52 protein-coding genes (2 of these 52 running past the window's edge) are annotated in these 57,671 nt (G+C 61.0%); 28 read left to right on the forward strand and 24 right to left on the reverse strand.

All coding sequences use genetic code 11. From position 1 onward, the window contains the following. From exaC to BK670_RS01015, 10 genes are all read left to right on the forward strand, one after another. Positions 1-1,424, forward strand: partial view of an acetaldehyde dehydrogenase ExaC gene (gene exaC / locus BK670_RS00970; RefSeq protein WP_123448265.1) — the 3' portion only. The gene continues 97 nt to the left of window position 1, outside the view; only the last 1,424 of its 1,521 coding nucleotides appear in the window; its start codon lies off the left edge, out of view; the stop codon is at positions 1,422-1,424. Positions 1,425-1,713: 289 nt separating this feature from the next. Beyond that, on the forward strand, positions 1,714-3,084 hold the full coding sequence (gene eat, locus BK670_RS00975; RefSeq protein ID WP_123448266.1) for an ethanolamine permease: 1,371 nt from the start codon (positions 1,714-1,716) through the stop codon (positions 3,082-3,084). Between the two features lie 177 nt (positions 3,085-3,261). Then, positions 3,262-4,656, forward strand: coding sequence for an ethanolamine ammonia-lyase subunit EutB (locus BK670_RS00980; protein WP_053124208.1), 1,395 nt, complete (start codon positions 3,262-3,264; stop codon positions 4,654-4,656). Further along, on the forward strand, positions 4,653-5,486 hold the full coding sequence (eutC, locus tag BK670_RS00985; RefSeq protein WP_404942461.1) for an ethanolamine ammonia-lyase subunit EutC: 834 nt from the start codon (positions 4,653-4,655) through the stop codon (positions 5,484-5,486). The genes BK670_RS00980 and eutC overlap by 4 nt, the downstream gene beginning before the upstream one ends. Positions 5,487-5,601: 115 nt before the next feature. Further along, positions 5,602-6,063, forward strand: a complete 462-nt coding sequence (locus BK670_RS00990; RefSeq protein WP_007910890.1) for a GNAT family N-acetyltransferase — start codon at positions 5,602-5,604, stop codon at positions 6,061-6,063. Between the two features lie 344 nt (positions 6,064-6,407). Next, positions 6,408-7,058 carry a DedA family protein gene (locus tag BK670_RS00995; protein ID WP_007910892.1) on the forward strand — a complete coding sequence of 217 codons (651 nt, stop codon included), beginning with the start codon at positions 6,408-6,410 and terminating at the stop codon, positions 7,056-7,058. A 4-nt stretch (positions 7,059-7,062) separates the two neighbouring features. Next, positions 7,063-7,875: a M90 family metallopeptidase gene (locus BK670_RS01000; protein WP_123448268.1), complete on the forward strand. Its 813-nt coding sequence runs from the start codon at positions 7,063-7,065 to the stop codon at positions 7,873-7,875. Between the two features lie 112 nt (positions 7,876-7,987). Next, positions 7,988-8,515: an inorganic diphosphatase gene (ppa, locus tag BK670_RS01005; protein ID WP_123448269.1), complete on the forward strand. Its 528-nt coding sequence runs from the start codon at positions 7,988-7,990 to the stop codon at positions 8,513-8,515. A gap of 223 nt (positions 8,516-8,738) precedes the next feature. Next, the gene (locus BK670_RS01010) at positions 8,739-9,485 is read left to right on the forward strand and encodes a S24 family peptidase (RefSeq protein ID WP_123448270.1); all 747 of its coding nucleotides are present in this window, start codon (positions 8,739-8,741) and stop codon (positions 9,483-9,485) included. Positions 9,486-9,876: 391 nt separating this feature from the next. Then, positions 9,877-10,311 (forward strand): hypothetical protein, encoded by a 435-nt coding sequence (locus BK670_RS01015; RefSeq protein WP_259697510.1) that lies wholly within the window; start codon positions 9,877-9,879, stop codon positions 10,309-10,311. An 8-nt stretch (positions 10,312-10,319) separates the two neighbouring features. Here BK670_RS01015 and BK670_RS01020 read toward each other — a convergent pair whose 3' ends face one another. The 6 genes from BK670_RS01020 to BK670_RS01045 are packed head-to-tail and all read right to left on the reverse strand — an operon-like array spanning position 10,320 to position 20,515. After that, positions 10,320-11,132 (reverse strand): YfaP family protein, encoded by an 813-nt coding sequence (locus BK670_RS01020; protein WP_123448271.1) that lies wholly within the window; start codon positions 11,130-11,132, stop codon positions 10,320-10,322. 3 nt (positions 11,133-11,135) lie between these two features. Continuing rightward, positions 11,136-12,755, reverse strand: a complete 1,620-nt coding sequence (locus BK670_RS01025; protein ID WP_123448272.1) for a DUF2300 domain-containing protein — start codon at positions 12,753-12,755, stop codon at positions 11,136-11,138. Position 12,756: 1 nt separating this feature from the next. Continuing rightward, positions 12,757-17,331: an alpha-2-macroglobulin family protein gene (locus BK670_RS01030; RefSeq protein ID WP_123448273.1), complete on the reverse strand. Its 4,575-nt coding sequence runs from the start codon at positions 17,329-17,331 to the stop codon at positions 12,757-12,759. Continuing rightward, complete coding sequence (locus BK670_RS01035; protein WP_123448274.1) at positions 17,328-17,978, reverse strand: DUF1175 domain-containing protein; 651 nt, start codon at positions 17,976-17,978, stop codon at positions 17,328-17,330. The genes BK670_RS01030 and BK670_RS01035 overlap by 4 nt, the downstream gene beginning before the upstream one ends. After that, the gene (locus BK670_RS01040; RefSeq protein WP_123448275.1) at positions 17,963-19,675 is read right to left on the reverse strand and encodes a DUF2138 domain-containing protein; all 1,713 of its coding nucleotides are present in this window, start codon (positions 19,673-19,675) and stop codon (positions 17,963-17,965) included. The genes BK670_RS01035 and BK670_RS01040 overlap by 16 nt, the downstream gene beginning before the upstream one ends. A gap of 48 nt (positions 19,676-19,723) precedes the next feature. Then, complete coding sequence (locus BK670_RS01045) at positions 19,724-20,515, reverse strand: YfaP family protein (RefSeq protein WP_123448276.1); 792 nt, start codon at positions 20,513-20,515, stop codon at positions 19,724-19,726. Between the two features lie 278 nt (positions 20,516-20,793). On the opposite strand from BK670_RS01045, the gene BK670_RS01050 reads away from it, so the two are divergent. The 5 genes from BK670_RS01050 to BK670_RS01070 all read left to right on the forward strand — a co-directional run bounded on the left by BK670_RS01050 (position 20,794) and on the right by BK670_RS01070 (position 27,192). Continuing rightward, the gene (locus BK670_RS01050; RefSeq protein ID WP_123448277.1) at positions 20,794-21,939 is read left to right on the forward strand and encodes a Fic family protein; all 1,146 of its coding nucleotides are present in this window, start codon (positions 20,794-20,796) and stop codon (positions 21,937-21,939) included. Positions 21,940-22,051: 112 nt separating this feature from the next. Then, entirely contained in the window at positions 22,052-22,294 is a 243-nt protein-coding gene (locus tag BK670_RS01055) for an exodeoxyribonuclease VII small subunit (protein WP_003228627.1), read from the forward strand. Continuing rightward, positions 22,291-23,178, forward strand: a complete 888-nt coding sequence (gene ispA / locus BK670_RS01060; RefSeq protein WP_123448278.1) for a (2E,6E)-farnesyl diphosphate synthase — start codon at positions 22,291-22,293, stop codon at positions 23,176-23,178. Before BK670_RS01055 ends, ispA begins: the two co-directional genes overlap by 4 nt. A 91-nt stretch (positions 23,179-23,269) precedes the next feature. Next, entirely contained in the window at positions 23,270-25,168 is a 1,899-nt protein-coding gene (gene dxs / locus BK670_RS01065; protein ID WP_123448279.1) for a 1-deoxy-D-xylulose-5-phosphate synthase, read from the forward strand. A 140-nt stretch (positions 25,169-25,308) separates the two neighbouring features. Further along, positions 25,309-27,192: a TonB-dependent receptor domain-containing protein gene (locus BK670_RS01070; RefSeq protein ID WP_123448280.1), complete on the forward strand. Its 1,884-nt coding sequence runs from the start codon at positions 25,309-25,311 to the stop codon at positions 27,190-27,192. Positions 27,193-27,344: 152 nt separating this feature from the next. Here BK670_RS01070 and BK670_RS01080 read toward each other — a convergent pair whose 3' ends face one another. The 12 genes from BK670_RS01080 to nrdR all read right to left on the reverse strand — a co-directional run bounded on the left by BK670_RS01080 (position 27,345) and on the right by nrdR (position 36,294). Next, positions 27,345-28,145 carry a cobalamin-binding protein gene (locus BK670_RS01080; RefSeq protein WP_123448282.1) on the reverse strand — a complete coding sequence of 267 codons (801 nt, stop codon included), beginning with the start codon at positions 28,143-28,145 and terminating at the stop codon, positions 27,345-27,347. After that, entirely contained in the window at positions 28,145-28,564 is a 420-nt protein-coding gene (locus tag BK670_RS01085; RefSeq protein WP_123448283.1) for an MFS transporter, read from the reverse strand. The genes BK670_RS01080 and BK670_RS01085 overlap by 1 nt, the downstream gene beginning before the upstream one ends. Further along, positions 28,561-29,178 carry a GTP cyclohydrolase II gene (gene ribA, locus BK670_RS01090; RefSeq protein ID WP_016984117.1) on the reverse strand — a complete coding sequence of 206 codons (618 nt, stop codon included), beginning with the start codon at positions 29,176-29,178 and terminating at the stop codon, positions 28,561-28,563. The genes BK670_RS01085 and ribA overlap by 4 nt, the downstream gene beginning before the upstream one ends. Before the next feature lie 222 nt (positions 29,179-29,400). Continuing rightward, the gene (locus BK670_RS01095) at positions 29,401-30,153 is read right to left on the reverse strand and encodes a substrate-binding periplasmic protein (protein ID WP_123448284.1); all 753 of its coding nucleotides are present in this window, start codon (positions 30,151-30,153) and stop codon (positions 29,401-29,403) included. A gap of 37 nt (positions 30,154-30,190) precedes the next feature. Continuing rightward, entirely contained in the window at positions 30,191-30,694 is a 504-nt protein-coding gene (locus tag BK670_RS01100; RefSeq protein ID WP_007910933.1) for a phosphatidylglycerophosphatase A family protein, read from the reverse strand. Then, the gene (thiL, locus tag BK670_RS01105) at positions 30,691-31,656 is read right to left on the reverse strand and encodes a thiamine-phosphate kinase (protein WP_123448285.1); all 966 of its coding nucleotides are present in this window, start codon (positions 31,654-31,656) and stop codon (positions 30,691-30,693) included. Before thiL ends, BK670_RS01100 begins: the two co-directional genes overlap by 4 nt. 18 nt (positions 31,657-31,674) lie before the next feature. Beyond that, positions 31,675-32,175: a transcription antitermination factor NusB gene (nusB, locus tag BK670_RS01110; protein WP_123448286.1), complete on the reverse strand. Its 501-nt coding sequence runs from the start codon at positions 32,173-32,175 to the stop codon at positions 31,675-31,677. Next, a complete protein-coding gene (ribH, locus tag BK670_RS01115; RefSeq protein WP_123390292.1) occupies positions 32,172-32,648 on the reverse strand; it encodes a 6,7-dimethyl-8-ribityllumazine synthase in 477 nt (158 codons plus the stop codon). The genes nusB and ribH overlap by 4 nt, the downstream gene beginning before the upstream one ends. A gap of 233 nt (positions 32,649-32,881) precedes the next feature. Further along, positions 32,882-33,973, reverse strand: a complete 1,092-nt coding sequence (gene ribBA / locus BK670_RS01125; protein WP_039761895.1) for a bifunctional 3,4-dihydroxy-2-butanone-4-phosphate synthase/GTP cyclohydrolase II — start codon at positions 33,971-33,973, stop codon at positions 32,882-32,884. A 16-nt stretch (positions 33,974-33,989) separates the two neighbouring features. After that, positions 33,990-34,652: a riboflavin synthase gene (locus tag BK670_RS01130; RefSeq protein ID WP_093434480.1), complete on the reverse strand. Its 663-nt coding sequence runs from the start codon at positions 34,650-34,652 to the stop codon at positions 33,990-33,992. A gap of 47 nt (positions 34,653-34,699) precedes the next feature. Then, positions 34,700-35,833, reverse strand: a complete 1,134-nt coding sequence (gene ribD / locus BK670_RS01135) for a bifunctional diaminohydroxyphosphoribosylaminopyrimidine deaminase/5-amino-6-(5-phosphoribosylamino)uracil reductase RibD (protein ID WP_123448287.1) — start codon at positions 35,831-35,833, stop codon at positions 34,700-34,702. Next, entirely contained in the window at positions 35,830-36,294 is a 465-nt protein-coding gene (gene nrdR, locus BK670_RS01140; protein WP_007910946.1) for a transcriptional regulator NrdR, read from the reverse strand. The genes ribD and nrdR overlap by 4 nt, the downstream gene beginning before the upstream one ends. 128 nt (positions 36,295-36,422) lie before the next feature. Here nrdR and BK670_RS01145 point away from each other — a divergent pair, with 128 nt between their 5' ends. From BK670_RS01145 to trxA, 3 genes are all read left to right on the forward strand, one after another. Next, positions 36,423-36,887 carry a YbaY family lipoprotein gene (locus BK670_RS01145; RefSeq protein ID WP_123448324.1) on the forward strand — a complete coding sequence of 155 codons (465 nt, stop codon included), beginning with the start codon at positions 36,423-36,425 and terminating at the stop codon, positions 36,885-36,887. Beyond that, on the forward strand, positions 36,884-37,540 hold the full coding sequence (locus BK670_RS01150) for a class I SAM-dependent methyltransferase (RefSeq protein ID WP_123448288.1): 657 nt from the start codon (positions 36,884-36,886) through the stop codon (positions 37,538-37,540). Before BK670_RS01145 ends, BK670_RS01150 begins: the two co-directional genes overlap by 4 nt. Positions 37,541-37,722: 182 nt before the next feature. Continuing rightward, positions 37,723-38,595, forward strand: a complete 873-nt coding sequence (gene trxA, locus BK670_RS01155; RefSeq protein ID WP_123448289.1) for a thioredoxin — start codon at positions 37,723-37,725, stop codon at positions 38,593-38,595. An 88-nt stretch (positions 38,596-38,683) separates the two neighbouring features. Here the strand turns inward: trxA and BK670_RS01160 are convergent, their stop codons facing one another. Beyond that, the gene (locus BK670_RS01160; protein ID WP_123448290.1) at positions 38,684-39,043 is read right to left on the reverse strand and encodes a hypothetical protein; all 360 of its coding nucleotides are present in this window, start codon (positions 39,041-39,043) and stop codon (positions 38,684-38,686) included. 135 nt (positions 39,044-39,178) lie between these two features. Here BK670_RS01160 and BK670_RS01165 point away from each other — a divergent pair, with 135 nt between their 5' ends. The 5 genes from BK670_RS01165 (at position 39,179) to BK670_RS01190 (ending at position 43,340) form a co-directional block, all read left to right on the forward strand. Continuing rightward, positions 39,179-39,778 carry a DUF2796 domain-containing protein gene (locus BK670_RS01165; protein WP_123448291.1) on the forward strand — a complete coding sequence of 200 codons (600 nt, stop codon included), beginning with the start codon at positions 39,179-39,181 and terminating at the stop codon, positions 39,776-39,778. Positions 39,779-39,911: 133 nt separating this feature from the next. Then, positions 39,912-40,622: an ABC transporter ATP-binding protein gene (locus BK670_RS01175; RefSeq protein ID WP_123448292.1), complete on the forward strand. Its 711-nt coding sequence runs from the start codon at positions 39,912-39,914 to the stop codon at positions 40,620-40,622. A gap of 1 nt (position 40,623) precedes the next feature. Then, positions 40,624-41,889: an ABC transporter permease gene (locus tag BK670_RS01180; RefSeq protein WP_123448293.1), complete on the forward strand. Its 1,266-nt coding sequence runs from the start codon at positions 40,624-40,626 to the stop codon at positions 41,887-41,889. Positions 41,890-41,900: 11 nt separating this feature from the next. Next, positions 41,901-42,419: a DUF3299 domain-containing protein gene (locus BK670_RS01185; RefSeq protein ID WP_034153908.1), complete on the forward strand. Its 519-nt coding sequence runs from the start codon at positions 41,901-41,903 to the stop codon at positions 42,417-42,419. Between the two features lie 222 nt (positions 42,420-42,641). After that, positions 42,642-43,340: an OmpW/AlkL family protein gene (locus BK670_RS01190; RefSeq protein ID WP_123448294.1), complete on the forward strand. Its 699-nt coding sequence runs from the start codon at positions 42,642-42,644 to the stop codon at positions 43,338-43,340. 180 nt (positions 43,341-43,520) lie between these two features. On the opposite strand, the gene BK670_RS01195 is transcribed toward BK670_RS01190, so the two are convergent. Together BK670_RS01195 and BK670_RS01200 are read right to left on the reverse strand one after the other, a co-directional pair. Beyond that, complete coding sequence (locus tag BK670_RS01195; RefSeq protein WP_123448295.1) at positions 43,521-44,450, reverse strand: NAD-dependent epimerase/dehydratase family protein; 930 nt, start codon at positions 44,448-44,450, stop codon at positions 43,521-43,523. After that, complete coding sequence (locus BK670_RS01200) at positions 44,443-45,327, reverse strand: sugar nucleotide-binding protein (protein WP_095048822.1); 885 nt, start codon at positions 45,325-45,327, stop codon at positions 44,443-44,445. Before BK670_RS01200 ends, BK670_RS01195 begins: the two co-directional genes overlap by 8 nt. Positions 45,328-45,658: 331 nt before the next feature. Between BK670_RS01200 and BK670_RS01205 the strand changes: the two genes are divergently transcribed. Beyond that, complete coding sequence (locus BK670_RS01205) at positions 45,659-49,948, forward strand: DEAD/DEAH box helicase (protein ID WP_123448296.1); 4,290 nt, start codon at positions 45,659-45,661, stop codon at positions 49,946-49,948. Positions 49,949-50,106: 158 nt separating this feature from the next. On the opposite strand, the gene BK670_RS01210 is transcribed toward BK670_RS01205, so the two are convergent. Continuing rightward, positions 50,107-52,185 carry a mechanosensitive ion channel family protein gene (locus tag BK670_RS01210; protein ID WP_123448297.1) on the reverse strand — a complete coding sequence of 693 codons (2,079 nt, stop codon included), beginning with the start codon at positions 52,183-52,185 and terminating at the stop codon, positions 50,107-50,109. A 398-nt stretch (positions 52,186-52,583) separates the two neighbouring features. Between BK670_RS01210 and BK670_RS01215 the strand changes: the two genes are divergently transcribed. From BK670_RS01215 to BK670_RS01230, 4 genes are read left to right on the forward strand one after another with little or no spacing between them, the layout of a single operon-like run. Then, positions 52,584-53,510, forward strand: coding sequence for a DUF72 domain-containing protein (locus tag BK670_RS01215; RefSeq protein WP_123448298.1), 927 nt, complete (start codon positions 52,584-52,586; stop codon positions 53,508-53,510). Beyond that, the gene (locus BK670_RS01220) at positions 53,507-54,304 is read left to right on the forward strand and encodes an endonuclease/exonuclease/phosphatase family protein (RefSeq protein ID WP_123448299.1); all 798 of its coding nucleotides are present in this window, start codon (positions 53,507-53,509) and stop codon (positions 54,302-54,304) included. Before BK670_RS01215 ends, BK670_RS01220 begins: the two co-directional genes overlap by 4 nt. Then, entirely contained in the window at positions 54,301-55,575 is a 1,275-nt protein-coding gene (clsB, locus tag BK670_RS01225; RefSeq protein WP_123448300.1) for a cardiolipin synthase ClsB, read from the forward strand. Before BK670_RS01220 ends, clsB begins: the two co-directional genes overlap by 4 nt. After that, a complete protein-coding gene (locus BK670_RS01230) occupies positions 55,572-56,561 on the forward strand; it encodes a lysylphosphatidylglycerol synthase domain-containing protein (protein ID WP_123448301.1) in 990 nt (329 codons plus the stop codon). Before clsB ends, BK670_RS01230 begins: the two co-directional genes overlap by 4 nt. A 93-nt stretch (positions 56,562-56,654) precedes the next feature. On the opposite strand, the gene BK670_RS01235 is transcribed toward BK670_RS01230, so the two are convergent. Both BK670_RS01235 and BK670_RS01240 read right to left on the reverse strand, forming a co-directional pair. Then, on the reverse strand, positions 56,655-57,410 hold the full coding sequence (locus tag BK670_RS01235; RefSeq protein WP_123448302.1) for an alpha/beta hydrolase family protein: 756 nt from the start codon (positions 57,408-57,410) through the stop codon (positions 56,655-56,657). Further along, on the reverse strand, positions 57,400-57,671 hold the end of the coding sequence (locus tag BK670_RS01240; RefSeq protein WP_123448303.1) for a DUF3182 family protein. It continues 838 nt past the right edge of the window; the window shows 272 of its 1,110 coding nt (coding positions 839-1,110); its start codon lies off the right edge, out of view; its stop codon occupies positions 57,400-57,402. Before BK670_RS01240 ends, BK670_RS01235 begins: the two co-directional genes overlap by 11 nt.

Raw genomic sequence — 57,671 nt, forward strand, 5'->3', positions numbered from 1 at the left:
GTCAGTACTTCACTAACACCTCGCCAGTGAATGGCCAACCGATTGCCGAATTCCCCCGCTCCACTGCCGAAGACATCGACAAGGCACTGGACGCCGCCCACGCCGCTGCCGATGCGTGGGGCGCGACCTCTGTGCAGGCGCGCTCGCTGATCCTGCTGAAAATCGCCGACCGCATCGAAGAAAACCTCGAACTGCTGGCGATCACCGAAACCTGGGACAACGGCAAAGCCATCCGCGAAACCCTCAACGCCGACATCCCGCTGGCTGCCGACCATTTCCGCTACTTCGCCGGGTGCCTGCGCGCCCAGGAAGGCAGCGCTGCCGAAATCGACGGCAACACCGTGGCCTATCACATCCATGAACCACTGGGCGTGGTCGGTCAGATCATCCCGTGGAACTTCCCGCTGCTGATGGCCGCGTGGAAACTCGCCCCGGCGCTGGCCGCCGGTAACTGCGTGGTGCTCAAGCCTGCCGAGCAGACTCCACTGGGCATCTGCGTGTTGATGGAGCTGATCGGTGATCTGCTGCCACCGGGCGTGCTCAACGTGGTGCAAGGTTTCGGCAAAGAAGCCGGCGAAGCCCTGGCGACCAGTAAACGCATCGCCAAAATCGCCTTTACCGGCTCGACCCCGGTCGGCTCACACATCATGAAATGCGCTGCCGAAAACATCATTCCGTCCACCGTGGAGCTGGGCGGCAAATCGCCGAACATCTTCTTCGAAGACATCATGCAGGCCGAACCGAGCTTCATCGAAAAAGCCGCTGAAGGTCTGGTGCTGGCATTCTTCAACCAGGGCGAAGTGTGCACCTGCCCGTCGCGCGCACTCGTGCAAGAGTCGATCTATGACGAATTCATGCAAGCGGTGATGAAGAAAGTCAGCCAGATCAAGCGTGGCGATCCGCTGGACACCGACACCATGGTCGGCGCCCAGGCGTCCGAGCAGCAATTCGACAAGATCCTGTCGTACCTGGAAATCGCCAAGGGTGAAGGCGCCGAGCTGCTGACCGGCGGCAAGGTGGAAAAACTCGAGGGCAGTCTCGCGACCGGCTATTACATCCAGCCGACCCTGCTCAAGGGCACCAACAAAATGCGCGTGTTCCAGGAAGAAATCTTCGGCCCGGTGGTGAGCATCACCACCTTCAAGGACGAAGCCGAAGCCCTGGCGATTGCCAACGACACCGAGTTCGGCCTCGGCGCCGGTCTGTGGACCCGCGACATCAACCGCGCCTACCGCATGGGCCGCGCGATCAAGGCCGGTCGCGTGTGGACCAACTGCTACCACCTGTACCCGGCGCATGCCGCGTTCGGCGGGTACAAGAAATCCGGCGTTGGTCGTGAAACCCACAAGATGATGCTCGACCACTATCAGCAGACCAAAAACCTGCTGGTGAGCTACGACATCAATCCGTTGGGCTTCTTCTAAAACCCGAGGGCGACTCAGATATTTCTGTGTCGCCCTTTCAAAGGCTTTCGCGAGCAGGCTCGCTCCCACAGTGGATTTGTGGCGAGCCAACTCCCTTGTGGGAGCGAGCCTGCTCGCGAAGGCGTCCTGTCTGACACACCACCAATGGTCTGGCCGCTCTGGCACGGCCCTTGCGTACCCGTCATTCAGGTTTTGCGTGATAACTGCCGCTGCGTGAACAGCACTCCTCCACCTCAACCGCCACACCCGAAAGTCCAACAGATCGAACAATAAAAAACAGAGAGGACTTATGACTTCCACCACACAACTCAAACCCACACTCGGCACCCTGCATCTATGGGGCATTGCCGTCGGCCTGGTGATTTCCGGCGAATACTTCGGCTGGAGTTACGGCTGGGGCACGGCCGGCACCCTCGGTTTTCTGGTCACGGCGCTGATGGTCGCGACCATGTACACCTGTTTCATCTTCAGTTTCACCGAACTGACTACCGCAATTCCCCACGCCGGCGGGCCGTTTGCCTACAGCCGTCGGGCGTTCGGCGAGAAAGGCGGGTTGATCGCTGGCATCGCCACCCTGATCGAGTTCGTCTTTGCGCCACCGGCGATTGCCATGGCCATCGGCGCCTACCTCAATGTGCAATATCCGGAGCTTGATCCGAAGATCGCCGCGGTCGGGGCGTACTTTGTGTTCATGACCCTGAATATCCTCGGCGTCAGCATCGCCGCGACTTTTGAACTGGTGGTCACGGTGCTGGCGGTTGCCGAGTTGCTGGTGTTCATGGGCGTGGTCGCGCCGGGCTTCAGCTTCAGCAATTTCGTGCTCAACGGCTGGTCGGGCGCCAACGAATTCACCCTGGGTTCGATTCCCGGAATCTTCGCGGCGATACCATTTGCGATCTGGTTCTTCCTAGCCATCGAAGGTGCCGCCATGGCGGCCGAAGAGGCCAAAGACCCGAAACGCACGATTCCCAAGGCCTACGTCAGCGGCATTCTGACCCTGGTGTTCCTCGCCATCGGCGTGATGGTCATGGCCGGCGGCGTTGGCGACTGGCGTCAACTGTCGAACATCAACGATCCGCTGCCGCAAGCGATGAAAGCCGTGGTTGGCAACAACTCGACGTGGATGCACATGCTGGTGTGGATCGGCCTGTTTGGCCTGGTGGCGAGCTTCCACGGGATCATCCTCGGTTACTCGCGGCAGTTCTTCGCCCTCGCCCGTGCCGGTTATCTGCCGAAAAGCCTGGCCAAGCTGTCGCGCTTCCAGACCCCGCACCGGGCAATTCTGGCTGGCGGCGTGATCGGCATCGCGGCGATTTACAGCGACGGTCTGGTCAACCTGCAAGGCATGACCCTGACTGCCGCGATGATCACCATGTCGGTGTTCGGTGCGATCGTGATGTACATCATCAGCATGCTCAGCCTGTTCAGACTGCGTAAGACCGAGCCGAATCTGGAGCGGACCTTCCGCGCCCCGGGCTATCCGGTGGTGCCGGCGATTGCGCTGTTTCTGGCGGTGGTGTGCCTGGTGGCGATGGCGTGGTTCAACACGCTGATCGGTTGTGTGTTCCTTGGATTCATGGCCGCCGGTTACCTGTATTTCCAGCTGACCGCCAAGCAGCGCTCCGAAGCGCCGGCAGACGCTATGCTCGAAGGTATCTAGTTGCACCGGCACCGGGCCTTTCGCCCGGTGCCCGCTATATAGAAGTGCACGCTGCCTCCTGTAGGAGCTGCCGAAGGCTGCGATCTTTTAATCCTGCATTTTCAAGATCAAGATCAAAAGATCGCAGCCTTCGGCAGCTCCTACGAGGGTGTATCAATTATTGGAGGACACCGCCCCATGGCCGCATTCGCCCATTCCGTCGGCGCCCAGACCTATCGCTTCGACAGCCTCAAGGACGTCATGGCCAAGGCCAGCCCGGCGCGTTCAGGGGACTTTCTTGCCGGCGTCGCCGCGCTCAATGACGGCGAGCGCGTGGCCGCACAAATGGCCCTGGCCGACATCCCGCTCACGCATTTCCTGCAAGAAGCGCTGATTCCTTATGAGTCCGATGAAGTCACCCGCCTGATCATCGACACTCACGACAAACAAGCCTTCGCCGTAGTCAGCCACCTTACCGTCGGCGGCTTCCGCGACTGGCTGCTCAGCGACGCGGCCGACGAAACCAGTCTGCGCAACCTCGCCCCCGGCCTGACTCCGGAAATGGTCGCCGCCGTGTCGAAGATCATGCGCGTGCAGGATCTGGTGCTGGTGGCGCAAAAGATCCGCGTGGTCACCAAATTCCGCGGCACCCTCGGCCTGCGCGGACGCCTGTCGACGCGCCTGCAACCCAATCACCCGACCGACGAACCGTCTGGCATCGCCGCAAGCATTCTCGACGGCCTGCTCTACGGCAACGGCGACGCGATGATCGGCATCAACCCGGCCACCGACAGCATCGCCTCGATCTGCGCGATGCTGGAAATGCTCGACGCGATCATCCAGCGCTACGACATCCCGACTCAGGCCTGCGTGCTGACCCACGTCACCACCTCCATCGAGGCGATCAATCGCGGCGTGCCGCTGGATCTGGTGTTTCAGTCGATTGCCGGCACCGAAGCGGCCAACGCCAGTTTCGGTATCAACCTGAATGTCTTACAGGAAGGCTACGACGCCGGCCTGAGCCTGAATCGCGGCACGCTCGGGCAAAACCTGATGTATTTCGAAACCGGTCAAGGCAGTGCACTGTCGGCCAACGCCCACCACGGTGTCGACCAACAGACCTGCGAAACGCGGGCCTACGCTGTGGCACGACATTTCAAACCGTTTCTGGTGAACACCGTCGTAGGATTTATCGGCCCGGAGTACCTCTACAACGGCAAACAGATCATCCGCGCCGGCCTCGAAGACCATTTCTGCGGCAAATTGCTCGGCGTGCCGATGGGCTGCGACATCTGCTATACCAACCACGCCGAAGCCGATCAGGACGACATGGACACCCTGCTGACGTTGCTCGGCGTGGCCGGGATCAACTTCATCATGGGCATTCCTGGCTCCGACGACATCATGCTCAACTACCAGACCACCTCGTTCCATGACGCGCTCTACGCCCGTCAGACCCTGGGCCTGAAACCGGCGCCGGAGTTCGAGCAGTGGCTGGCGAACATGGGCATCTTCACGCAAGCGGACGGCAAGGTTCGTTTCGGTAACAACTTGCCGCCGGCCTTCCGCCAGGCACTGGCGCAACTGGGATGAGTCGTATGGAAAAACCGCCCGTGGACCCGCAAAACCCTTGGCTGGAACTGCGCCGCCTGACGCCTGCGCGGATCGCCCTCGGCCGCACCGGCACCAGTTTGCCGACCAGCGCGCAACTGGATTTCCAGTTCGCCCATGCGCAGGCGCGCGATGCTGTGCACTTGCCGTTCGATCACGCCGCGCTCAGCGCGCAACTGACTGAACGGGGCCGCGAAAGCCTTTTGCTGCACAGCGCGGCAGTGGATCGCAACAGCTATCTGCAACGCCCGGATCTGGGCCGCAAGCTCAGCGATGAATCAGCGCAGGCCTTGCGTGATTACGCTGCGGCGCATCCCGGCGGTGTCGATCTGGCGATTGTCGTGGCCGACGGCCTGTCGGCACTGGCGGTGCACCGCCACACGCTGCCGTTTCTCAGCCGTCTTGAGGAGCAAATGAGCGCTGATGGCTGGTCGATGGCCCCGGTTGTCCTCGTGGAACAGGGTCGCGTTGCCGTCGGTGATGAAATCGGTCAACTGCTCGGCGCAAAAATGCTGGTGATGCTGATCGGCGAGCGCCCGGGCCTGAGTTCGCCAGACAGCCTCGGGTTATATTTCACCTACAATCCAAAGGTCGGACTGACCGACGCCTACCGCAACTGCATTTCCAACGTGCGGCTTGAGGGCTTGAGCTACGGCATGGCGGCGCACCGCTTGCTCTATCTGATGCGCGAAGCCTGTCGGCGGCAGTTGTCGGGAGTCAACCTGAAGGACGAAGCACAGGTTCAGACGCTGGAATCGGACGTCGGTGTAGACATGAAAGGTAATTTCCTACTGGATCCGCCCACAACCTGAACCGTTTCCGCATTGCGTTTCTGCGCCGCTTTCAGGCAGGATCGATGCACGGCCGCACGGGTTTCCCATCGCCGTCAGAGCATTTGAAGACAGCCACTTGAAGACGAGACCTATCATGCGGATTATTCAAGCGACCCTCGAACATCTGGATTTGTTGACCCCATTGTTCGTCAAATATCGCGAGTTCTACGGTTCCCTGCCTTACCCGGATTCCTCCCGTGCCTTCCTTGAAAAGCGTCTGCGCCGCAAGGAATCGGTGATCTACCTGGCACTGGCCGATGATGACGACAAGAAACTGATGGGTTTCTGTCAGCTTTATCCGAGCTTTTCTTCGCTGTCGCTCAAGCGCGTGTGGATCCTCAACGACATCTATGTCGCCGAAGACGCCCGCCGGCAATTGGTCGCCGACAACCTGATCCGCACCGCGAAGAAAATGGCCAAGGAAACCCAGGCCGTGCGCATGCGTGTTTCCACCAGCAGCAACAATGAAGTCGCGCAGAAAACCTACGAATCCATCGGGTTCAAGGAAGACACCGAGTTCAAGAACTACGTATTGCCGATCAGCGAAGAGCTCTAGCACTCATCAAGGGCCTGTTGTGGCGAGGGAGCTTGCTCACGCCGGGCTGCGAAGCGGCCCCACCTCAGTCATCTCAACAGGTCAGGCAAATCAAGGCTTGGGAGTGCTCCGCCCTCCAGCGGGAGCAAGCTCCCTCGCCACACCAACCTTGCAGCCACCATCAATGCCTACCTGACAATTGTTCACACCCCGACATCCCCCGCTACAAAACCAACGCGCTTTTCATCTTTCAGACCGTATAATCCCGACCTTTCCGGCTTGTAAGAAAAACTACACCCCGCTGTAGGCTTACACCAAGTCATCCGCACAGGCCCGCCGAGTCAGGCCGTCAAACAGGTGCCCCCATGGATTTCAACCCGCTCGACCTTATCCTGCATCTCGATGTTTACCTCGATTTGCTGGTGAACAACTATGGTCCATGGATCTACGCCATTCTGTTTCTGGTGATTTTCTGTGAAACCGGTTTGGTGGTGATGCCATTCCTGCCGGGTGATTCCTTGCTGTTCATTGCCGGCGCCGTTGCCGCTGGCGGTGGCATGGATCCAGTGCTGCTGGGCGGTCTGCTGATGCTCGCGGCCATACTCGGTGACAGCACCAACTACGTGATCGGACGAACGGCCGGCGAGAAACTGTTCAGTAACCCGAACTCGAAAATCTTCCGTCGCGATTACCTGCAGAAAACCCACGATTTCTATGACAAGCATGGTGGCAAGACCGTAACCCTGGCGCGCTTCCTACCGATCATCCGTACCTTTGCGCCGTTCGTCGCTGGCGTAGCGAAGATGCCATACCCACGCTTCTTCGGTTTCAGCGTACTGGGCACCATCCTCTGGGTTGGCGGACTGGTCACGCTGGGCTACTTCTTCGGCAACGTACCGTTCATCAAGAAAAACCTGTCGTTGCTGGTGGTGGCGATCATTCTGCTGTCGCTGGTGCCAATGATTCTCGGCGTGGTTCGCAGCCGTTTCGGCGGCACCAAAGCCCAATCGCACTAAGCCGATGTGGTCGCTGAGCGCCTGGCGTCGCCGGCGCATTCTGGCGAAGAACCCGATTGCCGACGACATGTGGCAACGGGTGCGCCATCACCTGAGTTTTCTTGACGGCATCAGCGCTGCCGAAGACCAGTGGCTGCGCGAAGCGTGCGTGCTGTTCCTCGAAGACAAACACCTGAGCGCCCTGCCCGGCGTCGAACTGCATCAGGAACAACGCCTGCTGCTCGCTGCCCAGGCGCAATTACCCCTGCTCAATCTTGGCGATCTGAACTGGTATCAAGGTTTCCACGAGATCGTGCTCTACCCCGACGACTTTCTCAGCCCGCAACGGCATCGCGACGCCAGCGGCGTCGAGCATGAGTGGGACGGCGAGCACAGTGGCGAAGCCTGGCAACAGGGGCCGATCATCCTCGCCTGGCCGGGCGTGATGGCCAGTGGCGGCTGGGAAGGTTACAACCTGGTCATTCACGAACTGGCGCACAAACTCGACATGCTCAACGGTGATGCCAACGGCCTGCCGCCGCTGCATGCCGACATGCGAGTGAGTGACTGGGCCGAGGTGATGCAGCATGCCTATGACGACCTCAATCGCCAGCTCGATCGCAACCCTGACGCCGAAACCGCCATCGATCCCTACGCCGCCGAAAACCCGGCGGAATTCTTCGCGGTCACCAGCGAATATTTCTTCAGCGCCCCGGACCTGCTGCACGAGGCTTATCCACAGGTCTACTTGCAACTGAAGCTTTTCTACCGGCAGGATCCGTTGAGCCGATTGCGGCAACTTCAGGCCACAGACCCGGTCTATCAGGCGCACGACTAAGGTCTGCACGACTTTCGGTACATGGCGTCGACGGCAGAATATGCCTATAATCGCCGCCACTTTTTGGTCAATCCGGCCAAGTGTTTTTGGTCAACTACGGGGGCAACGCCCAATGAGCTACAGCAAGATTCCGGCTGGCAAAGACCTGCCGAACGACATCTACGTCGCGATCGAGATCCCGGCCAACCACGCGCCGATCAAATACGAAATCGACAAAGACAGCGATTGCCTGTTCGTTGACCGTTTCATGGCCACCCCAATGTTCTACCCGGCCAACTACGGTTTCATCCCGAACACCCTGGCTGACGACGGTGATCCCCTCGACGTACTGGTTGTGACCCCTTACCCGGTTGCTCCAGGCTCGGTGATCCGCGCGCGTCCAGTCGGCATCCTGAACATGACCGACGACGGCGGCGGCGATGCCAAAGTCATCGCAGTGCCACACGACAAGCTGTCCCAGCTGTACGTCGATGTGAAGGAATACACCGACCTGCCGCCACTGCTGATCCAGCAGATCGAGCACTTCTTCGCGAACTACAAAGATCTCGAAAAAGGCAAATGGGTCAAGATCGAAGGCTGGGCCGGTGCAGACGCCGCCCGCGAAGCGATCACCAAGTCGGTTGCCGCCTACAAAGGCTAAGCACTTGCGCTACGTGTAAGGCTTGAAGAAAACCCCGGTTGATCCGGGGTTTTTTGTGCTTGGGAAAAGCCGCCTTAAACAGAGTGTTTATGACGGACTACAGAAAAGTTTTGGCCTGTGTAATTTCCCACAAGGACGTCTTACATCCCGTCGCAAAATTCAGCCCGTTTTTGAACGGCAGGTTTATTCAAACTGCTCTAGCACGGCCGTAGACTCCGTGTTTATGAGAAAGAACACTAGCGGTCCAAGATTCAAGGCACTCCTGGAAGCTGCGAACATCTCGACGACGGGTTTCGCAAAGTTCTGGGGCACGGAAGCCCAAAATGTCCACAACTGGTACACCCGGGGCGTCCCGGCGTATCGAATGGAAGAAGTCTCACGCCTGCTGTCCGTCAACAGCGAATGGCTGAAAACCGGCGAAGGCACAAAAGAGCTGCCGAGCCTGGCTCCATCTGCCAGCAACGGCGACAGCTTCGACGCCCACGACCCTCAGGGCGCCTACCGATTCATCCACCCCAACGACATCGAACTGGCTTTTTTCAAAGAAACGCCACTGACCACCGGCTCCGACAAAACCCATGTCATCCAGGACCCGGACCTGTCCATCCGCCTGCTGCGCGCCCCACTGGATCAACTGGAAATCCGCCACGCCGACGCCATCTGTGCGCACATGATCGGCAACAGCATGGCCGAACGCATCGAAGACGGCTCCATCGTCGCCATCGACCGCAGCCTGACCCAAGTCGTCGACGGCGAAATCTACGCCATCGAACACGACGGCATGCTGCGCATCAAATACCTGCACCGCATGCCCGGCAACGGCTTGCGCCTGCGCAGCCACAACAACGCTGAATACCCGGACGAAGTGTTCCGCCCGGCACAGATCGAGGAGCAACGGATTCATATATTGGGCTGGGTTTTCTGGTGGTCGACGGTGAGCAAGCGGCGGCCGGTGGTGCCGTTTCTCTGACTTGATGCGTTTTTTCGAGTTTGCACTGAACCCTGTGGGAGCGAGCCTGCTCGCGAAGAGGCCCGGACAAACGGTACAAATACCGGATTTCCATCGAAGAAGTCGCTCTAAACCGCACTTCAGGCTGGGAATCCCAAGCAAAACTCAGTATCCTGCGCCCCACATTTGCGCATCGACCCGCCCCGCGGCTCAGAGAGCGCCCGACGCGGCAGACCAACGTCTGACCAAGTCCCACAGCCGGACGCAGATCCGGATGTACGTTTTGAAGGCTGGCGCGGTTTACCAAAAATAAACCAAGCCAGTCCCCGAGAAGCCGGCCACAAGCCGGCTTTTTAATGCCTGAAAGAAAGTGCTCCGTCAGCCGCCCACACGCTTACAAGGAAAGTAAAACGTGCAGCTCGCCAGTTACCACTCTGTTCTGAAATCAGCCGTTTTGACTGCCGTTTTAGGCTTTTTCCTCTCTGGCTGCGTCGGAGCCATCGTGGCCCTGCCGGAGAAAACCACGCTCAGAACAGATGAGCATAAAGCCCTCAGCGCACGCTCGATTAAGCCGAATATCACTAGGACCGATAGATCGATACCCACTCGAGAATGGTGCGGTATCACGGTATGGGCGCTGGTGATTCCTGTGCCGTTGAAGTTGCCAGTGTGTACGTCGTACGTAGAACAGTCCTTCGGCAACGACGAATTTGGCAACGAAGTGGTTTTGCTCAACTCAGAGCAAAAAGTGGCATCTCCGTTCTACGCTTGCGGCCCGTTGATGGTGCTGGGGCCGGTAGTTCACGGATATCAGGGCAATGCGCTCTGCGGTGTATTCCCCAAATAACCGAAGCTTCACGGATAACTGAACGCCTTAACCAACGTCAGCTCGCCCACCGCCCGCATCGGGATCAAAAACGTCTCCATCTTCTCGCTCGGCGTCCCCTCTTCAGTAATCACCGTCACCTGCGCCGTGGTCAGTGCCTGTACCGCTTCATCCCCACCCTCATCATCCCCGCGATAGCCACCGCCGTAGTAATTCACATACACCAAATACTGCCCCTTGATCGGCGCCGGCATGGCAAAGATTTCCGGGCCGTAGCCAGTGGTGACGTCGACGTCGAGGGCCGCGCCGTTGGCGGCGCTGCGGTGGCCGTACCAGATGTGGGCGCCGTCGGGGGTGATGAGGTGCAGGTCGAGGTCGGTGCCGTCGCTGTCCCAGGCCAGCAGCACGCGCAATTTGGCCGGGGTGGCGCCGCCGCTGGTGTTGAGGAATTGCGTGCGGTGGCGTTGCTGGCCATCGGGGCTGCGCACTTCGACGCTGTTGCTGCCGTTGGGGAAGGAGAACGGGCGGTCGAAGCGGCCGCTGTCGTCGATTTTCAGCGGCATGCTCACGCCGTTGACGATCAGGCGGCCGGGTTCGTTGTCCTTCCGCGCCGCTTTGATCTCGCCGCTGATGCGGGCGGTGTTGGCCTGGCCGACCGGGGTGTTGACCGATGAGGCCGGGTAGTTGACGGTCTGGCGGAAGCTTTCGCCCTCGCCTTCCGGGGCGCCGCTGCGCCAGCCGCCGACCGGGGTGTCGAGTTTGACGCCGTCGGCAGCGATGGCCGGCGAGAGCGCAGTCAAGGTGCAGAGCAGCAGCAAGACCTGCGGATAACGGAGTGTCATGGTCTATTCCAGCAAAAGATGACGGGCGAGCCCTTCGATGTAGGTTTCATCCTGGCCGTTGGGATGTGCTTCAAAGGCCAGGTGCAGATATTCGTGGGTCAGGTCGAGGCGATCCTGCAGGGTCAGCACACCGCGTACGTAGATGCGTTGGCGTTCGCGATCGACGAAGGGCCGACCGAAAGCCAGTTTGCACACGGCGAAGGTGCTGACTTCGTTGTAGCCGGTTTCGCTTTCCAGCGTCGGACGCCAACCGCGTCGCTGTTTCTGCAGCCAGTCTTGCGCAGCGGGCAGCGCTTCGCAGGAGGCGACGGGGTTGTCCCAGCGGCTGAGGCTGGCGCGGGGATAGGCGTGCAGCAGAATCGCGTCGTAGCGCTGGCCGGCGTTGGCCTGCTCGACGGCTTGTTGCCAGGCGAGTTTGTCCGGGCCGGGTTGGTCGGAGTGATAGGTGACGGTGCTGCCGGCCAGTACCAGATCGGCAGTCCATGCGGCGATGTTGCGCGATTCGGGCGAAGCAGGACGCGGGGCGACGCGCTGGCGGTTGCTGCTGTCGTCGATGCTCAGGCAGTCGCCGTTGCGCGTAGCGTTTTGCAGCAGATAAGTGCGGATTGCCACCGCCAACGCTTTGGCCGCTTCGGCGGGTTCGGGTTTGGCTTCGCGCTCAAGGACGCGGGCGACGTATTCTTCGCGATCAAGCCTTGCGACGAGTTTGTCGTTGAGCAGAAACAGTTCGCCGTCGCTATGGATATCCAGCGCGTTGCCGTTGGCGAATTCGACGCGGTAGTCGCCTTGCAGCGGGCCGGAAGTCGCCGGGCGCTCGCCAGCCAAAACCCGCGTGACCGGGTAGCGCGAGAACAGTCCGACTTCAACACAACGCCCCGCCTCGGCCGGCCATGCCGCTGGCAACACCGTCGCCAACGCCTGCCCATAATGGCGCAAGACCATCTGACTGGTGCCACGCCCGCCCGCCCAGACCGGCGAGCCGTCTGCCGTCCAACCAGCGAAACCACCCTGGCGCGACTGCGGGTCCTGATCGCCGAGCCAGCTCCAGGTTTTCACCCGCAGGCGGCCTCCGAGTTCGCCGACGACATTGCCGTCAGCCGCGTTCAGGACCACGTCGAGTAATACGCGGCGCATCTGATCTTGCGCCGGCAACACCGACAACACCTTCAGCAAGTCAGCCACCGAAACCCGAGTAGCCGGTTGCACCGACGGTAAATCGAGCAACCACGACGGCGCCTGCCGCGCCTGCCAATACGTGCGCCAATCGGCAGAAGCGATGCCCAACCGCGCCGGCTCAAAGTACAACCCGCAGGATTTTACCAACGCCTGATCACGCTCGATCTTGCCGCCCGCCGAGCAGCAATAAACCTCTTCCTTCGACTGCCCGCGACATTCATACGCCGGCTCGCGCGCACCGGTATCGACCAGCCACGCGTAGACAAACAATTTCCACAGGCTGCCCAGGGGTGTATCGAGCGTCGCCGGCAAGGACTCGCGGGCGATCAGTTGCGTCTGATTCAACGACAACAACTCGCCCTTATAGGCCACGCGCAACGGCTCATCCTGCGCCGTCGCCAGCGCAGGTATCACACACATCAGCAGCCACAGCAGCGGCCGGTTCATGTCAGTTGACCGTGACCTGACCGAGGGCGGCTTTCGCTTCCTGGGCCTGATGCTGCGGCGCGTAGACTTGCTTGAAACGCACCGGCGGCAGGTTGAACTGGCCCTTCTGTGAGAAGCGCACGAGATGGCGCAGGCGCAATTCGCCGCTCAGCGCATCAACCGGCACCGCGTAGGCCAACTGCCCCGGTTCGAAGCGCGCCTTCTCCAGCGCGGTCGGCTCGGTGCCGTCCTTGCCTTGTAACTTGATGCCCCAGGTGGTGCGCTCGACATCGGCGCCCGGCGGAAGCGGCACTTCGAGCATGCCGTAGCGCAGCGGTTTCGGCGCTTTGCTGGTGAGGATCACTTCGTCCAGGTACAGGCTGTCGCTGGACAGCGGCTTGCTGCCGACCGGCTCCAGTTTGAAGGTGAACGCTTCGTCGCCCGGCACCAGTCGCGACAGGCGACGGGTGATGGTCACGGCCATCGGATCGACCGCCGGTTGCTGGGTCTGGAAACTCAGCGCCGCGCGCAGCGGACGCTCTTGCGTGCCGGACACCGTCAGCACACTCGGCACCGGAGTGGCGCCTTGCCAAGTCCAGTACATCTCACCGGTTGTACCGTAGTTTTTCTTCCAGCCTTCACCCGGCATCAGCGCGATGGTCGGCGAAGCCTGGGCGATGCTGCGTTGCAGCCAGGTCAGCGCCAACGCACGTTCGAGGGTCGATTGCTGCGGCAGCAATCGTTGCAACAACGCCGTCGCACGTGCCTGATCGAACGCTTGCAGCGACAGGTTCAGCGCCTCGGCGAACGGCTGCGAACTGACCGCCAGACGCTGTTGCGCAGCACCTAGCTGACGATTGAACGCATCCGGCAAGGCAACTTTCGACTGCGTGGCCAACGAAGCGGTCAATACCCGCGCCGCCGCCAGACCGAGCGCCGAATCCGGGTCGCTCATCACCAGACTGTCTTCGCCGTCGTCCATCAGGGTTTCGGCGTCGCCTTCACCGACCTTGGCCAGGTCCTCCATCAAGCCGCTAAGCAAGGTGTTCACCGGCAGATGCATCTGCTTGGCGAACGACAGAATCAGCGCGCGCTGCAGCAACGGTGTATTCGGCGCTTGCTTGGCGTAAACCTCCAACACCCGCTGCCAGTGCTCCGGCGGCAGGGTCAGCTCCAGAACCTGGCTGGCATTCCAGTCGGCGTAATAGGCGTACGCAGTAAGGAACGCATCCGGCTCACCATCGTAACCCCACCAGGTGAAGCTCGCCGAAGGTCCGGCCATTTGCACCAGCCGCAGCCGGCTGTTTTGCATGATCAGACGCAAGCGATCACGAGTCTGCGGATTCGATGCCAGCGATGGATAGGCAATGCTCAACGGCAGCAAACGACTGGCCGTCTGCTCGACGCCGCCGTACGGATAGCTGAGCAGATCATCGAGTGCCGAACGGAACAGCGCTTGCGGACTGTCATCCAGACGCAGGCGAATATCGGTGGCGTCGGCCGGCAGGCTCAACGGTGTGTCACCGCTGGCGACATCAAGACTTTGCGTCTGCGTGACTTGCCAGCCGTCACCGGTCGCACTCAGGCGCACGGCGAGAGAGTCAGCGGTTTTGCCGTCCTGCACCAGGTCGGCGGTCCACTCACCCGACGCCAAGGCAAACGCCGGTAGCGCCAGGTAATTGATGCCGTTGTTCAGGGTTACCGGCAGACGTTGTTCGGCGCCCGCGTAGTGCGTGACCAGTTCAGCCTTGACCGGTTTCTCGGCCTGACTGAACGCGAACACGCCGAGTTGCGGCTGATCGCCCTTACGGAATTTGCTCGGCCCGCTCCACTTCAAGTACAGCGGTTTTTCCGAACGGACGAACTGCTTCTTCTGGCCGACCTGACCATCATCGGCGATCGCGCGAGCGGTGATGCGCCAACGGGTCAGCGAGTCGGGCATCTTGAAGGTGAAACGGGTTTTGCCGTCAGCACCGGTCAACAACTCCGGCTGCCATGCGGCGGTGTCGACGTCTTCACGACGCGGACGCTCCAGCACTTTCACCCCACGCTCGCTGCGGTTGGCTTTGCCCGGCGCGCCGGGGCTGCCCGGCAACGCGACGTCGTAACTGATGAACGACAGGCTGGCGCTGGTGCGCACGTTGTTACGGCGCGGGTGATAGAAGAACTGGTCGATGGTCGGCGCGACTTCCGGTTGCAGCGCATAGACCATTTCGTCGACCACGCTGACGGTCAGATGCGCCGGTACCGCTTTGCCGGCGAACTGCGTGGTCAAGTCAACCGTGACCGTGTCGCCCGGCAGATACACCGCTTTGTCAGTGCTGATCGCCACGTCGATTTGCGGCGCGATCACTTTGATCCCGGCGTTCTGGAAGCTGTACTGACCACCCTTGGTGTAGAGCACGGAGAAGGTCAGGTTCGGTGCAAAGTTATCCTTCACCGGGATGCGCGCGCGATATTGGGTGTCGCTGAGTTTTTCCAGTTTCAACCAGTCGCCGCCCTTGGCCAGCAGCGCGGTGGCTTCGACTTTGTCGCGCTCCAGCGAGAGCAATGCATCGCTGACCGGTTCCGGGAAGGTGATCAGCGCCAGCGCTTCATCACCAGCCTTGTACTCAGGCTTGTCGAGGACGATTTCCACAGTGCCCGGCACGGCTTTGACGCCATCGCCAGTGACCGAATGACCGGTGGCGCCAAGGACGCGACCGTGTTGATCTTTCAAGGTCAGGTTGTAAGTACCCGGACGTTCGAAGGCAATGCTGAAGCCCTTGTCCGTCGCCGCCAGTTTGCCTTCACCGGTGCTCTGGTCTTCCAGACGCACCCAGCCATACGTGCTCGGCGTCACCGCTTTGCTCTGTTCGGTGCCGCCCTCGTTGGCGTAGCTGAACGCGACTTTGTCCTTGACTGCGCTGAAGCGCTGCGGTGCGCTCAGGCGGAAGCTCGCCGCGCCACGGTCGATGAGGATTTCCTTCGTGGTCTTGACCCGATACGCCGCGCCATCGCTGGCGAACACGGTGAGCATGTAGCGGCTCGGTTTATCGGCCGCCGGCAAATCGAGGGTCGCGTTGCCTTTACTGTCGGTGGTCAGTTCGGTGCTGGTCAATTCCACCGGGAATTGCCCGAGGTATTGCAGCTCGTTGTCGACCATCGACAGTTGCTGGGCACGCAGGCTCAGGGTCAGTTTGGCGTTGGCCACCGGTTTGCCGTCCGGGTAGAGCAGCACCAGACTGCCTTTCACCGGTTCGCCGGTGCGGTAATCCTGCTTGGCCAGATTCAGCGAAATTTCGAAGTGCGGCTTGATGTATTCCGCCACTCGGAAAGCGCTGCTGTAGGCCTGATCCTTGTAGTTGAAACGAATCTCGTAACCACCGGCCACGGCATTGTCCGGCAACTGGAAGCGGCCCTGAGTGCCGGCCTTCGAATCGAGTTTCAGGTCGAGGTGTTGCAACTCGGTACCGGTGGCGTCGAGCACGCTGACCGTGACATCTGCCGCGCCTGGCAACACCGAATCCCGCGCATTTTTGAATTCACGACCAACGATTTTCAGCGACACCCAGTCACCGGGGCGATACAGCGGCCGGTCGGTGAACGCGTAGAGTTTGGTGTCGTAGATTTCGCTGTCGTAATAGAAGTTCTCGGAGACGAACACCCCGCCCTCTTCGTCCTCGCCGATGACGAACGAACGCTCAGGGCTGACGTGCTTCAGGCGCAGTAAACCATCGGCATCGGTGGCACCGCTGCTCATCACGCCGAGGCCGTCAGTCCACAGCACATTGACCTTCGGCACCGAACTGCCTTCGTGTTTGCGCGCGGCCCAGACCAGCAATTCATCACCGGCAATCTTACTCACCGCGACGGTGTTGGAGACGAACACCATGGTGGTCGCACGGTATTTGCCGATCAGCGCCTCGACCAGATACAGACCCGGCTTCAGATTGCCCAACGGGATATAAACGTTACCCGGCGCGACACTGACGAAATCGCTCGAAGACCCGGCCAGATTGACCCCGGCCGGCGGTTGAATCGGCTTGGCCTGCCACAGCGGATAACGGAACTGGCTGACCACCGGCAGACCCGGGATCAGCGCAAATTGCGGCTGCGCGTCGTAGGGTGTCGGCGCGGCGATGGCGTTGCCCATCTTCAGTTCCGGCACTTCCTCGGTGACCTGCTTGCGCGACTCATAGGAGAACGCGCGCTGCATCACCCGACGGGATTTGCGGTACCAGTTGTCCCACAGGTACGCGAGGGTGTTGGACAGCCCTTCGCCTTTGAACTGGCCGTCGCTGACCACGCGATGCAGGTTCTTCTGGCGCTTGAGGAAATCCAGCGGCTTGTCGATGCGGTACACGCGAATGTCCGCGCCGCCGTAAGGTTCCATGCGGAAGCGACGATAGTCACGGCCCGGCGCTTCGAGGCGCACCATGGCCTGTTCATCGGCAGCGAAACTGCTGTCGGCGAGCAGGAAAAAGCTCTCCCCCGAAACCGGCGTGTAGCCGCTCGGCTCGACCGAATCTTCAGCGTTGACGGTGGCCAGTGGCAGCAACAACGCCAGCAGCAGAGGAATTCGGGAACAGATACGCAACATGCGGGCACCGGTCATTGGGAGAGAAAGTTCAGTCGATAGACGCCGATGAAGTTGGGGTTGGCTGCGTCGGGTATCCATCGGGTGTCCTTCCATGTCATGAGTTGCTGCAGGCTTGCTGAACGCATGCCGTTGTCAGTGGGGGGGGTGGTGCCGGTGTGATAGGCGATGTAGCGGCCCATCCAGATCATCAGGTGTTGGTCGTCGCCCTGATCGAAAAACATCAAGTCACCGGGCCGGGCCTGCGACACGTCGCGGCTGACCAGATGGCTGTTGAACTGAATCAGTTTGATCGCGTTGACGTACGGCCCGACCTTGCCGCCGCCCTGCTGCCACTGCTGGGCGAGCTTGCGCTGGTCATCGCGGAGCGACAGCTCCGGCGGCAGGTAGCGATTGGACAGGCCATTGCTGCGCAGCCACTTGTCGTCGTGGACCTTCAGCGCTTCGTTGGCGGCAAAACGTACCAGGCCGGCACAGTCCTGCTGATACCAGCGCGGGCTCGGGCCCTGGCTCAGTTGCTCCTGAGCAATGCGCACGAACCAGGCGCGGAACACCTGGGATTGCGCCGGATCGAGTGCCGGCGCTTCGACGGCGCGGGCGCCCGCACTGAGTAACAGTGCGAGCAGACCGAGGCTGCGGATCAATGCTGTCACAGCGCTTTCCATTCCAGCGGCAGCCATTGCCAGTGGCCGTCAGGCTCGCTGCCTTCCGGCAGGGTCAGCGCGTATTTGCCATAACCGCCGAGGGTACGCAGTTTCGGGATCAGGTAGGTTTGCGCAGCGTTGTAGAACACCGGTTCCATGTCCTGCGGCAGGCTGTCGAGGGTTTCCTGTTGCATCAGTTGCGCCATCGAATCCGGGCCAAAGTAGATCGGCATCAGCACGTCTTTGGGCAGCACGTCGGCCATCGGCGGGAAGCGTTTGTCGAGGGTGCCGAGGGCCTTGTCGACGAGTTTGTCGTCGAGGGAAAACAGCAACGTCGAACCGTGACGGGCGAGGCTTACTTTCATGAAGGCCTTGCCGGAAATCGCGTCCGGGTTCTGCGCCGTCTTCGCCGCATAAGGGCCAAAGTTGGAGCTGACCTGACGCTGCCAGACGTGGTTTTGGCCTTCTTGCTTCTCAACCACCGGGAACACGTTTTCGTCGACATTGGCTTCGAACGCGCCGACCATCGAACCGAACAGTTTGCCGAGGTCGCCATCAAGTTTGCTGCTGTCCTCGTCTTTCAGACTGGCCACCAGCAATGGCGTGTACAAGCGCGAATCGGCGTACCAGCACAGGCCTGCCGCGCCGGCCACGTGTTCGGTGAGGGTTTGCGCCACGGCTTCTTCAGCGCCGAGTTTTACCAGCAGTGGTTTTTGCGGTTCGGCCGCGACTGGCAGGGTCACGCAGGCACTGGCGCCCAGCGGCATCGCTTGCCAGACCGGTTTGAAATCGAAGTCGGGCTGGTTTTCCAGCTCGTCCATCGCGAGATAGCTGTGCCAGCCCTTGTCGTCCATGTCGAAGCGCAGCCCGGCGAAATTCGGGATAAAGCGCTGATACCCCATGGCCAGAACACTGGAGTTCACCGACAGGCGTTGCTTGGTTTCCGGGGTTTTCGCCGGCAGACCGAACGCTTCGGGGAAGAGTTTTTCGCCATTGAGCAGTGCCGCCAGCGCCTGTGGCGAAACGTGGCCCGACTCTTCGGATACGCCGCTTTCCGGGTCGTAATACTTGGCCGGGTTCGACAGCACCACCAGTTTGTCGCCGTGGGAGGCGAACAGCAGGGATTTGCTGGCGTTGTAGGTCAGTTGGTACAGCGGCACGCTATCGCCGCCGACCTTGAGTTCGGCCATCTGACTGAGCTGCGTGTCATCCAGCGCGACTTTCGCCAGCGGTTCGAGCAGTTTCGCCAAACCGCCGCGATCCATCACCAGCAGGAAATCCTTCAAGCGCCCATCTGCGCCACGCCACAACGCGACATCGGCCGGTTGATCGAAAAGCTGTTCGATCAGGCTGTCCTGCAATTTCAGATCATGCTCGTAGATGATCCGGCGCAGGCTGCCGATCAGCCCGAGGCGATCAGCATGGGTTTCGTAATAGAAAACGAAATCTTCGGTCAGCGTGGCCTTGAGGAACGGCACCGTCAGCAGGTCCTTGGGCAACTGGCTCAGCGAGCGGGTTTCCAGCAATGCGTCCGGGCGGCTCAGGCCGAGCTTGTCACTGGCCAATTCCGCTGGCGGCGCCTTGGGCTTGAGCAGCAGCCAGCCAAAACCACCCGCTACGCCTGCCACCAGGCACAACCCGGCCAGCAGCAAGGGCCAGCGCCGCGAAGGTTTGGCCGCTGGCGTGTCGGCAGCCGAAGTAACAGTGTTATCGCTCATCTTCTCGCTCATTTCCCAAAGCTCAGGATTTCATCCGTGGCGGAATGCTTAATAGTTGAAAGTCTTGACCAGCAGCAGATCACCGATCGCCCGCAGGGGCACGATGAACGTTTCGCGTTTTTCGTCGACGGTGTTTTCGTTGAGCACCAGCGTGATTTGCGAGGTGATCACCTCGTTCTGGTTGCTGGTCTCCTCGAAGTTATAGCCGCCGTTGCCGAAGTTGCCCCAATAGTTGACGTAAACCAGATAAGTGCCGTGCAGCGGCGCGGTCATGGTGAACATTTCCGGGCCGGGGCCGTCGACGCCATCCGGGTCGAGACCACCGCCATTGCTCAATGCCGGCTGCGCCCAGAACGCATGCTGACCGTCGGGCGTGACAATGTGCAGATCGAGCTCGGCTTTCGGATCGTCCCAGCCCAAGACAAGACGAATTCGCGCCGGCGTGCGCAAATTGTTTGCTTCATAAAATTGCACGCGCTTGAGCGACTGGCCTTCGGCGCTGATCACCTCGACGCTGTTGGAGCCGGCGCCGAACGCGTACGGCCGGGCGAAACGGCCCTGATCGTCGGTGTACAGATTCAGTGGGTTGCCATTCACGGCGAGGCTGTGCGGCGGGCGCATAGGGCCGAGGGCCTTGAGCTGGCCCTGAATCATCGTGCGATTGCGCTGGATGCCGCGATCGATCGGCGGCGTCGGGTAGGCGACTTGCGGGTTTTCCGTGCGATCGAGCAGGCCGTGATAGCGCCAACCACCGACCGGCTCCGACAACTCGGCTGTCGGCGCGGCCAGCAGCGCGGGCGCGCAGGCCAGGCCGATCAGCAACCAAAGAATTGAACGCATGTAATGCCTCCTGCCATGCCTGAACGAAACCTTGCACCCGATCCTCGGTACTTCACAGCGGTGAAAACTGCGTTTCGTCTGAAAGACCCGTGACTGTAGGGTCGTAGAAGGCGCGAAGATTAGCGATTCGGTGGTTTTTTAACAATCGGATACATGTGCTTTTACTGTAGGAATCACGCCAATCCGGTGGACGGTGAGCCGAATAGCCGTCATATTTGGCTCACAAAATGAGCCGAATAGCTTTTCTATTCGGCTCACGGACTCAAGGCAGGCAACGAATGGCAACTCACTGGATCTGGCAGCAGCCCGATTGGCCCGACTTCAACTGGCAGGCAGAACGCCTGACGCCGTTGTTGCGCGAGTGTGTACAGGCACAAGGTCAGTTGATGGGTATGGCCGGTTCAGTAGGTGACTCTTTGGGGGCTCAGACCGAACTGGATGCCCTTTTGCAGAATATCGTGACGTCTTCGGCCATCGAAGGTGAGCAACTGAATGTCGGCTCCGTACGGTCATCCTTGGCGCGACGTTTGGGCCTGAAGTTTATCGACGGCGATAAAGTCAGCCAACGTAGTGAAGGTCTGGCGCAGCTTATGCTTGATGCCACCCGCCGATTTGCCGAACCGTTGACGCTGGAACGCTTGCTGGAATGGCATCAGTGGCTGTTTCCCGATCAAGAGGCTGACCTTACTGCGCGCTCAATGCATGTGGGCGCGCTACGCGGTGACGAGCCAATGCAGGTAGTTTCGGGTCGCATTGATCGCCCGACCGTTCATTTCGAAGCCCCACTACGCCAAGGTCTTGAACAGCAGCTCGACCAATTTCTCCAATGGTTCGAGGCCAGCAAGCATCAGACAGCTCTTGACCCGATGCTACGCGCGGGCATCGCCCATTTCTGGTTTGTCACCCTGCATCCGTTCGACGATGGGAACGGCCGCCTGACACGTACCATCACTGATCTGGCGCTGGCACAGGGCGAAGCGCAAGCCATCCGTTTCTACGCGATGTCGGCGAGCATTCTGGAGAATCGTTCCGGCTACTATCGGATTCTGGAGTCAAGCCAGAAAGCCACACTGGATATCACGGAGTGGCTCACATGGTTTCTGCAAACGTTGCTAAGCAGTTTGCAACAAGCCATCTCTCGAATTGAAAGCGTGCTGGGCAAGACGCGTTTTTGGCAGGCACACCGAGAGTCTGAACTTTCGGTGGAGCAGATCAAAGTGCTAAACCGCCTGCTAGACGGCGGCGAGCGGGGCTTTGAACACGGCATCAGCGCCGGACAATATCAAGCGGTGGCTAAAGTGTCGAAGGCCACGGCGACCCGACATCTTGCAGAGTTGCTGGAGAAAGGTTGCCTGCAACGCTTGCCGGGAGGTGGTCGGAGCACGCGCTATCAGGTCAACTATCCCGACCGAGCTGCACATTAATCTCACTTAGCACACAGCCATTCTTACCCTTGCGGGGTGACCCGCTCATTTGCCCATAAACCCCCTATCTGCTAGTGTCGCGCCGGTTTAACGTCAACCGGAAACTGCCGCCATGGCCCGCAAAAAAGCTGCACTGGATTTCGAACAGTCCCTCGCCGACCTGCAAACATTGGTCGAGCGTCTGGAGAACGGTGAATTGTCGCTGGAAGACTCGCTGACCGCTTTCGAGCAGGGCATCGGCCTGACCCGTGACTGCCAGGCAGCGCTGGCGCAAGCCGAGCAGAAGGTGCAAGTGCTGCTGGAGCGCGATGGCGAACTCGCCGAGGAACCCTTCGACGCGGAACAGCCAGAATGATTGCGGCGTATACGGCGAGTAGCCAGACCCGGGTTAAAGCGGCGCTGGAAACCCTGTTCAACGCGCCGTTGCCAGAGTTGGCGCGTCTTTACGAAGCCATGCGCTACAGCGTGATGAACGGTGGCAAACGCGTGCGTCCGCTGCTCGCCTACGCGGCGTGTGAAGCACTGGGCGGCAAGGCTGAGCAAGCCAACGGCGCGGCCTGCGCGGTTGAGCTGATCCACGCTTATTCGCTGGTTCACGATGATTTGCCGGCGATGGACGACGACGATTTGCGTCGCGGCCAGCCGACTACTCACAAAAAATTTGATGAAGCCTGCGCGATCCTCGCCGGTGACGGTTTGCAGAGTCTGGCGTTCAGCGCCCTGCTCGACCCGCGCCTGAGCGACTGCAGCAGCGACATCCGCCTGCAAATGGTCACCGCGCTGGCCAGCGCCGCCGGTCCGGCGGGCATGGTCGGTGGTCAGGCCATCGACCTTGGTTCGGTCGGCCTCAAACTCGATCAGAAAGCCCTCGAACAAATGCACCGGCACAAGACCGGCGCGCTGATCGAGGTCAGCGTCAAGCTCGGCGCCCTGGCCAGCGGCCGCGCCGAGCAGGATGAACTGCGCGCCTTGCAGACTTATGCACAGGCCATCGGCCTGGCCTTTCAGGTGCAGGACGACATCCTCGACGTCGAAAGCGATACCGCTACTCTCGGCAAACGCCAGGGTGCCGACATTGCCCGCGACAAGCCGACCTACCCGGCACTGCTCGGTCTCGACGCTGCCAAGGCCTACGCCCTGGAACTGCGCGATCAGGCCCTGCACGCCCTGCGACCGTTTGACGCGGCCGCCGAGCCGTTGCGCGAGCTGGCCCGGTATATCGTCGAGCGGCGTCACTGATCAGCAATCGGTCAAAAAAGACCAACGCGTGGGCAGGGGGCGATGCATCAGGTAAACTGCCGCATCTTCTATACCTATAACGATTCGCCTGATGCCCACGACGTTTCATGAGATTCCCCGCAAGCGCCCGACCACGCCCCTGCTCGACCGCGCGAATACGCCGGACGGCCTGCGCCGGTTAGGCGAAGCCGAGCTGGAAACCTTGGCCGATGAGTTACGCCTGGAATTGCTCTACACGGTCGGTCAGACCGGTGGGCATTTCGGTGCCGGCCTGGGCGTGATCGAGCTGACCATCGCCTTGCATTACGTCTTCGACACGCCGGACGACCGTCTGCTGTGGGACGTCGGGCATCAGGCGTATCCGCACAAGATCCTCACCGGTCGTCGCGAGCGCATGGGCACCCTGCGCCAGAAGGACGGCATTGCCGCTTTCCCGCGTCGCTCCGAGAGCGAGTACGACACCTTTGGCGTCGGCCACTCCAGCACGTCGATCAGCGCTGCACTGGGCATGGCCATCGCCGCCCGCCTGCAGAACAGCGATCGCAAGGCAATCGCAGTGATCGGCGACGGTGCGTTGACCGCTGGCATGGCTTTCGAGGCGCTGAACCACGCGCCGGAAGTGAACGCCAACATGCTGGTGATCCTCAACGACAACGACATGTCGATCTCGCGCAATGTCGGTGGCCTGTCGAATTATCTGGCGAAGATCCTTTCCAGCCGCACCTACGCGAGCATGCGAGAAGGCAGCAAGAAAGTCCTGTCGCGCCTGCCTGGCGCCTGGGAAATCGCCCGTCGCACCGAAGAATACGCCAAAGGCATGCTGGTTCCCGGCACGCTGTTCGAAGAACTGGGCTGGAATTACATCGGCCCGATCGATGGCCACGACCTGCCGACCCTGATCGCCACGCTGCGTAACATGCGCGATCTGAAAGGCCCGCAGTTCCTGCACATCGTCACCAAGAAAGGCAAAGGCTTCGCCCCGGCGGAAGTCGACCCGATCGGTTACCACGCCATCACCAAACTCGAACCACTGGACGCCCCGGCCGCCGCGCCGAAGCAGGCCAGCGGGCCGAAATACTCGGCAGTGTTCGGCGAATGGCTGTGCGACATGGCGGCGGCTGACCCGCGTCTGGTCGGGATTACCCCGGCGATGAAGGAAGGCTCGGATCTGGTGGCGTTCAGCGAACGTTTCCCGCTGCGCTACTTCGACGTGGCAATTGCCGAGCAACACGCGGTGACGTTCGCTGCCGGCATGGCGTGCGAAGGTGCCAAGCCTGTTGTGGCGATTTATTCGACGTTCCTCCAGCGTGGTTATGACCAACTCGTCCATGACGTCGCAGTGCAGAACCTCGACGTGCTGTTCGCCATCGACCGTGCCGGTCTGGTTGGCGAAGACGGCCCGACCCACGCCGGCAGCTTCGACTTGTCCTACCTGCGCTGCATCCCGGGGATGGTCATCATGACCCCGAGCGATGAAAACGAACTGCGCAAGATGCTCACCACCGGCCACCTGTACAACGGCCCGGCGGCAGTGCGTTATCCGCGCGGCACCGGCCCGAACGCGACGATCGACAAAGACCTCGAGCCAATCGAAATCGGCAAGGGCATCGTCCGTCGTCAGGGCAGCAAAGTCGCTCTGCTGGTGTTCGGCGTGCAACTGGCCGAGGCACTGAAGGTCGCTGAAAAACTTGATGCAACCGTGGTCGACATGCGCTTCGTCAAACCGCTCGATGAACAGCTGGTACGCGAGATTGCCGGCAGCCACGAGCTGCTGGTGACGATCGAAGAGAACGCGATCATGGGCGGTGCCGGTGGTGCGGTCAGCGAGTTCCTCGCGCGGGAGAACATCCTCAAGTCGATGCTGCATCTGGGCTTGCCGGATATCTACGTCGAACACGCCAAGCCTGCGCAAATGCTGGCCGAGTGCGGGCTGGATGAGGCGGGGATCGAAGCGTCGATTCGTGAGCGTCTGGCCTTACTCAACAAATAAACGCATTACCCTTGTGGGAGCGAGCCTGCTCGCGAAAGCGGACTGTCAGTCAAATCAGTGCTGACTGATACACCGCATTCGCGAGCCGGCTCGCTCCCACATTTGATTTGTGTACGTCAGAAATACCCAACGGACCACCGATGAACCTCTCGCGCCTCGCCCTGCCCTTCCTCTTGCTGCCAACCGCCAGCGCCCTCGCCGACACCTTCGAACGCGACCAAGCCCTGAAGCTGCCCGACACGCTGATCAGCGCCAACCGCCAGGTCGAAGCCCGCAACGACAGCAGCGCCGCCAACACCGTGTTCACCCGCGAAGACATCGAGCGCCTGCAACCGAGCGACGGGCCTGATCTGCTGCGCCGCGTCCCAGGCGTGCAAGTGGCGCAGGCCGGCGGGCGCGGGAGCCTGCCGGGGATCTACATTCGCGGTACGCAGTCGGCGCAGAGTCTGGTGTTGGTCGATGGCCAGCGCATCGGCAGTTCCACTTCCGGCGACAGCAACCTGCAGCATCTGAACATCGAGCAGATCGAACGGGTGGAAGTGCTGCGCGGTTCGCGTTCGGTGATTTACGGCAGCGATGCGATTGGCGGGGTGATTCAGATTTTCACCCGGCGCGGCACCGAGCAAGGTTTGCAGCCACGGATGCACGTCGGTTTCGGCAGCAACCAGACTTGGGAGCGCAGCCTCGGCTTGTCCGGCGGCGATGAGAAAACCCGCTTCAATCTTGGCGCCAGCCTCGATGAAACCGCCGGGATAGACCGAACTCACGAGTCGTACTCCAGCGACAGCGATCACGATGCCTACCGCAATAAATCCGTCAGCCTGAGCCTCAGCCATGCGCTGACCGATGACATCGAAATCGGCGCCAATCTGCTGGATAACCGGGGCAAGAACGAGTTCGACAACCCGTTCGGCCGCTTCGACATGAACACGTTCGAATCAGTCCAACAGCAGCCGTACAGCGACTTCAATGTCAGCAGCGTCAGCAGCTATGTCGATGCACGGGTCAACGAAGCCTGGAAAACCCGCGTCGAATTCGGCCACACCGAGAACCGCGAGAAGAGCCTCGACAAGCTCAGCGACGAACGCACGGTGTTCAATACTTACCGCGACTCGCTGAACTGGCAGAACGACCTGACACTGGACGCGCGCAACAGCCTGATCCTCGGCGGCGACTGGTACGAAGACCGGGTCAATAGCAGCACCGCATTCGACGAAGACAGCCGCTGGAACCGCGCCGCATTCATCCAGCACCGTTATCAGGCCGACAGTTTCTCCACGGAGCTGGGCTTGCGCCATGACGACAACCAACAGTTTGGCGGCCAGAACACCTGGAGCGGCACGTTCACCCTGCCACTGAACCCGGACAATGATCTGTTGCTGAGTTACAGCGAAGGCTTCCGCGCGCCGACCTTCAACGACTTGTACTACCCGGACTTCAGCAACCCGGATTTGAAACCGGAAACTTCGAAAAGCTACGAGCTGCAGTGGCGCAGTCAGTTGACTGATAGCAGCCGTCTGGAGGCGTCGATCTATCGTACGGACCTGCAAGACGCGATCATCTTCGGCAGTAACTCACGCCCGGAGAACGTCGCTTCGGCGCGAATCAACGGTTTTGAAGCAGCGTTGAAGCAGGAACTGTTCGGCTGGCAGAGCAATCTTGGCGTTTCGATCATCGATCCGCGTGATCGCGATACCGGGCACACCCTGGCCCGGCGCGCGCGGCGTACGTTGAGTTGGGATCTCGATCGTCAGTTTGACCAGGTCAGCCTCGGCGCCAGTTGGCAGGCGGTCAGCAGCAGTTATGACGACCTGAACAATGAGCAGCCGTTGGCTGGCTATGCGCTGTTCGGCTTGCGCAGCAGTTGGGCGCTGAACCGCGAGATCAAGCTGGATCTGAAGGTCGATAACGTTTTCGACAAAGGCTACAGCCGGGCGAATTACAGCTATGACGGCAGCCAGTATGGGTATCGCGAGGAAGGTCGAGTGTGGATGTTTGGGGTGACCTGGACCCCGCAACTCTGACGATTAGCCTCAATCAACTGTGGCGAGGGAGCTTGCTCCCGCTCGGCTGCGCAGCAGTCGCAAACCGACCTGCGCGATACAAAAGTAGAATTGAATCGACAGGATTTGGGGCCGCTTCGCAGCCCAGCGGGAGCAAGCTCCCTCGCCACAAGTTATCGGTGCGGCTGGATGACTTGGCAGAGCTTGGCGGTGGCATCGATCATTTGGCCGCTTGGGCGCTCAAGGCCTTTGTCGGTGACCAACAGTAATGTCCCCTGCTTCACCGCTGCTACTTGAGGCCAGGCCTTCCACGCATTCAACTGCGCCTGATCACTCGCCAGAATCACCTCTGGATCGCGCTGCAACACCGCCTCAATACTCACCTGAGGCGCCGGCAGACTCAGGTCGCCGAACACATTACGCGCCCCGCACACCTCCAGCGCATCGCTGATGATCTGCCCGCCCCCCACGGTGTACAACGGCTTGTCCCAAACCTGATAGAACACCCGCAACGGCGTATCGCGGCGATAGCGCTGGCGTAGCTCAGCGAGTTGTTGGCGCAGTCCGGTCGCTCGCGCTACCCCACGCTCCGGCCGCCCCAACTGCGCGGCAATGGCTTCAATCTGGGTAGTGAGTTGTTCAAGGGAATGCGGTTCGGCGACGAAGGTCGGGATGCCCAGGCGCTTGAGCTGGTCACGCTGCGCCGGGCCGACACTGCCGGGCCAGAGCAACAACAAATCAGGCTTGAGGCTCAGTAACCGCTCCATATCGAGCTGGCCATAGCGGCCGACAGAGGGAACGTTGGCAATTTCAACAGGACGCTCACCGGCATCAAGCACACCGACCAACAGATCAGCCGAATCCAGCTCAACGACAATTTCAGAAAGCGACGGCGCGAGGCTGACAACCCGCAGTTGCGCCAGCGCAGGACCACTGACGGCCAGCAACAGCAGCGCCAGCCAGAGACGACGCATCAGCCGAGTTGACGCGGGATACGGTAGAGATAAAACAGCACCGCCGTGGACAGTGCCAGCAGCATCAACGGTACGGCTTCAAGACCGACAAACACCGCCAGTGCACCGATCCACGCCGGCAAGGCTGCCGCAAGAAAAGCCGCACGACGGCGTGCTGCGAGGGCAATCCACGCGGCCGGTTCATCCGGAGTATCGAGGGCTTTTTGCGTAGCGATCAGTGCATGTTTGTAACGGCCGAAGAACTTAAGGCTGACAAACATCGATGCCACGCCGGCAATAAAGAACGGCATCGCCAGCACCGGCAGAAGTCCTTCGCCCTGACCGAACAACGCGTTGAGTACGAACAGCGGCAACAGCGCCAGCGCCAGGTATTTCCACCAGTCGACCGACAACCGGCGCCGCACCTGACCCCGCGTCACGCGCGATCGACCTCGCCCTGATGCTCGTTGCCCATCATGTGGTCGAGCTTGCTGGCCTTGGTCGCCAGATACAGTTTGTTGTGCGGGTTGTGGCCGGTGTGCAGCGGCACGCGCTCGGCGACGGTGATGCCCATGTCGGTCAAGGCTTTGACCTTGCGCGGGTTGTTGGTCATCAGGCGCAGGGATTTCACGCCCAGATGCTCAAGCATCGGCAGGCACATGGCGTAATCACGCTGGTCAGCAGCAAAGCCCAGACGTTCGTTGGCTTCAACGGTATCGGCGCCGCCATCTTGCAGCTCGTAGGCGCGGATCTTGTTCAGCAGGCCGATGCCACGACCTTCCTGACGCAGGTATAGCAACACGCCACGACCTTCACGGGCGATGGCCTTCAGCGCGCCTTCCAGTTGCGAGCCGCAGTCGCAGCGCTGGCTGAACAAGGCGTCGCCAGTCAGGCATTCGGAGTGCAACCGGCCGAGTACCGGGGCACCGTCGGCAATTTCACCCAGGCTCAGCACAACGTGCTCGCGGCCGGTGGCTTCATCGAGAAAACCGTGCATGGTGAATTGCGCAAAAGGCGTTGGCAGCTTGGAAGCGGCGACAAAGACGACAGGCACCGGTGTGCTCCTGATCTAAAGAGTCTGAAAATTCGCAGGCCGGCATTGTAACAGCAGCTTCCTACCGGCGCTTAGGCTGAATTATCGGGCATAACGATCAAAAAGTTTGATAACAACCCGGTCGACATGGATCCATGTAGGAGCTGTCGAGTGAAACGAGGCTGCGATCTTTTGATCCGGCTTTTAGGATCAAGATCAAAAGATCGCAGCGTGCCGCAGCTCCTACAGGGGATTCGTCGCGCCGGTAGTGAACGGATACGGCTGCTTCCACTTCTCGAAGATCGGCTTCAACTCGCCGCTCTTCACCAACTGCGCCATACGCTGGTCATACAGCGCCATCAGCGCTCGCGCCTGTGGCGTGTCGGCAAACCCGAGAAACAGCGGCAGCTCGGCCAAGTGTGAATAGCGATACTGCGCCGGATCGACTGCGGTTTTCACCACGGCTTCAATCTCGGTCAGCGCATCGATGTAGTAATCCGCCCGCCCCTGCTTGAGCATCGACAGAATCCCGGTACGGCGCTCGATCTGGTTGTAGCGTTTGATGTTGGGCAGGTAGTTTTCATAGCGATAACCGCGCACCCAAGCCAGGCGATACTTGCCCAGCGTCGCCTGGGTGGGCGAAGGATTGCTCGCCAGACCCAACGCATAGATGTGGTCGGAATCGAAATTCCAGTGCGGGTACAAGATCTGCTCGGCTTCGTCGCGGTAGGAGCCAACCAGCGCGTCGACTTCCTTCAACTGCACCAGCCCGACCGAACGGGTGTAAGGCACGCTGCGGATATCCAGCTTGACCCCGGCCGGTTCGAACACCTTGCGCAACACGTCCCAACCCAGGCCATGGCCGTCGGCAGCGGTGTAGTCTTCCCAGTCTTCGCTGGCCAGATGGATGACCGCTGGCGTCGGCGCAGCTTCCTGCGCACCGGCCACGGTGCTCAGCAAAGCCAAAACCACTAGCGCCAACCAGCGTCGAGCCATCCCTAGTCCCCTCACTTGCCCCTGACATCCCTTGGAATCAGGCGAAAATCCACACCAGACCCTGCATCGCCAGCCAGGCAAACACCCCCGCCAGCACGTCATCGAGCATGATGCCGACGCCGCCATGCACATGCCGGTCGATCCAGCGGATCGGCCATGGCTTGAGAATGTCGAAGAAACGGAACACCAGAAAACCCGCGAGCAACCAGTACCAGCCTTCCGGCACCAGCCACAGGGTAATCCACATCCCGACCATCTCGTCCCAAACGATGCCCTCGTGGTCATGGACCCGCAGATCGTCGGCGACTTTGCCGCAGAGCCAGAAGCCGAACAGCATGGTGATCCCGAGCATCAGCCAGTAACCCCAGTCGGGCAACATCTGCCACAACGGGATAAAGGGTAGCGCAACTAACGAACCCCACGTGCCCGGGGCTTTCGGCAAGGTGCCGGAACCAAAACCGAACGCGAGAAAATGCCAGGGATTGCGCCAGACCGACGGCGGAACGAATTCGGCCGGAACCTGTTTCGGGTGATCTGTCACGGTGTCTCCTGAAAATGTTGATAGCCCCGGATTTGCGGGGTGATGTCGTGCCCTTCGCGATCCAGCAGGACCACGCCCTGACCTTCTGACACACGACCGATCACGTGGATCGGCCAGCCATTGGCCAGCAGCGCCGGCAACTCGACGGACGGCAGAGTGAAGGCCAACACGTAATCATCGCCACCGCTCAGCGCAGCACGCTCGGCGCCGCGCTGACCGAGAAACGCCACTAATGCATCCGACAGCGGTACGCGCTCGCGTTCAATCTCAAGTCGCACCTTTGAGGCCAGCGCGATATGGCCGCAGTCGGCGAGCAAGCCATCGGAGATATCCAGTGCCGACGTGGCTTTGCCACGCAAAGCCTGGCCGAGGGCGAGTTGCGGTTGTGGCGACCAGTAATGATCGAGCAGCGGTTGGGCGATATTCGCCTCGGCGTCACGTTGACCTAGCACCAGCGGCAAGGCGCCGGCCGCATTGCCCAGTTCACCGCCGACACAGAGCAAGTCGCCAGGTTGCGCACCGCTGCGGGTCAACGCCTGACCGGCCGGGACACGACCGAACACCGTCACCGTCAGGCTCAACGGGCCGCGCGTGGTATCGCCGCCCACCAGCGCAACGCCACAGTTCTGCGCCATGCGGTTCAAACCGCGGGCATAGGCTTGCAGCCAATCGGCGGTCACCGCCGGCACAGTCAGGGCAAGGGTAAAGGCAACGGGCGTGGCACCCATGGCGGCCAGATCGCTGACCGCAACAGCCAGCGAGCGCTGACCGAGCAGAAACGGATCGCAGGGGTCGGCAAAATGCACACCGGCCACCAGCGTATCGGTGGAGATCGCCAACTGTTCCCCGGGGGGAACAGCGAGCAAGGCGCAGTCATCGCCGATCCCCAGCGCAACGCCTTCGCCGCCCTGCGCACAAGGCGCGGCGGCGAAGAAATTACGGATCAGCTCGAATTCGCCCATTGAGGTTTCAAGCGCGTTTTAGCGCTTGAACGCCTTCACTTCAGCTTCACGCAGGCGCGGGGCCAGCTTGTCGAGCACGCCGTTGACGAACTTGTGGCCGTCGGTCGAACCGAAGACTTTTGCCAGTTCGATACCTTCGTTGATCACAACGCGGTACGGCACGTCGACGCGTTTGAGCAGTTCCCAGGTCGACAGGCGCAGAACGGCCAGTTCAACCGGGTCCAGCTCTTCGATCGCCAGATCCAGGCAAGGCGTCAGGGCGTTGTCGATTTCGGTCTTGAACTGCGGAACCCCGTGGAGGATTTCGCGGAAGTAGGCACCATCGACATCGGTGAAATCGTTATCAACGCGAAACTGCGCTTCGATCTCGTTCAGCGATTGCTTGGCCATGTGCCACTGGTACAGCGCCTGAGTCGCGAGCTGACGGGCTTCGCGACGCTTGACGCTTTTCGAGGGCTTGCCGGCATCCGCAGGTTTCGGATCGCGCGGGTTGAAACGATCGCTTTCGTCGCTAATCACTTGGCCTCCAACTGCGCCAGCAGGCTGACCATTTCCAGAGCGGACAGGGCAGCTTCGGCACCTTTGTTACCAGCCTTGGTGCCGGAACGTTCGATGGCTTGCTCGATGGAATCAACGGTCAGGACGCCGAAGGCAACCGGAACGCCAAACTCCATGGACACCTGGGCCAGACCCTTGGTGCACTCGCCTGCCACGTATTCGAAGTGCGGAGTACCGCCACGAATGACCGCGCCGAGGGCGATGATGGCTGCGAATTCGCCTTTCTGGGCGACTTTCTGCGCAACCAGCGGGATTTCGAAGGCACCAGGTGCGCGGATGATGGTGATGTCGCTTTCGCTCACGCCGTGGCGAATCAGGGCATCAACTGCACCGCTGACCAGGCTTTCAACAACGAAGCTGTTGAAGCGGCCCACTACCAGAGCGTAGCGGCCTTTGGGGGCGATGAAGGTACCTTCGATGGTCTTCAGGGTCATTCGTCAGTTCTCTTAAAGAGCCGGGACGCGTCTCGTACGCATCCCTCAGTGATATTAGCCACGATTTCATGGCCGGAAACACCGCATTGCTGCTCGATGACGAACCTGTGGCGAGGGAGCTTGCTCCCGCTGGGCAGCGTAGCGGCCCCTTTTGTGGGCGCTGCGCACCCAAGCGGGAGCAAGCTCCCTCGCCACAATCGATCTACGTCAACAATGCCGAATTCACCGGGTCATTATTCGGAGGGCACGTATTCTACAACTTCCAGATCGAAACCGGATATCGCATTAAATTTCATTGGTGCAGACATCAGGCGCATTTTGCGCACACCGAGGTCACGCAGGATCTGCGAACCGGCACCGACGATGCTGTAGGTGGTCGGTTTTTTCGGCGCTGCCTGCTCACCGGTTTCACGGATATGTGCCAGCAACACGTCGCCATCGAGCGGGTGACCAAGCAACAACACGACACCGCTGCCCGCCTCGGCGACCGCAGCCATGGCGGCGCGCAGGCTCCAGCGGCCCGGTTGCTTGACCATCAGCAGGTCGCGCAGCGGATCCATGTTGTGCACGCGAACCAGGGTCGGCTCTTCAGCGCAAACAGTGCCCAGCGTGAGGGCCATGTGCACGTCGCCTTCCACCGAATCACGATAGGTCACCAGGTTGAATTGGCCCAGTTCGCTGTCCAGTGGCTGCTCGGCAATCCGCTGAACGGTACGTTCGTGGATCATCCGGTAATGAATCAGGTCGGCGATGGTGCCGATCTTGATGTTGTGTTCAGCGGCGAACGCTTCCAGCTCAGCGCGACGGGACATGGTGCCATCGTCGTTCATTACTTCGCAGATCACGCCACTTGGCTCGAAACCGGCCATGCGCGCGAGGTCGCAAGCCGCTTCGGTGTGGCCGGCACGAGCGAGAGTGCCGCCGGCCTGGGCCATCAGCGGGAAAATGTGGCCCGGGCTGACGATGTCTTCAGCCTTGGCGTCTTTGGCGGCAGCCGCCTGCACGGTGCGCGCACGGTCGGCGGCAGAGATGCCGGTGGTCACGCCTTCGGCGGCTTCGATCGACACGGTGAACTTGGTGCCGAAACCGGAACCGTTGCGCGGCGCCATCAGCGGCAGCTTCAACAGTTCGCAGCGCTCGCGGCTCATCGGCATGCAGATCAGGCCACGGGCGTGCTTGGCCATGAAGTTGATGTGCTCGGCCTGGCAGCATTCGGCGGCCATGATCAGGTCGCCTTCGTTCTCGCGGTCTTCGTCATCCATGAGGATGACCATCTTGCCTTGGCGGATGTCTTCAACCAGTTCTTCGATGCTATTGAGCGCCACAAGGCACCCCCTTCAGTCAGGATTTGAGGTAGCCGTTGGCGGCCAGAAAGCTTTCGGTAATGCCACCAGCGCTCGGCTCTGCGGCCTTGTCACCGAGGAGTAGACGCTCCAGATACCGCGCCAGCAAATCGACTTCCAGATTCACCCGGCGACCTGGCTTGTACGACGCCATGATGGTTTCGCTCAGGGTGTGCGGAATGATCGTCAGCATGAACTCGGCGCCATCGACCGCGTTCACGGTCAGGCTGGTGCCGTCGACGGTGATCGAGCCTTTATGGGCGATGTACTTGGCCAGTTCCTTCGGCGCGCGAATGCGAAATTCCACAGCGCGGGCATTGTCGCTGCGCGAGACGATTTCGCCGACACCGTCGACGTGGCCGCTGACCAGATGCCCGCCGAGACGGGTGGTCGGGGTCAGGGCTTTTTCCAGATTGACCGGGCTGCCGCTTTTCAGGTCATTCATGGCGGTGCAGTCGAGGGTTTCACGGCTGACGTCGGCGGCAAAGCCGTCGCCCGGCAGCTCGACGGCCGTCAGGCAGACGCCGTTGACCGCGATGCTGTCGCCGAGTTTGACGTCGCTCAGGTCGAGCTTGCCGGTGGCGACGTGTACCCGCACATCACCGCCCTTTGGGGTCAGTGCGCGGATACTGCCGATGGATTCGATGATGCCGGTAAACATGGGGTTCTCCTTGAGAACTAAGCCAGCGTAATAACGATGGCCGGGAATTATACGCTCGCCGAAAGGACAGGGATGGCAGTGACTCGCCAGTCATCGCCCACCGCGCGAATTTCAGTGATTTTCAGCTCCGGTGCATCCTTCATATAGGCCAGCGGCCAGTCCAGCAGCGGACGCGCCGAAGAGCCGAGAAACTTGCCGGCGATGAAGATCACGAACTCGTCGACCAGACCGAGCTGAGCAAACGCACCGGCCAGACGCGGGCCAGCTTCGACCAGTACTTCGTTGGTGCCACGCTTGGCCAGCTCGATCAGTAATTGATGCAGGTCGACCTGGCCGTCTTCACCCGGCACGATCAGGCACTCGGGACCATGAGCGTATTGCTCTTCGATCGCGACACAGGTGGCGACCAACGCCGGGCCAGCCTTGAAGAACGGTGCATCGAGCGGCACGCGCAGGCGGCCGTCGATCAGCACGCGCAGCGGTGGTCGGCTCATGGCCAGCGCGGTTTGCTCACTGTCCAGACCGAGTTCGTCAGCGCGAACAGTCAAGCGCGCCCCGTCGGCAAGCACGGTGTCGGCACCGGTCAGCACCACCGCCGCCTGGGCGCGCAAACGCTGCACCGCCGAACGTGCGGCCGGGCCGGTGATCCATTGGCTCTCGCCGCTTTCCATCGCCGTGCGCCCGTCGAGGCTCATGGCCAACTTGACCCGCACGAACGGCAAGCCGTGTTCCATGCGTTTCAGGAAACCTTGATTGAGCTTGCGCGCCTCGGCTTCAAGCACACCGCTTTCAGTGGCGATGCCGGCATCGGCCAGGCGCTGCAAACCACGTCCGGCGACTTGCGGATTCGGATCGCGCATCGCCGCTACCACCCGAGCAATCCCGGCATTCACCAGTGCCTCGGCACACGGCGGCGTGCGGCCATGATGGCTGCACGGTTCCAGCGTCACATAAGCGGTCGCGCCCCGGGCCAGTTCACCGGCGGCACGCAACGCGTGAACTTCGGCGTGAGGTTCGCCGGCGCGCTCATGCCAGCCTTCGCCGACAATCTGCCCGTCGCGCACCACCACGCAGCCGACCCGCGGGTTGGGATGGGTGGTGTAGTGACCTTTGCGCGCCAGTTCCAGCGCGCGGGCCATGAAATGGGCGTCGAGGATGGCCTGCTCGCCGGCGCTGGTCATTCTTTCACCGGTTCGCGGGCGAGGCGGTCGATTTCTTCGCGGAATTCGTTAAGGTCCTGGAAGCGCTTGTACACCGAAGCGAAACGGATGTAGGCGACTTCATCAAGCTTTTGCAGCTCGGCCATCACCAGTTCGCCGACCACGAGGGATTTGACCTCGCGTTCGCCGGTGGCGCGCAGCTTGTGCTTGATGTGAACCAGAGAGGATTCGAGGCGCTCGACGCTCACCGGACGTTTCTCCAGGGCGCGTTGCATGCCGGCGCGGAGTTTTTCTTCGTCGAACGGTTGGCGGCTGCCGTCGGTTTTGATCAGGCGCGGCAACACCAGTTCGGCCGTCTCGAACGTCGTGAAACGTTCGCCGCAGGCCAGGCATTCACGCCGGCGGCGCACCTGTTCGCCCTCGGCGACCAGACGCGAGTCGATGACCTTGGTGTCGTTGGCACCGCAGAAGGGACAGTGCATGGTGGCTGGCAACAAAAAAAGGGAGGGCCATGGTAGCGCATCCCGGTGGCAAGACAAGCCATAGGCTTTGCGGTATACAGAACGGCATGATCGTTTGATCCATGGATTTCATTTTGCTGGAGCATCCAATGCCGTTACGTCCGCTCGTTTTGCTCAGTCTTTTCAGCCTGCTGGTGGCCTGTGGCAGCGATGCACCCAAGCCCCAGCCGCCGACACCCGGCCCGGCACCGCAGCAAGCGCAGAAAAAAGCCAAAGAGGCCGCCGACCTTGGGCCGCTGCCGGCCTATCAACGGGAACTGAGTGGCACCCTGCAAGGCGTGCCGGCCGGTGCCGAAGTCGAGCTGGCGCTGATGGTGATCGATGAAAAGGATCGTCCGCAACAATTGCTCGCCAGCTCCAGCCTGATCGGCAACAACCAGGTTCTGCCGTTCCGCCTGCGCTTCAACCCGGACGCGTTCCCGGCCGGTGCGCGGGTTGAGTTGCGTGGCCGCGCCAGTCAGTCCGGCCAGTTGATCCTGCATCTGCCGTCGCAAACCATCACCCAGCCGACCACCCAAGCGTTAGGCCAACTGCAATTTGTCAAAGCACCATGAATGCACCGCTCGACCTGCAACAGGCGCTGGGTGAATTGCTCGGCGACGCCAGACTGAAAGCCTGTGCGTTACCGGACACCGATTTGCAGTTGTGGCTGATCGACGGCGACAACATGGCGCGCGAATTCAGCCAGGAAGAAACCCAGCGAATCCTGCATGAACCGCCGTACTGGAGTTTTTGCTGGGCCAGTGGTCTGGCGGTGGCGCGGTATCTGGCGGAGTTCCCGCAGTGGGTGCGCGGCAAGCGCGTGCTGGATTTCGGCGCCGGTTCGGGGATTGCCGGGATCGCGGCGGTCAAGGCCGGCGCGCTGGAAGTGGTGGCGTGCGATCTCGATCCGCTGGCGATCGCCGCGTGCCGGGCGAATGCCGAACTCAATAATGTGCAGATGAGTTATTCGACGGACTTCTTTGCCGAAGCCGATCGCTTTGATCTGATTCTGGTGGCGGACGTGTTGTACGACCGAGCGAATCTGCCGTTGCTCGATGCGTTTTTAAGTCGTGGCCGTGAAGCGCTGGTGGCGGACTCGCGGATCAGGGATTTTCGGCATCCGTTGTATGAGCGCATTGAAATGCTCGAGGCGATGACCTTGCCGGATCTGGCGGAGCCGGAAGAATTTCGGCATGTCAGCCTTTACCATGCGCGGCGTGACTAAAAGCTTCGTCGGAACGCCGCCCGGAGCAGGCTCGCTCCCACAGGGGAATGCATTCCAGGGTGGGAGCGAGCCTGCTCGCGAAGGCGTCCGCACAGGCAACACACCTCTCAAACCCGCCCCGCTTCCGGCCACACCCCACCAAGCCGTATAGTTGACCCATCCACGCTTTGACGAGATCCCCCATGAGTGAGCAAACGCCGTACATCTTCGACGCCACGACGGCCGATTTCGACCAGTCGGTGATCGAGGCTTCCTTCAACAAACCGGTGCTGGTGGATTTCTGGGCCGAATGGTGTGCGCCGTGCAAGGCGCTGATGCCGATGCTGCAAGGCATTGCCGAGAGCTATCAGGGCGAATTGCTGCTGGCCAAGGTCAATTGCGATATCGAGCAAGACATCGTCGCCCGTTTCGGCATTCGCAGCCTGCCGACCGTGGTGCTGTTCAAGGACGGGCAACCGGTCGACGGCTTTGCCGGTGCACAACCGGAATCCGCCGTACGCGCCCTGCTTGAACCGCATGTACAGATGCCGCCGCCGGCCGCCGCCGATCCGTTCGAACAGGCTCAGGCGATGTTCGATGACGGCCGTTACGCCGATGCCGAAGCGGCGCTGGTGGTGATGCTCACTGAAGACAACACTAACGCCAAGGCGCTGATCCTTTACGCGCGCTGCCTGACCGAACGCGGTGAGCTGGACGAAGCGCAAACCGTGCTTGATGCCGTCAAAAGCGATGAACACAAAGCAGCACTGGCCGGCGCCAAGGCGCAGATCAAGTTCCTCGGTCTGGCGCGCGATCTGCCGGATGCCGCTGACCTGAAAGCACGCCTGGCGAAAGATCCGCAGGACGATGAAGCGGTGTATCAACTGGCGATCCAGCAACTGGCGCGTCAGCAGTACGAAGCGGCGCTGGAGGCGATGCTCAAGCTGTTTATCCGCAATCGCAATTATGGCGAAGGGCTGCCGCACAAGACTTTGCTGCAGGTGTTCGAGCTGCTGGGCAATGATCATCCGTTGGTGACGGTGTACCGCCGCAAGATGTTTGCCGCGCTTTATTAAGAGCAAAAGATCGCAGCCTGCGGCAGCTCCTACATTGGGATCGTGTACACCCTCGTAGGAGCTGCCGCAGGCCGCGATCTTTTGCGGTTTACTCGATCCAGCTGTAGAGCGGCGTATCCCCGCCACTCACCACTTTCACGTCCGAACTATGGCGCAAACGCACCAACAAGCGCTTGCCTGCCGCCGCACTACCCGTCAGCCCTTCCAGTTGATCAAGCAGATCCGGCCCGCTGAGTTGCCCGGCCTTACGCAACAGGTCCTTGGCCAGTTGCCACAAGGCATCGTCCTGATTCAGCGGTTTCGCCGCCGAAGCTGCCGCGACCGCTTCAGATTGAGCAACCGGCGCCTGCCCGTTCAGCGCCGACCCAAGCTTCGCCCAGTCGCCGTCATCCAGTTCCACCGTCAAATCCACCGGCACGTCGCCGACGGTTCCGCGTATCCGCAACATTGAGTTCGCTCCCGCACATTTCTGACCTGCATGCTCCCACGGGACTTGTGCAACGCCAAGCGCACGGGCAAACTCTGCGCACTTTCGTTATAAGATTACATAACAAACTCTTCACTTTACTTCCCGGAGACCGCTATGCGTCGTCTGCTGCTCGCTTTGCCGTTTGCCCTGTTGCCGCTGGCCATCGCCCACGCGGCCGATGAGCATGACCACGATCACGACCATGAACACGGCAGCCTCGGTGCGCATGAACATGGTGTCGGCCGTCTGAATGCCGCGCTCGATGGCCAGACCCTGGAGCTTGAGCTGGAAAGCCCGGCGATGAACCTCGTCGGTTTCGAACACGTCGCCACCACTGATGCCGACAAAGCCAAAGTCGCTGCCGCCCGTGCGCAATTGGAAAAACCGCTGGCCCTGTTCAGCCTGCCCGCCGCAGCCGGTTGCAAAGTCGTTAGTCAGGAACTGGAAAGCCCGTTGTTCGGCGACAAGCCGGATGCCGATGATCACGACGATGAAGAGGCGGACAAAGACGGCCACGAACATCACCACGATCACAGCGAAATCCACGCGCATTACCAATTCAACTGTGCCACGCCGGGTGCGTTGAAGACCCTCGACCTGGCGAACGTTTTCAAGACCTTCCCGGCGACGCAGAAAATTCAGGTACAACTGATCAGCGCCAGCGGCCAGCAAGGTACTGAAGTGACGGCCAAGGCTGCTGCGCTGAAATTCTGAATAAACTGAAAATCCCCTGTAGGAGCTGCCGAAGGCTGCGATCTTTTGATCCTGGGCTTTTGAAGCAAGATCAAAAGATCGCAGCCTTCGGCAGTTCCTACGGGGGTCCGTTTACAACCACGAAATCGGTGCCATGACCCAAGCACTCATCGAACTGTCCGACCTGGGCTTTAACTGGCCCGGTCACCCGCCGCTGCTGGACATCCCGGCGTTTCGTCTGGAAGCCGGCGAAACCCTGTTCCTCAAAGGCCCCAGTGGCAGCGGCAAGACCACCCTGCTCGGCCTGCTCGGTGGCGTGCAGAAGCCCGGTCGCGGCAGCATTCGCCTGCTCGGCCAGGAACTCACCGAACTCTCTGCCAGTGCCCGCGACACCTTTCGCGTCGACCACACCGGCTACATTTTCCAGCAGTTCAACCTGCTGCCGTTTCTCTCGGTACGCGAAAACGTTGAGCTGCCGTGTCACTTTTCCAAGCTGCGTGCACAACGGGCGAAACAGCGCCACGGCAGCGTCGATCAAGCCGCCGCCACGTTGCTCGCGCACTTGGGTCTGAAAGACGAAAGCATCCTCAGCCGCCGCGCCGACTCGCTGTCGATCGGCCAGCAACAGCGGGTTGCAGCCGCACGCGCATTGATCGGTCAGCCAGAACTGGTAATCGCCGACGAACCGACCTCGGCACTGGACTACGACGCCCGGGAAAACTTCATTCGCCTGCTGTTCGCCGAATGCCGCGAGGCCGGCTCCAGTCTGCTGTTTGTCAGCCACGACCAGAGTCTTGCGCCGTTGTTCGACCGTCACCTGTCCCTGGCCGAGCTCAATCGCGCCGCCACGTCTGCCGAGGTCTGAGATGTATCTGTTTCGTCTGGCCATGGCCAGCCTGGCCAACCGCCGCTTCACCGCCCTGCTCACCGCGTTCGCCATCGCCCTGTCGGTGTGCCTGCTGCTCGCCGTCGAGCGCGTGCGCACCGAGGCCAAAGCCAGTTTCGCCAGCACCATCAGCGGCACCGACCTGATCGTCGGCGCGCGTTCCGGCTCGGTGAACCTGCTGCTGTATTCGGTGTTCCGCATCGGCAATGCCACCAACAACATCCGCTGGGACAGCTTCGAACACTTCGCCAGCAACCCGAAAGTGAAGTGGGCGATCCCGATGTCCCTCGGCGACTCCCATCGCGGCTACCGGGTGATGGGCACCACCGAGGCCTACTTCGAGCATTACCAGTACGGTCGCCAGCAGCATCTTGAACTGGCTGACGGTCGCGCGTTTGCCACCGATCCGTTTGAAGTGGTGCTAGGCGCCGAAGTGGCCGACGCGCTGCATTACAAACTCGGCGACCAACTGGTGTTGGCCCACGGCGTGGCGGCGATCAGTCTGGTCAAACACGACGACAAACCGTTCACCGTGGTCGGCATTCTCAAGCGCACCGGCACCCCGGTCGATCGCACGTTGCACATCAGCCTCGGCGGCATGGAGGCGATTCACATCGACTGGCACAACGGCGTGCCGGCGCGTGGCAATGGCCGGATCAGCGCTGATCAGGCGCGCAACATGGACCTGACGCCGCAAGCGATCACCGCGTTCATGCTCGGTCTCAACAGCAAGATTTCCACCTTCGCCCTGCAACGCGAGATCGATGAATTCCGTGGCGAGCCGATGCTGGCGATTCTGCCGGGCGTGGCCTTGCAGGAGTTGTGGAGCCTGATGAGCACCGCTGAAAAAGCGTTGTTCGTAGTGTCGCTGTTCGTGGTGCTGACCGGGTTGATCGGCATGCTCACGGCAATTCTCACCAGCCTCAACGAACGACGCCGCGAGATGGCAATTCTGCGTTCGGTCGGGGCGCGGCCGTGGCATATCGCGAGTCTGCTGGTGCTGGAGGCGTTTGCCCTGGCCCTGACCGGGGTGATTGCCGGGGTAGCGTTGTTGTACATCGGCATCGCCGCCGCGCAGGGTTACGTGCAGGCCAATTACGGTTTGTTCCTGCCGCTGGCGTGGCCGAGCGAGTATGAATGGACACTGCTCGGTGGCATTCTGGCGGCCGCGCTGCTAATGGGCAGCGTGCCGGCCTGGCGCGCTTATCGCCAATCCTTGGCCGATGGCCTGTCGATCCGTTTATGAGGATGTTCATCATGCCCCGCGCTGCACTTGCGCTGCTGTTGCTGATCGCCCTGCCCGTGTGGGCAGCGGCGCCGAAAGACCTGACGTGGTCGGAAATGATCCCGCCGGACGCCGCGCCGGAAGTGCCGAACATGACGCCTCTGCACGACATGTCGAAGATGAGTGATGCGCTGTCCGCTGAATCCGCGCCAGCGGCGAAGCAGGACCTGCCGAACGCGCCGGTGGTGCAATCACTCGACGGCCAGAACATTCGCTTGCCGGGCTACATCGTGCCGCTGGAAGTCAATGAAGAGGGACGCACCACGGACTTTTTGCTGGTGCCGTACTTCGGCGCGTGCATCCATGTGCCGCCACCGCCGTCGAACCAGATCGTGCATGTGAAAAGCGAGTTAGGCGTGAAGCTCGACGAGCTGTATCAGCCGTACTGGGTCGAGGGGCCATTGCAGGTCAAGGCGTCGAGCAGCGAACTGGCGGATGCCGGGTATCAGATGGATGCCGACAAGATTTATGTGTATGAACTGCCGGAGTAAACCCCGGTAGTTTTGTATTGGCTTATCTATCGTCTTCGCGAGCAGGCTCGCTCCCACAGGTGATCACATTCCAGGGTGGGAGCGAGCCTGCTCGCGAAGAGGCCCTCAAGGTTCCACAGAAACCCGCCCCTTCACTGTTTCATTGAGCTGAGTCAAAAGACCGTATCAGTTGGCTTCGTACCATAGGACATCAGACATTTCTAACGTCCTTTCGGAGCCCCCATGAACAAGTCCTTGCTCAGCGCCTCGCTGTTTGCCCTCGCGCTCGCAGCCCCGCTCGCCCACGCCCACGAAGCCGGTGACATTCTCATCCGCGCCGGTGCGATCACCGTCAACCCGAAGGCCGACAGCTCCAGCGTCAAGGTCGATCAGGGGCCGTTGAGCGGTGCCAATCTGGGCGGCAAGGCGACCATGAGCAGCGACACTCAACTGGGTCTGAACTTCGCTTACATGCTCACCGACCACGTCGGCCTCGAACTGCTCGCGGCCACGCCGTTCGAGCATGACGTCAAGCTCAAGGGCACTGCCCTGCCAGCGGCCAACGGCAAGCTCGGCACCCTGAAACACCTGCCGCCAACCCTCAGCGTTGTGTACTACCCGCTGGACTCGAAGTCGCCGTTCCAGCCGTATGTCGGTGGCGGTATCAACTACACCTGGATCTATGACGAACACGTCGGCAGCGAGGCCAGTGCCAATGGTTTCAGCAACTTCAAGGCAAAAAACTCCTGGGGCCTGGCCTGGCAGGTCGGCGCAGACTACATGCTGACCGACAACATCATGCTCAACGCCCAAGTGCGTTACATCGACATCGACACCCGCGCCACCGTCGAGAACAACGCCGTTGCACCGGGCACTCGCGCACGGGTCAACGTGGATGTGGATCCGTTCATCTACATGGTTGGCTTGGGCTATAAGTTCTAAGTCGAGTTATCGAACGTTCACGTGGTGGTGAATGAGGCTTGGTGGTGAGCAGACTTGAAACTGAAGGCGACTGCTACGCAGTCGATCGGGGATAAATCCCCTCGCCACAGGGATAGCGACAAATTCCGGCCGTGAAAAAGGCGCCTGTCAAAGGGCGCCTTTTTCATGTCCGCAATAAAGCTATTTGCCGAGCAACCGCGCCAGCCCTACGCTCATCGGCGTCTGCTGCGGCAGCTTGAAGCGCTCCAGCAAACGAGCGTTATTCGCCCGTGAATGACGGATGTCGCCCGAACGCGCCGGGCCATAGCTGATCGGCGGCAGTTCACCGACCACCGCTTGCAGCGCTTCAAGCATCTGCTTGAGGCTCATCGACTGATTCCAGCCGACGTTCACCGGGCCGACTTCCACTTCCGGCTTTTCGATTGCCTGGACCAGCAGATAGACCAGGTCTTCAACGTAGAGGAAATCGCGCGTTTGCTCCCCGTCACCGAACACGGTGATCGGCAGGCCTTTCTGTGCGCGCTCGCTGAAAATGCTGATTACCCCGGAGTACGGCGAGGACGGATCCTGGCGTGGGCCAAAGATGTTGAAGAAGCGGAAAATCACCGGTTCCAAGCCATGCTGGCGGCGATAGAAATCGAAATAATACTCACCCGCCAGTTTGTCCGAAGCATAAGGCGTCAATGGGGCTTTGGGCGTGTCTTCATCAATCGACTCACCCTCGCCATTGTTGCCGTACACCGCTGCACTGGAGGCGTACACCACACGCTTGACGCCGGCCAGACGCATAGCCTCGCAGACGTTCAGTGTGCCAATGAAGTTGCTCTGATGCGTCTTCACCGGATCGTCCACCGAAGCCTGCACCGACGCCACGGCGGCGAGGTGGGCAACAGCGCTGCAGCCTTGCATCGCCCGGGCAACCAGCGCGACGTCCGCCACGTCACCGACAATCAGTTCAACCTTGGGATTATCCAGTGGCAGATTGCTGCGCTTGCCCGTCGACAAATCATCGAGCACTCGTACCGAATGCCCCTTCGCAAGCAAGGCATCAGTCAGGTGCGAGCCGATGAAGCCGGCACCACCGGTGATTAAAACAGTCTTTTCAGCCATGACGGTAGAACCTATCCAATAATCCAGGGAGTGCCGCACGCCAGGCGCGCGGTTTGATCCCGAAAGTGTGCAGAATTTTCTTGCAGGCCAGCACCGCGTGTTGCGGCTCTTCGGCAGCGTCCGGACGCGCGGCATGGGCCTGGGCGGTCGGTGCTTCGATGGCCAGGGCATGCAGGCTGCGTGCTTCGGTGAGAATCGCCTGGCCCAGCGCCAGCGGTGTGGTCGCTTCGTGGCCGGCGTAGTGGTAAGTGCCCCACAGCGGCGCGGCGCAGTCGAGTTGCTTGAGCACGGAGATAATCACGCGCGCAGCATCGTCGACCGGGGTCGGATTGCCGCGGCGGTCATCGGCCAGGAGCAATTCTTCTGGCTGCTCGGCACGCGCGAGGAAGCGCCCGAGGGTGCCCTCCGGGCTGTCATCGAGCAACCAGCCAAATCGTAGCAATACGTGCTGCGGGCAGGTGGCGCGCACGCTTTGTTCGATCCGCCACAACGCCTGACCGCGCAGACCCAGCGGCACCGGTTCGTCTTTTTCGCTATACGCCGTGGCGCGCGAACCATCGAACACCCGATAACTGGAGGGCTGGACGAGGACGATGTTGTGGTGCTGGCACAGTTCGGCCAGACGCTCGATCGCACGCTCCTGTCCGGCCATGCGGCTTTCGCTGACGGTTTCGGCCTGGAACCAGTCGAAATAGTAGGCGAGGTTGATCAATGCATCGGGACGGGTGTCGTCGAGCAATTGGGTCAGGCTCGCGGCATCCCAGCCGTTTTCGGGCGGGCGGGGGGCGAGGAAACCGATGTCTTCCTCTGCACCGAGGCGAATCAGCGCCTGCCCAAGGGCATTTCCGCCGCCCAGTAACATAAGGCGCATTCGCATAGAGTCAGCAGGCCCAGTCTGATTGGAACGATGGCTTTAGCGACGGCTCTTGTGAAACCGTCGTCGATAATTGCCGGAATCGTTGCATTTTGCGGGTTTAGTGCGCAACCGTCATCCGTAAAGTGTAGATCGCCGGGATTTGAATACCCCTGTGGCGAGGGAGCTTGCTCCCGCTGGAGGCCGAATGACTGCCAAATCCAACCGGCGCGGTGTAACCGCTGACCTTGCGACGGCTGCGCAGCCGGGCGGGAGCAAGCTCCCTCGCCACAGAAGACAACCGCTTGACCGGCCAGACTTGCATCTTGCCACCCACGCCCGCATAACTTGAGCCATGAATCTGCCCATCCCCAAGGACGCGGCCCTGGCAGGCTTTCACCCCGCCGTCAGCGCCTGGTTCAGCAAGACCTTCCCGACGGTCACCGCCGCCCAGGCCCGCGCATGGCCGCTGATCCGCCAGCGCCGTTCGACGCTGATCGCCGCACCCACCGGCTCCGGCAAGACCCTCACCGCGTTCCTCGCCGTGCTCGACGACCTCGTTCATCGAGGTCTGGAAAATCCCGACGGCCTGCCCGACGAAACCCTGGTGGTCTACGTCTCGCCATTGAAAGCACTGTCCAACGACATTCGCATCAACCTGCAAAACCCATTGGCCGGGATCACCGACCACTTGCGGCAGATGAATCTGCCCGAGCTGGCAATCACCACCGCCGTGCGCACCGGCGACACCCCGCAAAAAGACCGTGCGGCCATGCGCAAGACCGCGCCACATATTCTGGTGACCACCCCGGAATCGCTCTACGTGCTGCTCGGCTCGGCGTCGGGACGGAAAATGCTCGGCACCACTCGCACAGTGATCATCGATGAAATCCACGCAATGGCCGCCGGCAAACGCGGCAGTCATCTGGCCCTGAGCCTTGAGCGACTACAAGCGCTGTGCGCCGAACCGCTGACCCGCATCGGATTGTCTGCCACGCAGAAACCGGTGGAAGCCGTGGCGCAGTTCCTCGTTGGCCATGATCGTACCTGCGAAATCATCGACATCGGCCATGCGCGGCCTCGGGATCTGGGCATCGAAGTACCGCCCGTGCCGTTGTCGGCAGTGATGGCCAACGATGTCTGGGAACGGGTTTACGACCGACTCGCGGAACTCGCCCGCACACATCGCACCACGCTGATTTTCGTCAACACCCGGCGCCTGGCCGAACGCCTGAGCCGACACCTGAGCGAACGCCTTGGCAAACCTGCCGTAGCCGCGCACCACGGCAGCCTGGCCAAGGAATTTCGCCTCGACGCCGAACAACGGCTCAAGCGCGGCGAGCTGCAAGTGTTGATCGCTACCGCTTCGCTGGAGCTGGGCATCGATATCGGCGAAGTCGATCTGGTCTGCCAGATCGCCTCCCCGCGCTCCATCGCCGGGTTTCTGCAACGCGTCGGCCGTTCCGGGCACCAGGTGGGCGGTACGCCCAAGGGCCGTCTGTTCGCCACCACCCGCGATGATCTGATCGAATGCGCAGCCCTGCTCGACTGCGTGCGCCGAGGCGAACTCGACACCCTGCACATCCCGGTCGCGCCGCTGGATGTACTGGCGCAGCAGATCATCGCCGAAGTCAGTTGTCAGGAATGGTCGGAGGACGCGCTGCTGGCGATGTTCCGCAACGCTTCGCCCTACCGCGATCTCGACGAAAAACACTATCAGGCCCTGCTGAGCATGCTCGCCGAGGGCTACAACGGCCGCCAGGGCATCCGCAGCGCCTACCTGCACCGCGACGCCGTCAGTCGCACCTTGCGGGGCCGTCGGGGTTCACAACTGACCGCCGTGACCAGCGGCGGCACGATTCCCGACAACGCCGACTACAGCGTGATGCTTGAGCCGCAAGGCCTGAACATCGGCAGCGTCAACGAAGACTTCGCCGTGGAGAGCATTGCCGGTGATGTATTCCAGCTCGGCAACACGTCCTATCGCATCCTGCGCGTGGAAGCCGGCAAGGTGCGTGTCGAAGATGCCCACGGCCAGCCGCCGACCATTCCGTTCTGGCTCGGCGAAGCGCCGGGGCGCAGCGATGAATTGTCATCGGCTGTCGCACGCCTGCAAGCGCAGCTCGATGAACTGCTCAGCGCCAGCCCCGGCAATCTGCAACCGGCGCTCGACTGGCTGACGCACAGCCTCGGCCTCAACCTCGCCAGCGCCGAGCAACTGGTCGAGTACCTGGCCCGGGCCCGGCAAACCCTCGGCGCACTGCCCTCGCAAGACACGCTGCTGATGGAGCGTTTTTTCGACGAGTCCGGCGGCACGCAATTGATCATTCATTCGCCGTTCGGCAGTCGCGTCAACCGCGCCTGGGGCCTGGCCCTGCGCAAGCGTTTCTGCCGCACCTTCAACTTCGAATTGCAGGCCGCCGCCAGCGAAGACGCGATCGTTCTGTCGCTGTCCACCAGCCACAGCTTTGAACTCGATGACGTCTGGCGTTACCTGCACAGCAACAGCGCCGAGCACATCCTTATTCAAGCGGTACTCGACGCACCGCTGTTCGGCGTGCGCTGGCGCTGGAATGCCGGGGTGGCGCTGGCATTGCCGCGTTTTACCGGCGGGCGCAAAGTCGCGCCGCAGTTGCAGCGGATGAAAAGCGAAGACCTGATTGCCAGCGTGTTTCCCGACCAGATCGCTTGCCTGGAAAACCTCGCCGGCGAACGGGAAATTCCCGAGCATCCACTGATCGAGCAAACCCTCGACGATTGCCTGCATGAAGCGATGGACAGCGAAGGCTGGCTGAATCTGCTGCGGCGCATGGAGCGTGGCGACGTGCGCTTGATCAGTCGCGATCTGCCGGCGCCCTCGCCGCTCGCGGCAGAAATTCTCAGTGCGCGACCGTACAGCTTTCTCGACGATGCGCCACTGGAAGAACGTCGCACTCAGGCAGTGATCAACCGGCGCTGGAGCGATCCGCAATCGACCGATGACCTCGGTGCACTGGATGCGGACGCGATTGCCGCCGTGCGTGAAGAGGCGTGGCCAACGCCGAACGCTGTGGATGAAATGCATGAGGCGCTGATGAGCCTGGCGTGCATCAGCGAGGCTGAAGTGCAAGCGAACGAAGGTTGGCGTGCATGGTTGGAAACGCTGACCAGCAGCGGTCGCGCCTGCCGTTTGCAGATCGATTCAGAGCGTTGCTTGTGGTTGGCCCGCGAACGCCTGACCTGTCTGCAAGCACTTTATCCACAGGCCAAACTGCAACCAGAGCTAGAGGCATTGCCGGGATTCGACGACGCCTGGACGTTCGACGAGGCCTTGGTCGAAGTAATCCGCGCGCGCCTCGGTGCTTTCGGCCCACTGCCGCTGCCCGCCATCGCCGAACCACTCGCGCTGCCCACCGCTCAAGTCCATCAGGCCCTCGCGCAACTGGAGCGCGAAGGTTATGTACTGCGCGGCCCATTCACACCGAAGCTGAAGGTCGAGGAATGGTGCGAACGCCACTTGCTTGCGCGCATCCACCGCTACACGGTCAAGCGCCTGCGCCGGGAAATCGAACCGGTCGCGTTGCAGGATTTCATGCGGTTTCTGTTCGACTGGCAGCATCTGTCGCCCGCGACGCGCGGCCAAGGCAGCGCCGTGTTGCCAGCGATTGTCGGCCAGTTCGAAGGCTACGCGGCGGCCGCTTCGGCGTGGGACAGCGACATTCTTCCGGCACGCCTCAAAGACTACTCACCGAGTTGGCTGGATGAGTTGTGCCGCAACGGCAAACTGGTGTGGACGCGCCTCAGTGCCCGGCAGAAAGTCAGCGGCACAGCGTTGCGCAGCACGCCAATCGTGTTGCTGCCGCGCAGTCAGGTCGGTTTGTGGAGCGCGTTGGCCGAACAGACGCCGGTGAGCGAACTGTCGCCAAAAACCCAGAAGGTCTTTGAAGCGCTGAGTCAGCACGGCGCGCTGTTTTTTGACGAGCTGATTCATGAAGCGCACCTGCTGCGTACGGAGCTGGAAATCGCCTTGCAGGAACTGGTCGGCGCCGGCCTGGTGAACGCCGACAGCTTCGCCGGCCTGCGTGCGCTGATCACTCCGCCAAGCAAGCGCCAGCAGCGCAGCAGCCGTCGCGGGCGCGGGGCATTTGTCGGTGGAATGGATGATGCCGGGCGCTGGGCGTTGCTGCGGCGCGGGGCCGCTGTGGATAACAGCGAAACCCTGGAGCACGTCGCGATGACGTTGTTGCGGCGTTACGGCGTAGTGTTCTGGCGCCTGCTCGAACGTGAGGCGGATTGGTTACCGAGTTGGCGTGAGTTGCTGCGCACGTTTCATCGGCTGGAAGCGCGCGGCGAGGTTCGCGGCGGGCGCTTTGTCAGTGGTTTGGCGGGCGAGCAGTTTGCCTTGCCTGAGGCGATTGCGTTGTTGCGCGAAGTACGGCGACGGCCGCATGACGGCAGTTTGGTCGCGGTGTGCGGGGTCGATCCATTGAACCTGGCCGGGACGTTGTTGCCGGGCGTGAAAGTGCCGGCGTTGGTGAGTAATCGGTTGGTCTATCGGGATGGTTTGCCGGCGGCGGCGGAGATTGCCGGTAAGCAGCAGTTTTGGCTGGAGCTGGATCAGCCGGAAATGTCTGAGATACGAAACAAGCTTATTCAGCACCGATAACCTGTGGCGAGGGAGCTTGCTCCCGCTGGGCTGCGCAGCAGCCCCAACAACATTCAACCCGGTATAACCGAAAGAACTGATTGGCAGTTTTTGGGGGCGCTTCGCACCCCAGCGGGAGCAAGCTCCCTCGCCACAAATGGTTCGGGTTGATACCGGTGCTATGGAATTCGAACCTGATCCGCTACCCCCTCCTGCTGCCGCTTCGGCAACAAAACCTGCTGTGGATAAGTCTGCGCGAAGTGCACCACCGGGCTGTTATCCACAAGCTTTTTCAAGCGCTGGTTGAACGCCCGGCTCACCGCATACTGCCCACCCGAGACCGTGCGGAACTGTGCCGTCAGCACCACGCCGTTCAAATCCATTTTGTCCACGCCAAACACATCCAGCGGCCCTTGCAGGTTGTACTTGAGAAACGGGTCTTCGCGGATCGAATCACCGGTCTCGCGGATCAGCTCGATGGCTTTATCCACATCCGTGTCATAGGTGAACTGCACCGAGAAAAACGCAAAGGCAAACTGCCGCGATTGGTTGGTCACCGCTTTGATCTGGCCGAACGGCACCGAGTGCACAAAGCCTTTACCGTCACGCAACCGCAGCGTGCGAATGGTCAGCCCTTCAACCGTACCGGCATGCCCCGAATCCAGTACGACCCAATCACCAATCGACAGGGTGTCTTCGATGATGATGAACAACCCGGTGATCACGTCCTGCACCAGTTGCTGCGAACCGAAACCGATGGCCAGACCGACCACCCCGGCACCGGCCAGCAGTGGCGCAACGTTGATCCCCAGATTGGCCATGGTGGTGATTGCGCAAATCACCACAAGGATAATTTTGATCGCGTTGCGCAGCAGCGGCAGGATGGTTTTCACCCGCGTACTCGGTTGCCGCGCCGCGCGCTTGTTGAGCGGCGGCTTCAGCGCTTCCTGAATCGCGGTGTCGAGCACCACCCACAGCAGCCACGTGACCAGGAAGATCAGGCCGATGCTGCTCAGCGCGTTGCTGATGGCTCGTCCGACCGTGCTGCTCTGGGCAAAATCGAGCAACGACACGCCCCAGATCCGCCCGAGGATATCGATGAAGGCAATAGCGATGACGATCCGCAGCAAGGCATGCAACAGGCTGAGAAAACGCTCTTTGTAGGCGCTGCTGCGCTGGATCGCCTCGGCTTTTCGTGACTTGAACAGGTGTTGCAAAATCGTGCTCAGGAACACCGTGCCGATCAGCAATACCGTGGTCAACAACGCGCAGCGCAGGGCTTTCTGATTGTCCTCGCCGATGCCGATCAGATTGACCGCCGAGACCAGCACCATCAGCACGATTGGCCAGTACCACAGCCCCGAAAAAATCCGCAGCGACTCCTGCAACGAAGGTTGTTTCAGCCGCTGACTCAGCGAGCGATTGCGGATCAGATGCGCCACCGGCCGACGCAGGCGAATCACCAGCAAGCCGAAAATGATCGAGGCGATCAGCCCGGTGAACACTGCAATGCTGCTGGTGATATTGCCGCCCAGTTGCCGGGCGATCTGCGGGCTCGTCAGCGCATCGCTGAGGGCGGCGAGGAAACCGATCAGGAACAGCGGCCGGGGGCAGTAGTTGCGGATGATCCGTGCCGCCGGACGTTTATGGCCGACGTTGAACATCACCACCACGCACAACAACATCGAGGTGGAAAAAATGCCGCTGCTGGTGGCGTAGGCCAGACACAGCGCCAGCGCGCGGCCTACCGAAGCTTGCAGGAAATGGCTGACGTAGAGGGTCAGCGGCAGGCAGATCAGTGCTGGAATGGTGTAAGGCAGCAAATATCCAATCAGATCCTGACTGCGCTGACGGGTGCGGAACCAACGGCCCTCACGCAGGCGTTTGGCTAACAGGCTGCCGAGCACAGTGAGCAGCGCGAAACTGCCGAGCCAGGTGCCGGACAGCGAGAGGAAATCACCGGCGACGCTCCAGCCCGAGCGGTTCGACGGTTGGTTGACCAGTTTGTCGACTTCATCGGCGGCGCGATCGGCGCGCAGGCGCCAAGCGTCGACCAAGTGTTCGTTGAGATCGAGTTTGTCCTGGACGTCATCGATGCTCGAACTGATCGCACCGAGCAGACCACCCTGCACAATCGGTTCAGGTTTGTCCGCTTCTTCGGCGGCGGCCGGAACACCCGGCAATACCGCGGCGTCGATTTCACTGGCGCCGAGAAACAGCAGTGCTCCCAGCAGAATGGCGATCCTGAACTTGACCAAAACTCCGATCTCCCTTGGCTGAACCTGTAAGGAACTGATCGGTAATTGCACAGCAAGTTCAAGAGCGCCCTCACCCCAGCCCTCTCCCGGAGGGAGACGGAGCTGACCGAGTTGCCTGCGAGAAGTACACCGACTTGCAAGTCCGGAGTCGAATTCAAGTTCTGGAAACCATAAAGACCAGCTCCCTTACCCCTTGTGAGGCGAACTCAAACCCTGAAAACCATGCAGATCTGCTCCCTTCCCCCTCGCCCCCCTTTGGGGGAGAGGGTTGGGGTGAGGGGGAGCGCTGTTGATCTTCGCCTTGGACGTGACCGTCCGTAACGCCATCGAAACTTTCCCGAGCCGCCCGCAGTCATCAAAAGATACCGGCAACACGAGGACTTTCGACGGAGGGCGGCATGGCAACGATTCACATCGGTATTTCCGGCTGGCGCTACGCACCGTGGCGCGGGGACTTCTACCCCAGGGGACTGGCACAGAAACGCGAATTGCAGTTCGCTTCGCGGGCGGTCAACAGCATCGAAATCAATGGATCGTTCTACGCGCTGCAACGGCCCGAACGCTATGCGCAGTGGTACGCCGAAACGCCCGACGACTTCATTTTCAGCGTCAAGGCGCCGCGCTTCATTACCCACATCCGTCGCTTGCGCGAAATCGAAAAGCCCTTGGCGAACTTCTTCGCTTCCGGGGTGCTGGAACTCAGGGAAAAACTCGGGCCGATCCTTTGGCAATTTCCGCCGAACTTCAAATTCGAGCCTGAGCGCTTCGAACATTTTCTTGCGCTACTGCCCCACGACACCGAAGCCGCCGCCACCCTCGCCCATCAGCACGATCCCCACCTGCATGGCCACGCCAGCATGAAAGCCTGGCGCAAAAAGCCGCTGCGCCATGCCGTGGAGATCCGCAACGAAAGCTTTATTGACCCGGAGTTTGTGCGCCTGTTGAAACGCCACAACACCGCACTGGTGATCGCCGACACTGCCGATAAGTGGCCGTACCGAGAAGACATCACCAGCGACTTCATCTACTTGCGCCTGCACGGCGCCGAAGAACTTTACGCCAGCGGCTACACCGCACCAGCCCTCAAACACTGGGCCGAGCGCATCGACGCCTGGCACCACGGCGAGCAACCGAAGGACGCGCACCTGATCGCTCCACGCCTGAAGCCCCGCGCGCGTAAAAGCCGTGAAGTGTTCTGCTATTTCGACAACGACATCAAAGTCCGCGCGCCCTATGACGCGCGGGAGTTGCTGCAGCGTTTCGAGCTGGATAAAGACCTCGCCACCGCCCCGGGCGAACCCGCTGGCGAAGGAGTGTTGGCATGAGCATTCCGGAACCGGTCGGTTTCACCGATGAAGGCTCGGTGGTCGCGCCGTCGGTGCGCACGTTCACCGTACTGACGGTCAATACCCACAAGGGGTTCACCGCGCTCAACCGGCGCTTCATCCTGCCGGAGCTGCGCGAGGCGGTACGCAGCGTCGCCGCCGACGTGGTGTTCCTGCAGGAAGTCCACGGCACCCACGAACAGCATCCCAAGCGCTATAACAATTGGCCAGCGATGCCGCAGTACGAATTCCTCGCCGACAGCCTCTGGCCGCAGTTCGCCTATGGGCGCAACGCGGTGTACCCGGAGGGCGATCACGGCAACGCGCTGCTGTCGAAATTCCAGATCATTCGCCACGACAACCTCGACGTGTCGATCAGCGGCCACGAGAACCGTGGCCTGTTGCATTGCGTGCTGCGCCTGCCCGGTGACGGCACCGAAGTACATGCGATTTGCGTGCATCTGGGCCTGCGCGAAAGTCATCGCAACGCCCAACTGGATTTGCTTATGCAACGCCTGGCGGAGTTGCCCGACGACGCGCCGGTCATCGTTGCCGGCGACTTCAATGACTGGCGCCAGCGCGCCGATGCACAACTCAAACCCTGCGGCCTGCGCGAAGTATTCGCCGAGCATCAGGGCAAACCGGCGCGCAGTTTTCCGGCGCGTCTGCCAACGCTGCGGCTCGACCGCATTTACGTGCGCAACCTCAAGGCCAGCCAGCCGACAGTCCTGGCCAACCGTCCCTGGTCGCACCTTTCCGACCATGTCCCGTTATCGGTAGAGATCGAACTATGAGCAGCGCGCCGCTGGAGAAATCCGCCGTGGAACCGATCGCCATCAACCCGCCGATCCGCGAGCCCGGCCACGTTGATGTCGAGTACAACTGGCAAGGCAACAACCATGTGCAATTGCTGGAAAACGGCGAGGAATATTTCCCGCGAGTATTCGAAGCCATGCGCGCGGCGAAGAGTGAAATCCTCCTCGAGACCTTTATCGTTTTCGAAGACAAGGTCGGTGCCGAGCTGCAGGAGATTCTGATCGACGCTGCCCGGCGCGGCGTGCGCACCACCGTCAGCCTCGACGGCTTTGGTTGCGGCGAATTGAGCACCGGTTACCTCGCCGCACTGAGCGAGGCCGGCGTGCATCTGCAAATCTTCGATCCGGCCCCGAAACACTTGGGCATTCGCACCAACTGGTTCCGCCGTTTGCACCGCAAGATTGTGGTGGTCGATGGCCTGATCGCGTTTATTGGCGGAATCAATTTTTCCGGCGATCACCTGAGCGATTTCGGCCCCGAAGCCAAGCAGGACTACTCGGTGGAAGTCCAGGGTCCGGTCGTCGCCGACATCCACCACTTTGCCCTGCTGCAAAGCGGTCGTCCCGGACGCGCACGCTTCTGGTGGCAACGCCGGCGCCAGCGTCGCGCAGAAATGGCCTTCACCGATCACGACGGTCAGGTGCGTCTGGTGTTCCGCGACAACGATCAACACAGCACCGACATCGAAGACATTTATTTACAGGCGCTGCGCCGCGCCAAACGCCGGGTGGTGATCGCCAACGCCTACTTCTTTCCCGGTTATCGTTTGCTGCGGGAAATCCGTAATGCGGCACGGCGCGGGGTCGAGGTACGCCTGATTCTGCAGGGGCAACCGGACATGCTGGTGGCCAAACTGGCGGCGCGCATGACCTACGATTATTTGCTCAAGGCCGGGGTGCAGATTCACGAATACTGCCAGCGCCCGCTGCACGGCAAAGTGGCGCTGGTCGACGAAGAGTGGAGCACGGTCGGCTCAAGCAATCTCGACCCGCTGAGCCTGTCGCTGAACCTGGAAGCCAACGTGCTGATCCGCGACCGCGCCTTCAATCAGCATTTGTTCGAACGCCTCGAAGACCTCAGCCAAAACCACTGTAAAGCCATGGACCCCAGCAAGTCGCCACGTGGTCGGATCTGGCACATGACTGTGGGTTTTCTGGTGTTCCACTTTTTGCGGCATTTCCCGGCGATGGCCGGTTGGCTACCGGCGCACAAACCTAGACTGAAGCCATTTCGAGGGAACCGCTCATGAGCCATACCGAAGCACACCCGAGCGGTCATGCGACACCTGCGACTCACTCGAAATGGAGCCGCTGGAAACGTCCGCTGACGCTGCTGTTTTTCCTCGCGCTGATCGTGTTGCTGACGATGTTCGCCACGCGCATTGAATGGGCCGAAGTGCTGGAAACCCTCGCCGACTTCAAGGTGCGCACGCTGATCATTGCCGCCGGCCTGACCTTGCTGAGTTTTCTGACCTACGCCAGTTTCGACCTGATTGGCCGCACCTACATCCGGCAGGATCTGACCTGGAAACAGATCCTGCCGGTGGGAATCATCAGCTACGCGTTCAACCTCAATCTCAGCGCCTGGGTCGGCGGGATTGCGATGCGCTATCGGCTGTATTCGCGCCTGGGCGTGAGCAAAGGCAACATCGCCAAGATTCTTGGTTTGAGCCTGGCGACCAACTGGTTCGGCTACATGACCATTGCCGGCGTGGTATTCAGCAGCGGTCTGGTGCGGATGCCGCCGGGCTGGAAACTGAGCAGTGATGCGTTGCAGGGAGTCGGCGTTTTATTACTGCTGGTCAGCGCCGGATACCTCGCGGCGTGTCAGTTTTCCAAACGCCGCGAGTGGTCGATTCGCGGGGTGGAAATCAACTTGCCATCCTTGCGCATGGCGATCCTGCAATTGCTGCTGGGCGCATTGAACTGGTCGCTGATGGCGGCGGTGATTTTCACCTTGCTGCCGAGCAAACTGGATTATCCGTTGGTGCTGGGGGTGTTGCTGATCAGCGCGATTGCCGGTGTCATCACCCATATTCCGGCGGGGCTTGGGGTGCTGGAGGCGGTGTTTGTCGCGCTGCTGCAACACGAGGCTTCGCGCGGCAGTCTGGTGGCGGGGTTGCTGGCGTATCGGGCGATTTATTTTCTGTTGCCGTTGTTGATTACGGTGGTGATGTATCTGGTCGTGGAGGCCAAGGCCAAGGCGCTGCGGATCGAGAAGAAACCCAGACATTAGAATCGACATCAAAAGATCGCAGCCTTCGGCAGCTCCTACAGGGAGAGTACATTCCAAATGTAGGAGCTGCCGAAGGCTGCGATCTTTTGATCTTCAGGATTGAATAATGCTCAACCGTTCACCCACGACCATCTCGGTGATCCAGTCCACCAGAATCGAGGTGTAAGCCTGCTGCGACACCGGTTCGCTCAGCGCATGATCAGCGCCATCGATAATCCTGTGCGTCAATGAATGCGTCTGCTGGCACGCGGCGCGGTAACTCATGATCGTCGCATGGGGCACGTAATCGTCGGTTTCCGATTCCACCAGCAACACATCCCCGGTGAATTGCGAACAGGCATGCAGCGCCCGATTGGTGTCGGCGCGGATCAGCGTATTGCGATAGTCACGCAGGTCCGCCTTGTCCAGATCACGCTTGGGCGTGTGCCATTGATCGTCGCGATACAGCGCTGGCACGCGCAACGCCAGCCAGCGCACCGGGCGCAACGAGGTCAGGATCGAAGCCAGATAACCGCCGTAACTGGTGCCGACCACCGCGATCGCCGAGGTGTCGAGCGCCGGATGCGCAAGGAGGCGATCATAGGCCGCGAGCAAGTCTCGTAGATTGTCTTCGCGAGTCACGCGGGTCAGCGGTATTCCGGTGCCACCGGTATGCCCGCGCAAGTCGAAGGTCAGACACACGCAACCGAGACCGGCGATGCCTTTGGCGCGCTCAAGGTCGCGCTCCTGGCTCCCGCCCCACCCGTGGACAAACAACACCCCCGGCACTTTCGATTTGGGACTGAGAAACGTCCCGCTCATCTGCTCATCATCAATGTCGATTTGAATGCTTTCGCTTCTAGCCGTCATAAGATTTGACCGTTACGTATTTGAGGAGAAATTCACTGTTCTCAGCCGGCCCGCGATAGACCTCAATGGCGTCCGCCGGCAGCGGCTGAGCGCTGTAGGTTTCCACCGAAGAGACACGAATCGCGCGCATCCCCGGATCGTTGACGAAGCTTTGCAGCGCCGCGACCTCGGCACTGCTGGCACCGCCCATGCGCCACGACTGCTCAAGCACACCACTGCGGGATTTGCCATTACTGTCCAGGCCTTGGGCGATGTCGTAAT

It is taken from the genome of Pseudomonas fluorescens (assembly GCF_003732425.1).
Taxonomy (GTDB): domain Bacteria; phylum Pseudomonadota; class Gammaproteobacteria; order Pseudomonadales; family Pseudomonadaceae; genus Aquipseudomonas; species Aquipseudomonas fluorescens_BE.

Excerpts from the sequence above, each read along its gene's own strand:
- eat (WP_123448266.1), top strand. The coding sequence starts at position 1,714 with ATGACTTCCACCACACAACTCAAACCCACACTCGGCACCCTGCATCTA.
- BK670_RS00980 (WP_053124208.1), top strand. The coding sequence starts at position 3,262 with ATGGCCGCATTCGCCCATTCCGTCGGCGCCCAGACCTATCGCTTCGAC.
- eutC (WP_404942461.1), top strand. The coding sequence starts at position 4,653 with ATGAGTCGTATGGAAAAACCGCCCGTGGACCCGCAAAACCCTTGGCTG.
- BK670_RS00990 (WP_007910890.1), top strand. The coding sequence starts at position 5,602 with ATGCGGATTATTCAAGCGACCCTCGAACATCTGGATTTGTTGACCCCA.
- BK670_RS00995 (WP_007910892.1), top strand. The coding sequence starts at position 6,408 with ATGGATTTCAACCCGCTCGACCTTATCCTGCATCTCGATGTTTACCTC.
- BK670_RS01000 (WP_123448268.1), top strand. The coding sequence starts at position 7,063 with ATGTGGTCGCTGAGCGCCTGGCGTCGCCGGCGCATTCTGGCGAAGAAC.
- ppa (WP_123448269.1), top strand. The coding sequence starts at position 7,988 with ATGAGCTACAGCAAGATTCCGGCTGGCAAAGACCTGCCGAACGACATC.
- BK670_RS01010 (WP_123448270.1), top strand. The coding sequence starts at position 8,739 with ATGAGAAAGAACACTAGCGGTCCAAGATTCAAGGCACTCCTGGAAGCT.
- BK670_RS01020 (WP_123448271.1), bottom strand. The coding sequence starts at position 11,132 with ATGACACTCCGTTATCCGCAGGTCTTGCTGCTGCTCTGCACCTTGACT.
- BK670_RS01025 (WP_123448272.1), bottom strand. The coding sequence starts at position 12,755 with ATGAACCGGCCGCTGCTGTGGCTGCTGATGTGTGTGATACCTGCGCTG.
- BK670_RS01030 (WP_123448273.1), bottom strand. The coding sequence starts at position 17,331 with ATGACCGGTGCCCGCATGTTGCGTATCTGTTCCCGAATTCCTCTGCTG.
- BK670_RS01035 (WP_123448274.1), bottom strand. The coding sequence starts at position 17,978 with ATGGAAAGCGCTGTGACAGCATTGATCCGCAGCCTCGGTCTGCTCGCA.
- BK670_RS01040 (WP_123448275.1), bottom strand. The coding sequence starts at position 19,675 with ATGAGCGATAACACTGTTACTTCGGCTGCCGACACGCCAGCGGCCAAA.
- BK670_RS01045 (WP_123448276.1), bottom strand. The coding sequence starts at position 20,515 with ATGCGTTCAATTCTTTGGTTGCTGATCGGCCTGGCCTGCGCGCCCGCG.
- BK670_RS01050 (WP_123448277.1), top strand. The coding sequence starts at position 20,794 with ATGGCAACTCACTGGATCTGGCAGCAGCCCGATTGGCCCGACTTCAAC.
- BK670_RS01055 (WP_003228627.1), top strand. The coding sequence starts at position 22,052 with ATGGCCCGCAAAAAAGCTGCACTGGATTTCGAACAGTCCCTCGCCGAC.
- ispA (WP_123448278.1), top strand. The coding sequence starts at position 22,291 with ATGATTGCGGCGTATACGGCGAGTAGCCAGACCCGGGTTAAAGCGGCG.
- dxs (WP_123448279.1), top strand. The coding sequence starts at position 23,270 with ATGCCCACGACGTTTCATGAGATTCCCCGCAAGCGCCCGACCACGCCC.
- BK670_RS01070 (WP_123448280.1), top strand. The coding sequence starts at position 25,309 with ATGAACCTCTCGCGCCTCGCCCTGCCCTTCCTCTTGCTGCCAACCGCC.
- BK670_RS01080 (WP_123448282.1), bottom strand. The coding sequence starts at position 28,145 with ATGCGTCGTCTCTGGCTGGCGCTGCTGTTGCTGGCCGTCAGTGGTCCT.
- BK670_RS01095 (WP_123448284.1), bottom strand. The coding sequence starts at position 30,153 with ATGGCTCGACGCTGGTTGGCGCTAGTGGTTTTGGCTTTGCTGAGCACC.
- thiL (WP_123448285.1), bottom strand. The coding sequence starts at position 31,656 with ATGGGCGAATTCGAGCTGATCCGTAATTTCTTCGCCGCCGCGCCTTGT.
- ribH (WP_123390292.1), bottom strand. The coding sequence starts at position 32,648 with ATGACCCTGAAGACCATCGAAGGTACCTTCATCGCCCCCAAAGGCCGC.
- BK670_RS01130 (WP_093434480.1), bottom strand. The coding sequence starts at position 34,652 with ATGTTTACCGGCATCATCGAATCCATCGGCAGTATCCGCGCACTGACC.
- ribD (WP_123448287.1), bottom strand. The coding sequence starts at position 35,833 with ATGACCAGCGCCGGCGAGCAGGCCATCCTCGACGCCCATTTCATGGCC.
- nrdR (WP_007910946.1), bottom strand. The coding sequence starts at position 36,294 with ATGCACTGTCCCTTCTGCGGTGCCAACGACACCAAGGTCATCGACTCG.
- BK670_RS01145 (WP_123448324.1), top strand. The coding sequence starts at position 36,423 with ATGCCGTTACGTCCGCTCGTTTTGCTCAGTCTTTTCAGCCTGCTGGTG.
- BK670_RS01150 (WP_123448288.1), top strand. The coding sequence starts at position 36,884 with ATGAATGCACCGCTCGACCTGCAACAGGCGCTGGGTGAATTGCTCGGC.
- trxA (WP_123448289.1), top strand. The coding sequence starts at position 37,723 with ATGAGTGAGCAAACGCCGTACATCTTCGACGCCACGACGGCCGATTTC.
- BK670_RS01160 (WP_123448290.1), bottom strand. The coding sequence starts at position 39,043 with ATGTTGCGGATACGCGGAACCGTCGGCGACGTGCCGGTGGATTTGACG.
- BK670_RS01165 (WP_123448291.1), top strand. The coding sequence starts at position 39,179 with ATGCGTCGTCTGCTGCTCGCTTTGCCGTTTGCCCTGTTGCCGCTGGCC.
- BK670_RS01175 (WP_123448292.1), top strand. The coding sequence starts at position 39,912 with ATGACCCAAGCACTCATCGAACTGTCCGACCTGGGCTTTAACTGGCCC.
- BK670_RS01180 (WP_123448293.1), top strand. The coding sequence starts at position 40,624 with ATGTATCTGTTTCGTCTGGCCATGGCCAGCCTGGCCAACCGCCGCTTC.
- BK670_RS01185 (WP_034153908.1), top strand. The coding sequence starts at position 41,901 with ATGCCCCGCGCTGCACTTGCGCTGCTGTTGCTGATCGCCCTGCCCGTG.
- BK670_RS01190 (WP_123448294.1), top strand. The coding sequence starts at position 42,642 with ATGAACAAGTCCTTGCTCAGCGCCTCGCTGTTTGCCCTCGCGCTCGCA.
- BK670_RS01195 (WP_123448295.1), bottom strand. The coding sequence starts at position 44,450 with ATGGCTGAAAAGACTGTTTTAATCACCGGTGGTGCCGGCTTCATCGGC.
- BK670_RS01200 (WP_095048822.1), bottom strand. The coding sequence starts at position 45,327 with ATGCGAATGCGCCTTATGTTACTGGGCGGCGGAAATGCCCTTGGGCAG.
- BK670_RS01205 (WP_123448296.1), top strand. The coding sequence starts at position 45,659 with ATGAATCTGCCCATCCCCAAGGACGCGGCCCTGGCAGGCTTTCACCCC.
- BK670_RS01215 (WP_123448298.1), top strand. The coding sequence starts at position 52,584 with ATGGCAACGATTCACATCGGTATTTCCGGCTGGCGCTACGCACCGTGG.
- BK670_RS01220 (WP_123448299.1), top strand. The coding sequence starts at position 53,507 with ATGAGCATTCCGGAACCGGTCGGTTTCACCGATGAAGGCTCGGTGGTC.
- clsB (WP_123448300.1), top strand. The coding sequence starts at position 54,301 with ATGAGCAGCGCGCCGCTGGAGAAATCCGCCGTGGAACCGATCGCCATC.
- BK670_RS01230 (WP_123448301.1), top strand. The coding sequence starts at position 55,572 with ATGAGCCATACCGAAGCACACCCGAGCGGTCATGCGACACCTGCGACT.
- BK670_RS01235 (WP_123448302.1), bottom strand. The coding sequence starts at position 57,410 with ATGACGGCTAGAAGCGAAAGCATTCAAATCGACATTGATGATGAGCAG.